Source organism: Streptomyces sp. NPDC043867 (assembly GCF_056435845.1).
In genome coordinates this window covers 1-57,671 of record NZ_JBWKDS010000043.1, presented here as the reverse complement: position 1 = coordinate 57,671, position 57,671 = coordinate 1, and the positions used below count along the sequence as shown (strand labels likewise).

Here is a 57,671-nt window from a genome sequence, read left to right as displayed (position 1 = left end):
GACAGCTCCGTGCCCGTGAGCCAGGCCAGGACCTCGCCGACCCGGTCGACGGACTCCCGGATCCAGGGCAGGGCGAGCGGGTCCGCCGCCTCCAGCGCGGCCGTGCGCCGTACGTCGGTGTCGCCGTAGAGGCGGCTGGTCGCCGCCCGGATCCGCAGGGGGCGCCCCGGCTCCCCGAAGGCGCTCGCCGGCAGGACACCGACCCCGTGGCGTTCGGAGAGCAGCCGGACCAGGGCGTCGCCGTCGTGCACCCCGTGCGTCCGGGCGAGGCTGTCCCGCAACGGCTCGAAGTCCGGGTAGAGGTAGCAGGTGGCGGCGACGGGAGCCAGTTCCGCGCCCACGGCGGTGAATTGGGCCGCGACGGCGCGCACCACCCGCTCGTGCAGCCGGCGGCTCGCCGTCACCCGGCCGGTGACCTCGGGCGGCTCGGTGAACGCGTACGCGGCCGCCGTCTGCACCGGCGCGGGCGGGCTCGACCAGATCTGGCTGGCGACCGCGACGAGCCGGGCGTGCAGGGTGCGCCCTTGCTCGCTGTCCGGCAGCCGGGCCACTCCCGTGCGCCAGCCGCCCAGTGCCAGGTTCTTGGTGAGTCCGGTGGTGACCACGGTCCGCTCAGGAGCGAGCCGGGCCGGGGAGACGGCCGGCGCGGAGGTGTCGTACACCAGGTCGCAGTAGATCTCGTCGGAGACGATGAGCAGGTCCAGTTCGCGTGCGGCCTCGGCCAGTTGCCGCACGGTGTCGGCCGAGGCGAGGGTGCCCGTGGGGTTGTCCGGCACGGTGACGACGACGGCGCGCGGGTTCTGCCCGGCGGCCCGGGCGGCGGTGACGGCCTCGCGGAGCCGGTCCGGGTCGGGCACCCCGCCCTGCCCCGGCAGGATCGGTACGGGGATGGACCGGGCGCCGACGAGCCGGGCCTGAGCCGCGTAGCTGACCCAGCTCGGCACCGGCACGATCACGTCCCCGCCGATGGCGAGGAACAGCGCGAACAGCAGCGCCTTGCTGCCGGGGCCCGCCACGACGAGCCCGGGGTCAACGGCCAGCCCGCGGCGCTCCCAGTATCCGGCGACGGCGGTCCGCAGGAGCGGACTCCCGGCGACGGAGCCGTACGCGTTCTCGGCGGCCGCGGCGGCGAGCCGTTCCCTGAGCGCGGGGAGGACGGGCAGGCCGATCTCCCCGGCGGCCATCGAAAGGACCCGCTCCCCGGCCCGGCGCCGTCGGGCCAGGGCCTCGTCCGCGGCCAGCGTGGCCGACATGGAGACCGGTGTGGGTTCGGGCATGGCAGCTCCAGCTCTCGGGGCGGACAGGGGCGGACAGGGGTGGTCAGGACGCCGGCGCCGTCGAGGCGAACCGGTCGCGCAGCTCCGCCTTGCGGACCTTGCCGGTCAGCGTCTTCGGCAGAGCCGGGACCAGCTCCACCCGGTCCGGCAGGAAGCGGGGGTCGTACCCCGCCGCCGTGACGCGCGCCCGGACCTCGTCGAGCGACGGGCCTTCCCCGCCGCGACCGACCACGACGGCGACGATCACGCTCCGGGCACCGCCCGCTCCGCCGTCCCGCGGGCCGCGTTCGGCCGGCTCCAGGCCGACCAACGCGGCTTCCGCGGCCTTCGGGTGGCTGCCGATCACCGCCTCCAGCTCGGTCATCGGGACCACGTGCCCGTCCCGGACGATCGCGTCCCGGGCCCGGCCGACGATGCGGACACCACCCCGGCCGTCGTCGCGGGCGAGGTCGCCGGTGTCGAACCAGCCGTCCGCGTCGAGTTCGGCCGCGAACGCCTCCGGACGCCCGTGGTATCCGAGGGCGAGCGACGCGCCGCGCACCTTGAGCCGTCCCACCGAGCCCCGCATGCCGGGTGCCGACGGGGCTCCGAGCGCCTCGGCGGTCTCGATGCGGGTCTCCATGGCGTCGATGGCGCGCCCGTTGCTCCGCGCCGCCCAGCCCTCGGGGTCCTCCGGACGGGTGGTGGTCACGGGGCCGTTCTCCGACATGCCCCACAGGGAGTGGGCCCGGGCGCCGAGCGTCTCGTGCACCTCGTCGGCAAGCTCCCGCAGCACCGGCGCCGAGCCGATCACCACGTGCCGCAGCGTACGGGTGTCGCGCTGCTCGGCCCGCTGCGACGCTGCGACGTCGGCGAGGGTGGCGGGCGGCCCGTACAGGAGGGTGGCACCGTACCGCTCCACCAGGTCGAGCAGTGCCTCGTTGCGGCGTACGTCCTGGAAGGCGACGGTGCCGCCGAGCATGACACCCGCCAGGACACCCTGTGCGAACCCCGAGTAGTGGACGAGCGGGGTGGAGACCGCGGCCACCCAGTCGTCGCCCGCCCCGAACGCGTCGGCGTACCCGCGGACGGCCGAGTGGACCGTGTTCTGGCTGTGCAGGACGCCCTTGGACGGGCCGGTGGTGCCGGAGGTGAACAGCACCACGAACGGGTCGTCCGCCCCGAGCGCCAGGCCCTCCAGCCGCGCGGCGGCGCCCTCCTGTTCCTCCCGCTCCGCAGCCACGAAATGCCCGTGGAAGGAGAGGGCGCCCTCGGGCACCGGGCCGTCGACCACCGGCACATGCGCGAGGGACGGGAGTTCGTCCTTGAGCCGGACGACGATCTCGGCGAGCGGTGTGCCCGACCATTCGGGGAGGGTGACGCACACCCGGGCACCGGTGAGTCCGAGGCGGTGGCGCAGTTCCTCCTCCGTGCAGATGGGCGAGATCGGGATGACGACGGCGCCGACCCTGATCGAGGCGAAGATCAGCGGCACCATCTCCCAGCGGTTGGGAAGCTGTACGGCGACGAAGTCCCCGCGCTCCACACCCAGTTCGAGCAGGGCCAGGGCGAACCGGTCGGACAGCCGGCTCAGCTCGGCGTAGTCGAGCGTGTCGGTGCGGGACTCCGCGAGGCGCCGGCCCGCGACGGCCAGCCGGCGCGGGTACAGGCGGGCCTGGCGGTGCAGGTCGTCGAGGAAGGTCTCGTCCCGCCACCACCCGCGGCGCCGGTACTCGGCGGCGTCCTCCCGGGGGGCCGGGCTCGCCGCCTCTCGCCGACCGGGCCGGGACAGCCCCCCGGCGGTGGTGGACCGTGCCGAAGCCGCCGTACTCATCGGCGGTCCTTCCGGCGGGCCGCGAGCAGCTCGGGAAGCGGATCGCCCGCCCGGGCGGCCCCGATCTCCAGCAGGTCCCGGGTGTTCCGCCGCACCCGGTCACCGACCCAGTCGAACACCCACGCCTTGCGCGCCTCGGCCGGCAGGCCGAACGGGACGACCCGGGTGACGGCCAGGGCCGCCGAGGCGGCGCCGCCGATGTTGGCGATCACGCCCGGGACGAGGGCGGCCCCGGATGCGGCGACCTTCTCCTTCGCCACCGCACTGGAGGCGAGGTTGGCGCCCTCGACCACCAGACCCGCCCGCAGACGGTGGGTGTTCTCGGCGGTGAGCGCGTACTTCTGCGCCGCCAGGATCAGGATGTCCGCGGCGACGTCCAGCCACGCGTCCGGCCCGCTGGAGAGGGTGACGCCCTGCGGCAGGCGGGTACGGTCGATGCGCCCGAACTCGTCGGTCACGGAGACCAGTTCGGCCACCGGCAGGCGGTCCGCGCTGATGGTCCCCTGGACGTCGGCGACACCCACGATGATGTGCCCGCGGTCCTCCAGGAACCGCGCCACCGCCCGGCCCACCGCGCCGAAGCCCTGCACGACCACCCGGGCCGGCTCCGTACGGCCGCTTGCCTCCAGGGCGGTGACCGCGGCGACCCCGACCCCATGCCCGGTGACGTCGATCAGGGGCTCGTAGTACGTCCGCCAGTCGATCGGCATGTCCGGGGCGCCGAGGCGGTAGCGGGGGTCGTAGCCCGCCTCGGCGAAGAAGACGGCCCGGTCGGCGGGGGTGACGCCCATGTCGATGCCGAGGTGGATGCCGCCGTGCAGGAGCGGTTTCACCGTGCGGCCGAAGGTGCGGAAGGTCTCCTCGCGGTCGGCGCCGTCGGAGACGATCCCGGCCTTGGCGCCGCCGATGCGCAGTCCCGCCAGCGTGAACTTCTCGGTCATGTCGCGGGCCAGGCCGGCGACTTCGTCCTCGGTCACCCCGGCGGTCATCCGGGTGCCGCCCATGGCCAGGCCGTCGACGAGCGTGTCGACCACCACCCAGCCCTTGATGGTGCCCCCGCTGCCGTTGAGGTGGACGGTGAGGGCGGGGTCCTGCGGGTCTTCCGGTGCACTCATGGCGTAGTCCTTGGGTCTGGTGTGTCAGCGGTGTCGTGGGTCGGCGGACTGGGGCAACCGGGCCGGACGCGGCTCACTGGTAGAGCTGCGCGAAACCGCGCAGGATCTCCAGACCGTCCCTGCGGAACTCCAGATGGGCCTGGGAGCCGAGGATCCGGCCGTCGTCGGAGCGGAGGAACTCGACGGGCGCGTGCTCGGAGCGGCCTATCGAGCGGTAACCCGCCGGAGCTTCCCTGAGGTAGAGGGTGTGCCGGTGGAAGACGGTCACCGTCGGCTTCACATGGGCGAAGAGCGGCTCCTCCGTGTCGACCTGCGCCTCGTGGCCGCCGACCCGCTGCGGCCCCTCCACGAGACGTCCGCCGGCCGCCACGGCGAGTATCTGCATGCCGCCGCAGATGCCGAAGACCGGCACGTCGGCGTGGGCGACGAGGTCGGTCAGCGGCTGGTAGTACTCGCTGTCGTACGCGCGCACCTTCGTGCCGCTCAGCACGATCGCCTGGTAGCGGCCGTCCACCCGGGCGGGTACGGACACGGCGTCGGACACCTCGGTCTGCGACCCCAACTCCTCGAAACGGGAGCGGAGTTGCCGGAGAGAGAGTGTGCCGTTGTCGACGACCAGGACACGGGGCCGCGTCATGCGCTCGCTCCTGACGTGCGGGTGGGGGTCTGGGTGCCGGTGATGAGCGTGCCGGTACGGCCGTCCAGCAGTTCCGTGACGGCGGCGCTGCCGATGACGACCCGCTCCACGCCGTGCTCCAGGGCCTCGCCGGCGGCTCGCAGCTTCTTGCGCATGCCGCCCTTCGCGCCTCTGTCGCGGAAGGCTGCCGCGTCCCGGCCGCTGATCCGGCGCACCGGTTCCCCGTCGATCAGGAGGTGGCCGACGTCCGTGACCAGGACCAGGTCTCTCGCGCCGGTGGCCCCGGCGATCGCGGCGGCGGCCCGGTCGGCGTCGGTGTTGACCTCCTGGCCCGCCGCGTTCCGCGCGAGAGGGGTGACGAGGCGGGCGTGGCCGGGCCGGAGGTCCGTCAGCGGGGCCACGTCGACCCCGGTGATCGGTCCGACGAGGTTGTCCAGCTCGACGAGCTGCCTCTCCCGCCACCACCAGCGCTCGCCCTGGCCCGCGCTCACCAGACCCTCGCTGCCGAGCAGCCGCTCGGCGGTGATGCCCCGGTCCTTCAGCCGTCCCAGGACGTCCTCGGCGAGTTCGGCGCTGACGGCCTTGATGTCGTCGATGACCTCGGGAGTGGTCCACCGGCTCTGGTTGCCGTACCGGTCGCGCAGCATCGCCGACGGTGCGCCGTAGCGGGCGCTGACCTTCTTCAGCGGTTTGGACCAGCCGTGCACGAGAACCAGGGGGTGGTCCCGGCCGTGGCGGGCCAGGTCGTCCCACCAGCCGCCGTCCAGATCGTCCAGGCAGCTCCCGCCGAGCTTGACCACCGTGGGCGCGGAACGATGTGTGCTCATGCCGGCATCACCGGCTGCTGCGTCAGCCCCGTCTCCTCCGGCAGGCCGAACCTCAGGTTCAGAGCCTGCACCGCCTGGCCCGCGGCGCCCTTGACGAGGTTGTCGAGTGCGGCGAGCACCACGATCCGGCCGCCCTCCTCGTCGTGCAGGACCGTCACATCCGCGAAATTGGAACCGAGGACGACCTGCGGGTCGGGCACCGGGATCAGTGTCTCGTCGTGCCGCCGCACCCGCACGAACGGCCGCCCCTTGTAGAAGCGCAGGTAGGCCCGCGACAGCTCGCGCTGGTCCACCTTGTCGTCGGTGAAGACGTACGAGGAGGTCAGCAGCCCGCGTACGTTCGAGACGCCGTACGCCGACATGGACAGGCTGCCGATGCCGCCGGGCCTGCTCCGCTCCAGGAAGTCACCGACCTCGGCGGCGTGCCGGTGCCCGGTGGGGGAGTAGGGAGCGATGGCGCCGGCCCGGAACGGGTGCAGGTCGGAGGTGCGCAGCTGGAGTCCGCCGCCGCTTGACCCGCTCTTTCCGTCCACCACCACCGTCTTCAGCGCGAGACCGAGGCCGAGGGTGAGCGGGGCCAGGCCCAAGGTGATGGCGGTGGCGTAGCAGCCGGGCAGCGAGATCAGGGCGGCGTCCTTCAGCCGGTCGCCGACCAGCTCCGGTACGCCGTAGACGAAGCGGTCCGTCAGGTCGGCTCGCCGCTTGACCTTCGGGTACCAGCGGTCGTGCAGCTCCGGGGTGCGGATGCGGAAGGCACCGCTGAGGTCGATGACGGCCGGGATCCGGTCGGCGAGCAGAGAGGCCAACTCGGCCGAGACCGTGGCCGGGGTGGCCAGGAAGAGGACGTCGACCTGGTCCGCGACCTCCTCGGTGACCGGCTGCACCGTCAGGCCCTGGTGGATGCGCAGGCCGGGGTGCAGCTCGGAGGGACGCCTGCCGATGCTGGAGGAGCCGCCGAGGAACGTCAGCTCCAGGCCGGGGTGCTGGCTGATGAGTCGGATGAGTTCGCCGCCGGCGAGCCCGGAGGCACCGACGACTCCTGCACGGATCATGCGAGTAGCTCCTGCACGTAACGGCCGATGGCCGACGGGATGTCCGCCCCGGTGGCGGAGGCCACCGCCCGGAAGCCGGGCGCGTGATTGACCTCGTTGACGACGTGGCCGTCCGGGGTGCTGAAGAGGTCGACCCCGTAGAGCCCGGGGCCGAGCACACCCACCACACCGTCGATGATCTTGAGTACGTCGGGGTCGTGGGCGACCGCACGGTTCTTGTTGCCGAGCGCGGCGTTGTTGCGCCAGTCGCTCCCGCCGCTCTCGAACTCCGCCGCGCCGACCAGCTCGCGCCCGACGACGAGGCAGCGCACCGAGGTGCCGCCGAGGTACGGCTCCACCACGCTGGCCTGCTCGAAGGCGTGGGCCAGGTCCTCGATGTAGTCGTACACGGAGTGGGCGGTGTCGGCGTGCCGGATGAGCGTGACCCGCTTGCCCATGCCGCCGAAGACGGGCTTGAGGACGAGGGGCAGTGGCAGATCGGCGAGCGCCTTGTCGAAGTCCTTGCGGGACAGCACGAGCCGGTGGTCCGGCACCGGCACGCCCGCCGTGTGCAGCAGGGCGCGCAGGGCGGCCTTGTTCTCGCAGGCGTGGATGGCCCGGGCGGTGTTCAGGGTGGGGACGCCGGCCGCTTCGGCGAGGGTGGCGATCAGTCCGCCGCGGGTGTAGCTGCGGCTGCGGATCAGCAGGGTGTCGTACCCCCGGACGGCCGGGGCGTCGGGGTGGCCGAGGGAGAGGGACTCGTCGTTGACCCAGTCGATGCGGAGCCCGAAGGCCGGCCCGGCCTCGATGATCAGGCGTTCCTCCCAGGCGATGCGGTCGGCGACGACCGCGACAGTGCGATGACCACCCATGTCACTGACCCCAGTCGCGGAGTTGCACCTCGATCATCTCCAGCGTCAGCCGGCCGTCCTCGACGGCCTCGACGCGGAGGGTCAGGATGCACTCGGGGCAGGAGAGGGTCTCGCCCTTGGTGACCGGGGGCACGGTCAGGTCGGTCTCGCACTCGGGGCATACGCCGGTCAGGGTGGCGGTGGACATTGTCAACTCCGTTGGAATGGGCGGGACATGGGCGGTGGGAATGTCAGGCGTGCACGGGGCGGAAGTCGATGGCGGCCTTGCGGATCGCGTCCCGGTCGAGCAGCGGGCGGCCGTCGCGCCTCTGCCGCTCGGCCAGCCACGCGGTGAAGGCGCCGACGTCGACCTCGAGGTCCGAGCCGGTCAGGGCCCAGGCGACCAGGGCGCCGGTCAGCCGACTGCGTACCCGCAACTCCCGTGTGTTGCCGACGAGTTCGGCGGGGAGTGTCTCGTACGCGTGCGGGTGGTTCAGCTGGCCGGGCAGTTCGTAAGCAAAGGCGTGCGGGGTGGTCGGACCGGACTGGAAGGCGTCCCCGAGGCCGGCTCCTCTGAGGGCGATGCGTGACAGCTCGGTGAGATGGGTCAGGTCGAAGCGCGTGTCGCCGTGGATCACGCGCAGCGAGGTGAGCAGCTCGGCGAGCGGGGCATTGCCGCCTCGCTCCCCGATGCCGCCGACCGTCGCCGAGATCCACTGGGCGCCCGCCCGGACGGCGGCGAGGGAGTTGGCGACGGCCATCCCCAGCATGTTGTGCGAGTGGATCTCGATCTCGGAGCCGTCGATCGCTACGACGTCCGCGATGACCTCTTCCATCTGCCACGGGGACAGGTGGGCGACGGTCTCCGCGAGCCGGAACCGGTCGGCACCTGCCGCGAACCCGGCCTCGACGTAGGGAACCAGCCGCTCCCTGGGGGTGCGGGCGCCGTCCTCCCCGCTGAACGTGACGTGGAAGCCGCGCTCCTTGGCCTGCGTGATCGCCGAACGCGCCAGTGCCTGGAGGAACTTGGGGCTGGCCGAGTCGAGTTTCAACTGTGCGTGCTGCTCGGAGGTGGGGATGGAGTACATGATGTGGCGCACGCCCAGGCGCTCGGCCTCGTCGAGAGCCCGAGCGACCTGACGGCGGTCGCGCACCACCAGAAGCGTCATGCTGCGGTCCGGGCCGACGGCCTCGTGGGTGGCGAGGACGAGGTCGGCGTCCCTGGAGTCGGGGCCGGAGACCATGCCCACCTCGACGAGTTCGGCGCCCGTACGCACCAGCAGGTCCGCGATGGCGGCGGCGTCCTCGGGGCCGAACTCGACGCCCGCCATGTGTGCGGAGTCCCGCAGCGTCGCGTCGGATATGCGGGGAGGCCTTTCCAGTTTCTCGGGGCTCTCTGCTGCTGGCATTTTTCTTCCACTCCTTGTTCCCGACAGGGGTGCCCGACAGGGGCTGCATTCCCGAAAGGGTCTGTGAATCGGAATTCGAGGGTGCCTCGGCGCTGATCGCTGATCCATATCCTTCGTGCCGCGGCCGGAAAGAGCAACATCGTTCGTTTCAGGGCTGTGTGGTGGAGTGTCAAGTAATGTCAGAAGGGAAAGGGACTGCAAGAAGGGTGTGGTGCGCTTGCCAAATAGCGCACGGAGCACGGTCGTTGACGGGACCCGCGCCCTACGGTGCGGACATGGATCTCTTCTCGCTGCCCCGGCTGGGGCTCGTCGTGCCGCCGGAGAACCCCACGGCGGAACCCGAGTTCAACCATCTGCTCGGTACCGGGATGAACGTGTACACCTCTCGTTTCCCGGTGACCCCCGGAGCCGGGCTCAGGGCCATGCTGGAGATGTACAACGAGGTGCTCCCGGGGCTGCTCGGCAGCTTCGGCGCCCTGCGTCTGGACGCCACCGTGGTCGCGTGCAGCGCGTCGCACTACTTGCTGGGACCCGAGGGCGACCGGGCTTTCTGCGACGAACTGTCCGAGCGCGCCGGCTTCCCCGTGCAGTCCTCCACGCAGGCGATCCTCGCGGCCTGCGAGACGCTCGGCGTGAACCGTCTGACGCTCGTCTCCCCGTACCAGCCGTGGCTCACGGACACCTCACGCGCCTTCTGGGAGCGGGCAGGACTGACCGTCGACAACGTGGTGCTCGTCCCGGTCGATCCGGGCCCGGCGGGGCCGGCTGCGGGCGACGCGCACTACGACCCGTACGAGGTGACGACCGAGGCGATCCTGCGCCGCCTGCGGGAGTGGGAACTGCCCGCCGGCACGGCTCTGCTGTTCACCGGGACAGGCATGGGCACGCTCGCCGCGCTCACCGAACTGGTCCGGCGGGAGCCGGGACGCACGCTGCTGACCTCGAACCTCGCGTCGGCCTGGTGGGCGCGCCGGGTGGCGGGCGACACCGGCGGGGCGAGCCACCCGCTGCTGCGGAGGCTGGAGCAGGCGACGGTGTGACCGGCACGACCGACAGGGCCCCGGCGTGGCGGCGTGACCGGCACGACGGAGAGGGCCCCGGCGTGGCGCGCTCCCCGGGGCCCTCGCCTGCCGGCCCTCAGCCCGCGGACGATTCGGGCATGCGCCAGGCGTACCCCATGCGGTAGCCGACGCCCCGGACCGTGATGATCCAGCCGCTGCAACCGAGCTTCGCCCGGAGACTGCTCACATGCGTGTCGATGGTGCGACTGGTGTGCCCCCAGTCGCTTCCCCAGACCCGGGCCATCAACTCCTTGCGCGTCACGACCGTTTCGGGGGTGGCGGCCAGGGTGTAGAGCAGCTCGAATTCCTTCGACGTGACGCTGACGAGCCGGTTGTGCAGACGCACTTCCCGCAGCCGGGGATCGATATGGAGAGGGCGCAGCGAAATGGCTTCCGGGAGGGTCTGACGGGGCCGGGCCCGGCGCAGGACCGCTCCGATACGAGCCCCGACCTCACGGAATCCCCAGGTTTTCACCACACAGTCGTCGGCGCCCGCGTTCAGGACGAGGACCCGCCCCAGTTCGTCTTCGGCGTCGGTGACGGCTATCAGTGCCGTGTCGGCGTTCCTGCGCAGTTCCCGGCACAGTTCCAGACCGTCGATGTCCGGCAGCTCCAGAGAGAAGAGCACCAGATCCGCGTCGCCGTGCACCCGCAGGGCCAGCTCTCCGGTGCCGACACTGCGCGCGGTGAACCCCTGCCGCCGGAGATCGCTCACCATGGTCGCCGCGACCTCGCTGTCCTGCTCCACCACCAGCACCCTCACGTGCCCACCCCCACTCCTCGGCTCCACATCAGGTCAGGGCGCCGGCGGGCGCCGTGAGCGGTGCGGGGGGCGGGTCCGGCGGCGGGGTCGCCCGGCCGGGGGAGCCGAACAGGTGCTGGTAGGCGTAGGCGGCCGAGGCCATGGTCATGTGGTGGTGCCAGCCGGGGAACGAGCGGCCTTCGAAGTCGAGGACCCCGAACCGGCGGACGAGTGTGCGCATGGCCGACAGTGCCGAGGTGTGGCCCCGGGCGAGCCGGAGGGTCTCCTCCACCCGGCGCTCCGTGAGCGTGGTGAGCCAGTACCTGGCCGGCTGCCGGCCCTCCGGATCCGGCCGTTCCAGCGCGCGGTACGCGCGGGGCCCGGTGTCGTCACCGTTCGCGGTTCCCGGCAGCGCCACCATGCCCGTGTGGGTGTGGACGAGTGCGCCCCTGACGCGGCCGCCGGAGCTGTGGCGGAGGAGCACATGCGTCTGCCGGGCGCGCCGTACGTCCATGAGCGCGCTCACGGTGGTCAGGACGGACGCCTGCCCGCCCGCGAACACCGGCTGGTCCGGGGAGATCTCGCACACGACGTCGGCACGCAGCCGGGCGAGCCCGGCGAGGACCCCGGCCACGTCGTCGCAGCGCGTGAGATCCAGCACCCAGGGCAGCCGCGGAAGCCGGGGCTGCGCGGCCACCGCGGCGGCGTACCGGACGATCTGGTCGGCGGCGGTGCGCCCGGCCTCGGCGGCCGGGACGCGCGCACGGCGCCTGCGCTCCTGGTCCGAGTCCCACACGCCGCCGAGTACGAGACTCCAGTCCACCGGGTAGCTCTCGGTGCCCGTGACGAGGAAGAACCCCAGCGCGCGCTGGCAGTTGACGGTACGTCCGGTCGCGGCGTCGATCCGGCCGTGCACACCGACCGAGTGCTCGCCCCGCTTGGGGATGACGAGTTCGGCGACGGTCCAGGCGTGCGGTCTCGTACGGGCGGCCACCAGCAGCGCGAGCCGGCGGCGCACCGGCACCCAGTCCCACGGGCTGGCGTTGATGAACTGGTGCAGGCCCCGTGCCGCAGCCGCGGGTAAGGGGTTCGCCCGCGCCATGCGCCGCGGTGTCTTCCTGCCGGACCCGTGGACGAGCCCCCACAGGTACGCCTGCGCCCAACGGCGCTGCTCGGAGCGCTGAAACGTGGGGAAGACGTCGTCCATGAACGTCCGCATGCATGCGCCGCCGCCCGGCTCCCCCGCGCGTACCTCACTTGACGACATCTGACGCTACGCCCCCTCGATACCCGTCACCGAATACATCCGAGTGGATGCATGGCACATACGTACGAGGTGAAAGTACCGTCCTGAACGGAGTTTGCCCGGATCGGCCGTCTACTTCGCCAATTCGCAGGCTGACCTGCGTAGATGCCCGTCGGACAGGGCCGCCCGAGGGGCCCGACCGGAGCGCGGAACCGGCTCTACCAGTGGTGAAACCGGGTCACGGACATGTCTGATGAAATATTAACAAGTCGTGAAACCATGATCCAGCGTGCTGCCGGGCGACCCCGGCGGGCCCCGGGTGACAAGTGACGCACCGCGACCGCCGGGGGTGAACCCCCTCCGGCGGTCGCTCGGGGCGACGCCGCGTCGTCAGGCCGCCGGCTCCGCGGACTCGGCCGCGGCCACCGGCCGACGGGCGGGGAAACCGGCACGACGGGCGTACAGGACGACCGCGATCACCGGCAGCAGGAGCAGCAGTACCGTCCAGGGAAACGACTCGCTGCCAGCCGCGTCGAGCAGGATCCCTCCGATGATGCCTCCGCCCGCCATCGCGACGTTCCAGAGCGTCACGAGCATCGCCTGAGCCGCGTCGGCGGACTCACCGCCGGCGTCACCCGCCGCGGTCTGGAGCACCGTGGGCACCCCGCCCCAGCCCAGACCCCACAGCACCGCGGCGACGTAGACGAGTGCGGTCGAATCGGAGAGGACGGCGAGGAGCGCGGCGGCCGCGGCGACGAGCACGGCGCTGCCGATACTAAGGGCGCGCAGCCGGCGGTTGATCTGGGCGCCGGTGATCCAGATGCTCGCCAGCGACGCGGCGCCGAAGACGAGGAGCACCAGGCCGGTGCTGTCGCCCAGACCCAGGTCGTCGAGGTACGTGGCGATGTACGCGTACAGGATGGTGTGCGCCAGGACGAAGACGAGCGTGACGAAGAGGACCGGGGTGACTCCCGGAACACGCAGGGTGCGCAGCATCTTCGGCCGCTCGCCGCGCCCCTGGCCGGGGAAGTCCGGTACGGCCGCGACGATCCACCCCAGAAGCAGCAGCGTGAGGCCCGTCATCGCGAGGAACGCCACGCGCCAGCCGAGCCAGTCACCGAGGAAGGTACCGGCGGGGACGCCGAGCGACAGCGCGACGGGAATACCCGCCATGGCGATGGCGATCGCCTTGCCCTGGAGGTGCACGGGGGCCATGCGCCGGGCGTAGCCGGCGAGCAGGGCCCAGGCGAGACCGGCCGCGACACCGGCGACGAACCGCGCCGCCATCGTCAGCTCGTAGACGGACGACACGGCCGTCACGGTGTTGGCGAGGGCGAAGCCCGCCATGGCGGTGAGCAGCAGCTTCCTGCGCCGCCAGCCCGCCGTGGCCGCGGTCAGCGGGATCGCGGTCAGGGCGGTGCCGATCGCGTACACCGTGACGGTCTGACCGGTCGCGGACTCACTCACTCCCAGGTCCCGGCTCATCGCGGGTAGCAGACCGGCGGGGAGGGTCTCGGTGAGGCTGGTGATGAAGACGGCGGTGGCCAGGGCGAGCAGGGCGAGGAGCGGCAGCTTCCGCTGTCCCTCGCCTTCGCTCTGCGGATTCGTTGCCGCCGCGGCTGAGGGCGCCGTGTCGGGTGCGGTGCTCATGGCGAGTGCTCCAGGTTTTCCGGATGGGGATGAGGGACGTAGGGGCGTGCGGGGACGGTGGCGGCCGGGGGGTGACCGGTCACGGGGAGCCGAGCCCGCCGTCGACGGGCAACCGCACCCCCGTGGTGAACGTCGCCTCCGTGGCCAGGAAGAGCGCGGCACGGGCCACCTCCTCGGCGGCGCCGAGCCGGCCCAGCGGAGGCAGGGGCACGGCGCCGGCCCCCGGCGCCTCGATACAGCCCGGGGCGACCGCGTTCACGCGGATGCCCCGGGAGGCGAGTTCGGCGGCGAAGGCCCGTACGGTGTCGGGACACGGGGCCGGGGCGGTGAGCACGATCGCGCTGCCGTCCACGAGGTGCGGCAGCAGGGCACGCGCGGTGGGGACGGCGTCGGAGAAGAGAAGATCGACGCAACCCTCGCCGGTGCCTTCGGATCCGGTGGCCGCCCGTGCGGCCAGGACGGCCTCGACGGCGGACGGAGCGACGACGCGGGCGGCGGAACCCAGTTCGGCGACCGCGCGGGCGCGTTCGCCGGCGGTGCGGGCCGTCAGTACGACCGAGGCCCCGCCCTCCACGAGCCGTTTGGCGACGGCCAGGCCGATGCCGCCGGCCTCGCCGACGACCAGGGCCCGCCTGCGCGCGTACTTGGCCATGGCTGCCGCTCCCTCCGCAGGTGTCCGTTCCTCGCCGGTGGGTGCTGCCACCCACGGAGACGACTCTGCGCCCGGGCGCTTCGGGGAACCTTCCGGAAACCTTCGGACCGCCTGACGGCCGGCCGGCGGTGCCGCCGAACGGCCGCCGGGTGCGCCTTCCGGGGCATGTACGGTGGTGAGCATGCGCTTTGGGGTGCTCGGGCCACTGGTGGTGTGGGACGCCGAGGGACGGGAAGTAACGGTCCCCGAGGCCAAGGTCCGGGCGCTGCTGGCGAACCTGCTCGCGAACGACGGGGGACCGGTCTCCGCCGACCGGCTCATCCACGACCTGTGGGGCGACGTCCCTCCGGGACGACCTCAGGGTGCCCTGCAGGCGAAGGTCTCCCAACTGCGCCGGGTCATCGGCCGCGACCGGGTGGTGCGGCAGCCGCCCGGCTACCGGCTGCGGCTCGACCACGGCGGGGACGAGGTGGACGCCCAGCGCTTCCACGCCCTGGTGACCCGGGCCGGATCCGTCCGGGACCCCCGCGCCCGGGCCGCGTTGCTCACCGACGCCTTGGACCTGTGGCGCGGGCCGGCGTACGCGGACTTCGCGGACGGCGGGTTCGTACGGGCGGCCGCGCAGCGTCTCGCGGAGCAGCGGCTGTCGGTGCTGGAGGAGCAGGCGGAGGCGCGCCTGGAGGCGCAGGACCACGCTCTCCTCGCGGGGGAGCTCGCCGGCCTCGTGGCCCGCCATCCGCTGCGGGAGCGGCTGCGCGCCCTTCAGATGAGGGCCCTGTACGCGGCGGGGCGCCAGAACGAGGCGCTCGCCTCGTACGACGACCTGAGGTGCCGGCTCGTCGAGGAGCTGGGGGTCGACCCCAGTCCCGAACTGACGGCCCTGCACGTGGCGTTGCTCCGTCAGGATCCGGAACTGAGCACGGACGTCTCCGGGAGGGTGACGACGGCCCGCGCGCCCGCGACGACTGCCGTGGACACCGTGCCCGGCACGGACACCCCGGGCACCGGGGACGCGACGGACGGCGCGGGGCCCGGCGCGTGCTCCAACCTCCCCGTCCCACTCACCCCCCTCATCGGCCGCAGGCAGGCCCTCGACGAGCTCGCCCGACTCCTCGCGGAGAACCGGCTGGTGACCCTCACCGGCCCCGGCGGCGTCGGCAAGACCCGGCTCGCCGTGGCGGCGGCCATCGCCGAGCGGGACACCAACCCGGCCGGTGAACCGGCCGACGGCGTATGGCTCGTGGAGTTCTCCGGCATCCGCGCCGGCACGGCCGCCGACCTCGCCCAGGTCGTCGCGGCCGCCCTGGGCATCCGGGACGACGCCCCACGGTCGGCGCCGGGCACCGGCAGCGCCACCCCTTCCCTTCCGCACCGCCTCGCCGCGGTCCTGCGCGACCGCCGCACCCTGCTCGTCCTGGACAACTGCGAGCACGTCGTCGACGCCGCCGCCGAACTCACCGAGCTGCTCCTGCGCACCGCGGCCGGCCTGCGTGTCCTCGCCACCGGGCAGCAGCCGCTCGGCCTGGCGGGCGAGGCGATGTTCTCCGTCGAGCCCCTGCCGCCCGCGGACGCCGTCCGGATGTTCATGGAGCGGGCGGCCGCCTCCACCCCCGGCTTCCCGCGCGACCCGGACGCCCCGGACGAGGCAGAGCGCCGCGCCGTCGCAGAGATCTGCCGCCGCCTCGACGGCATCCCCCTCGCCCTGGAACTCGCCGCCACCCGCGTGCGGGCCCTCGGTGTGACGGGCCTGGCGGCCCGGCTCAGCGACCGCTTCCGCGTGCTGACCTTCGGGCAGCGGGGCGCGCCCCCTCGCCAGCAGACACTGCGGGCGGTCATCGACTGGAGCTGGGAGCTGCTCAGCGCGCCCGAGCGCATCGTCCTGCGCCGCCTCGCCGCGCACAGCGACGGCTGCGACCTCGACGCCGCCGAAGCGGTCTGCGCGGGTGACGGCGTCACCCCGGAGGAGGTCCTCGACCTCGTCACCCGGCTGGTCGACCGTTCCCTGGTGGTCGTGGTGGACGGGCCCACCGGCCCCCGCTACCGGCTCCTGGAGTCCGTCGCCGCGTACGCGACCGAGCAGCTCCACGAGATGGAGGACTTCACCGCCGTACGGGACCGGCACCTGCGCCACTACCGCGCTCTCGCCGAACACGCCGAGCCGCAGCTGCGCGGCGCCATGCAGCGGCCCTGGCTGAACCGCCTGGACGCCGAGGCCGGCAACCTGCGCACGGCGCTCGAGGAGGCGCTGCGCCGCGCGAGCGCGGGTGAACCCGAAGAGGCGGTCCGGCTGACCACCGTGCTGGCCTGGTGGTGGCTCCTGAGAGGCCGTCTCACCGAGGCCCGCCGCAGCCTGGGGTCGGTCCTGACCGCATACTCCGACACCTGTGCCCCTGCCGAACTCGTGCTTCTGCACACCGCGTTCGCTCTGCTCACCGGCGATCACGCGGCCGCCGCCGCCGCCGCGAGCACGCGCGCCGCGAGCACGCGCGCCGCGGGGGAGGGCGCCGCCGCCGTGGGAAGCCGCCTCACCGCCACCGGCGACGCCGTCCCCGACCCCGTACGCCGCGCGCGGGCCCTGTGGCTCTGTGCGTACGGCCTGTTCAGCGCGGGTGACACAGCCGAGGGCCACGAGCTGAACACCCGTGCCCTCGCCCTGTTCACCGCCGCGGAGGACCGGTGGGGCACCGCCGCCGCGCTCGGTCTCCGCGCGACACTCGCGCTCGTCTGCGGCGACCTTGCCGCACTCGGCCGCGACGGGCTGCGAAGTGCCCTTCTCTTCCACGAACTGGGCGACCGCTGGGGCGAGTTGCAGACCGTGTCCCCGCTCGCCGCGCTCGCCGAGATCAAGGGCGCGTACGCGGACGCGGAGCGCCGCCAGCACGAGGGACTGCGGATGGCCCGGGAGCTGGGTCTGGAGGCCGAGGTGTCCGCGCGGCTCTCCGGGCTTGGCCGCCTCGCGCTGCTCGCCCGCGACTTCGACCGCGCCCGTGACCTGCACGAACAGGCACGCCGGATCGCGGCTGAGCAGGGCTACAAGTACGGCGAGATCCACTCCGAAATGGGTCTCGCCCTCGGTGCGCGCCGCTCCGGCGACCTCGACCGGGCGGAGGCGCACCTGCTGCACATTCGCGACGGCTACGCCGACGTGTCGTCCCGGGCCGGCGACCACCTGCTCCTGGCCGAGCTGGGCTTCGTCGCCGAACTCCGCGGCGACGCGCGCGGGGCGGCGGCCCACCACCTGGAGGGGCTGGACGTCGCCCGCGCCCTCGCCGAGCCCCGCGCGCTGGCTCTCTCCCTGGAGGGTCTCGCGGGCGCGGCGGTCTCGTCCGGTCAAGGGCCCGCCGCCACCTGCGCGGCCGTCCTCCTCGGCGCGGCGGCGGCCGCCCGCTGCCGGGCCGGAGCCCCACTGCCGCCCGCCGAACGCGCCGACGTCGACCGGATCACCGCTGCGACGCGGACGGCCCTGGGTGACCGCGCGTTCGCGGAGGCGTACGACCGTGGCTCCCGGCGGTCCCCCGAGGAGGCGGCCGGCGACGCCCGCACGGTGCTCGCCCCGGCCCGGGACTCCGCCTCCGCATGACGTCCGGTCGGGGGACGGGCTGAGCCGCTCGCCGGTCACGATCCGGCCCGGGCCGTGACAGCGGGCTCGCGGTACCGGACGCTCCGAGTCGTCCCGCTCGACTCCTGGGCCCGGGCGGCAGTCCGCTGCCCGAACCCGGCCTGGTTCTCGAGCCTCCGGGCGGCGGTTCGGCAAGCGGTCCCGGCATGCGTCACGCGCAGGCGGCCGGACGTCGACGTGCAGGCCGGATCAGTCCTGCGCCGTCGCACGTATGCCGGCGACGGCGGTGAGCCGGAGTTTGGACTCGTCCTCGCTGCCGGGCACCGCGGTCATGATGACGATCTTGAGTTCGGAGTCGCCGTCGGTCAGGGTGTCGCAGTCCACCGTGACCGGGCCCACCGACGGGTGGTGGATCGTCTTGTGGTCCTCGCGGTGCGCGGCCACCGCTCCGGTCGCCCACAGCGCGGCGAACCGCCTGTTGCCCGCGCTCAGATCACGGATCAGCGCGGCCAATCGGCTGTCCTGGGGGAAACGGCCGGTGGCGCGGCGCAGGTCGGAGACGACAGCGGCGTCCGTGGCGTCGCGGTCCGCCTCGGTCACCGGCCACAGCGCGAGACGGGCGGGGGAGCCGTCCACCGGGAACCTGTCGCGGGCGAAGTTGCGCAGCCGCGGCGGCGTGGCCGAGGGGTCGCCGAGCAGGGCGGCCCACCCGCGGTTCCACCACACCAGTCGCCAGTCCGCCGCGAACACGGCGACCGCGACGTCCCCGAGGCGGGCGAGCACCCGCTGCACGCCGGGCGGGAGATGGTCGGAGACCGCGCCGCCGGTCGGCGGTACGATCCCGGCCAGCCGGTACAGGTGGTCCCGCTCGGCGGTGGACAACTGCAGGGCACGCGCGAGGGACGCCACGACCGAGGCGGAGGGTGTCGTAGCCCGCCCCTGTTCCAGGCGCACGATGTAGTCGACCGACACCCCGGCCAGGTCAGCCAGTTCTTCGCGCCGCAGCCCGGCCGCCCGGCGCCCCCGGGCCGTCGGCAGCCCGGCGGCCGACGGAGGCAGCCGGTCCCGCCACGTGCGGATCATCGCGGCCAGTCCGGTTCCGGGTGTCGTCGGCATGACCTCCATCCTCCGGCATCCCCGATCGTGGGGGCGGGCGCAGGGTGGTACTGGTCTTCCTACCGTCGAAGCGTCCCTGGCCCCCCTCCGTCGTGGCGGCCAGTATCGAACGCATGACGATCACCTTCATCACCGGAGCCAACAAGGGTCTCGGCCGCGAGACCGCCCGCCGCCTGATCGAGAAGGGGCACACCGTGCTCGTCGGGGCCCGCGACCGCGAGCAGGGCGAGGAGGCCGCCGCCACGCTCGGGGCGCGCTACGTCCCCATCGACGTGACCGACGACGCGTCGGTGGCCGCCGCCGCCGCGAACGTCGCCGAACACGAGGGCCGGATCGACGTCCTGATCAACAACGCCGGCGTGCACGGCCCCCTCGGCGATCCCAGCGACCTCACCGCCGCCGACGCCCTCGCCGTCCTCGACGTCAACGTCATCGGCGTCATCCGGACCACGACGGCGTTCCTGCCGCTGCTGCGCCGCTCGGACGACCCGGTGATCGTCAACGTCAGCAGCGGCATGGGCTCCCTCGCCCTCACCCACGACCCCGGCAGGCCGGAGTCGCACGTCGTGGCGCCGCTGTACACCTCCTCGAAGGCGGCCCTGACGATGTTGACCACGCAGTACGCCAAGGGCCTCAAGGGCATCCGGGTCAACGCAGCCGACCCCGGTTACACCGCCACCGACCTCAACGGCCACAGCGGTCCCCAGACCGTGACCGAGGGAACGGACGCGATCGTCGCCCTCGCCACCGAGGGGCCCGGCGCCGGCACCGGACGCTTCGTCTCCCGGCACGGTGAGGTCGCCTGGTCCTGACACCGCCGTGGCCCTCGTCATCGTCGATCCGCCGGACCTGCTGCCCGGAGCCGGCCGGGTGGTCAGTCCCGTGCGGGGCGTGTGCGGCGTGCGGTGTGTGCGGGCCGCCCGACTGCGGCGTACCAGACCAGGGCCGCACATATGAAGGCCGTCGCCGCGGAGACCAGTGACCTTGTGAGGGTGTCATTCCGTGCGCCGGAGACGAGGGCGACGGCCAAGGCCAGCGTCAGGGTGATGAGGGGCAGCGCACGGGGGCTCCGCGTGGCGTCTGGCACGGCGGCTGGCGTCAGCAGCCAGGTTGCGAGGCCGTAACAGACACAGGCCAACAGGGTGGCTCCCAGCACTTCGCTGGGCCGGTGGCCGCCCATGGTCGCGCTGGCGGCGGCGATGCAGGCGAGCCACAGCACACCGGCCGTGGCGACGTAGGGGCGGATGCGGGGGGAAACCACGAGGACGGCGGCGAGGGTCAGCGCGGCGGGGATGGCCGTGTGCCCGCTGGGGAAACCCTGATCAAGGAGATTCTCCGGCGCGCCCACCAGATCGGGGCGGGGCAGGATGGTCGATTTGAGCACCTCCTTGCCTACGGTCGTGAGAATGACGACCCCGAGCGCCGCGCACCCCTGCCGCCAGCACCGCCGCACCAGGGTGAGGACCACGATGACGGCCAGGCCCACCATCACGGTGGGCTTGGCGCTCAATTCCATCGGCGGCAGGGGCGTCGAGCCGTAGGCCGCTCCTGACAGGGGGTAGATCCATGCTTCTTCGCCGCCCTGTTCACCGAGACCGAACAGGGCGTTCTCAGCTCGTTGCCCCCACGGGGTGCAGATGGCGAGCAGGTAGACCGTCAGGAACCCCAGGGTGTACAGCAGAGCCGGCATCCACAGCCGTGTCGTACGCGACGGGCTGGGGTCGTCGGGGGCCTCGGGGGCCTGCCATGAGGCCCCCGGACGGTGCGCGGGCAGGGACTGAGAATCGTGCTGAGTCATCGCTCTGTTTCTTCCGTTGGGGGGAGTTCGATCACGCACGTGTTGCGGCACGACGTGGGCCTTCCGGGCTCGGCCGGCCCACCGGGTGGTCCGCTCCTATTCGGCGAGTGCCTGCCCCTGTCGGCGCTGGGCGGCGATCGCCAGGGCGGGGAGGGGTGCGATCAGCATGATGAGGACGACCAGGTCCGGAAAGGACTGCATGAACGCGTCCGGCCGGACGACGATCGCCTGCGTGCGGACGATCGCGAACGCCGCGACGGGGATCAGCCACCGGTGGTCGCCGGTGGCGGCCGTCGCCACCCACGCGGCAATCAGCGCGGCGACTTCGAGGACGAACAAACCGCGCTGGAAAGCCGGACTGACGGAGATGATGTGCAGGCCCCCGGCCACGAACATGGCGAGCGTGACGGGGGCCAGCCAGCCGTACGAGCGGCGTCGCAGACGGCTGGGACGGCAGAGCGCCAGTACGGCGCACGCGGCGCACAGTGCCCCGGACAGCACCAGGTCACGGGCCGTTATCGGGGCGCCGAGACCGTAGTAGCCCAGGCCCGCCTTGCCCTCGTCGCCGAAGAGGGTGCGGCCGTGGGACGTGGCGCCGGCCCACATCATGGCTGCCGCGGCCGGCAGCGCGATCCACGGTCTGCCGCGCAGCAGGGCGATCAGGCAGCCCAGCGGGAGCAGCCCGTAGGGCAGCAGCCGTATCCGCGTGGGACCTTCGGCCCACGGGTACCAGCCGGAGAAGCGGAAGGCGATGGCATGCTGTCCGGGGTCGATGTGCAGTGCCCAGTGCCACACATCCTGCAAGTACGGAACCAGCGCCAGCGCGGCGAGGGCCAGGGCGGCCAGATGGATGCCGTCCAGCCACCACGGCCGGGCCGTGTCGTCGACGACGGCACGGGCGCGGGCCTGCACCCCGGCGCGCACCAGGGCGGCGACTTCCCGCGGCGGGGGCCAGGAGCGGCCGGGATACGCCTCGGACAGGCAGGCCAGCACCTCCTCTCCCTGCCGGGAACGGTAGGGCTCGGGATAGGCCGCAAGCAGCAGACGATTCATGCCGGGGCCGCTCCGGCGTCCCGCGAGTGTCCGATGACGACGGCCGCCGCCTGCTGCATCCGCAGCGCCTCCCGGCCGAGCGCCTCGGTGCCGTCCTCGGTGAGCCGGTAGTAGCGCCGCGCCCGCCCGTCCACGATCTCCTCATGGCCGGCGGCCACCAGCCCGGCCCGCTCCATCCGCTCCAGCGCGCCGTAGAGAGTGCCGACAGCGATCCGGAGCCGCCCGCGGGTGGCCTGCTCGGCAGCCTTGATGATGCCGTAACCGTGCAACGGACCATCCATGAGTGCAGCGAGGATGAAGTACTGCGGTTCCGTCAAGGGCGGATTCTGTCTGGTCATGCTTCGAGTATATATCGAGCTACGAAATATATCTGCCTGTGTGATCACCGGCGGCACTTCCACGCCTTCGGCGAGCGTCACCTCGTCCTGGCCGGCGGGCGCGACGGCGATCTCCTCGACGCACCCGTGAGGCGTTGGCGGATGCTCACCGCGACCTGGTCCGGGCCGAGCGGAATGTCATCGCGATCGTGCTCGACAACTCGAGCAGGGCAGCATGATCCGTCGCTAGATCATCTGGTGAAACAAGCACGCCGCCGACGAACGCCTCCGCGAGGTCGTGAACAGGGCGAACGTCGCCTGATGCGGCACTAGCTGTTCTGCCTCGGGCGGTTCTGCCCCGCGGGCAGCGCGCAGGCCGGTGTTCCCCCGGGCAGGCGTCCGCGATGGTTCGCCACGAGGCGGTAGGCGCCGTGAGCGACCCAGCGCGCCGGGGGAAGCGTCAGCACGGCCCCGGCGACAGCCCAGACCCCGCCCGCACTCATCAGCAGTTTCGCCACGGCCCGCACACCCCCGTACACCTCGCCCGCCGGGGTCACCCACAGAGCCTCGTACTGCGCCCGGCGCCGGTCGGTGCCGAGTGCGGCAAGATCCGCACGCTGCCATGGGACGACCGCGCAGCGCGGCCGCACCAGGTGCTGGAGACGGTCCACGGCGGTCGTACAGAAGCCGCAGTCCCCGTCGAAGACAAGCACAGGTCGGGTACGCACAACCTCCATGGTGCCGCACGCGGCCCCGGCACTGTCTCCTGCGCCGCACCGAGCGCCGCCGGCCTTGTCGCGGCGTTCCCGGGCCGGGCCGGCCTGGTGGGGGAAGGCGCCGTGGAGTGCGTGGGTGGCGGTGGAGGACCTTGTGGTGTGCGGGCCGGACGGGTGGCTGGGATCCGGCCCGCACGTGAGGGCGGGTCGTCAGCGGGCCTTCAGCGCGGAGATGCCCCAGCCCAGGTATTCGCGAGCCCGAGCAGGTCGGGGAGGGACTGGAGCGTCCACCGGTCTTCAACTGCCGTACCGCCGAACCCAGTTCCCTCCCCGGGCAGGTGCCCGCTGTGCGCCGTCGATCGCCTCAGGAGGCAGCGGGCCGTGGGCCGCCGGGACCGCCGAACTCGCGGTCCGCCACGAGGCCGCCGTCCTCGTGGCCGCCGTCACCGAGTGGTGGTGGCGTACTGGTCCGACGACAACGCGAACACCCGTACTCGCCGACCGGAGGCGGGAGCGACGGTCTCACGGACCGGCTGCATCCCCAGCTTGACCATGATCCGTTCAGAGGCGTCGTTGCCCACCTGGGCGATGCTGACGATCCGCTCCAGCCCTCGCTCCTCGAACCCGAACCGTACAGCTGCCACAGCGGCCTCGGTGGCCAGGCCCCGTCCCCAGTGGGAACGTCCCAGCCGCCAGCCGACCTCGACCGCCGGCAGTACCTCCGGCAGGAAGTCGGGCACCGAGAGGCCGGTGAACCCGGCCAGTTCGCCGGTGGACCGGAGCTCCGCGGCGAACAGGCCGAAGCCCCGTGACTCCCACTCGCTCTCCCATGCCCGGATCGCGTCGCGGGTCTGCTGTTCGTCACGGATGCTGCCGTCACGGATCCACCGCATGACCTCGGGGTCGGCGTTGACGGCGGCCATGGGCGCGACGTCTTCCTCGCGCCAGCGACGCAGGATCAGACGGGGAGTCTCAAGCGTGACCACCGAAGCATTCTGGATCACCGCTCGGCTCTTCGCCAGCCACTCCCGGCCACGGAGTCGCATCCTGGCACAGCGACGGCGCCGGGTACAGAGGATCCCGGCGGGTGTGGACCGCGGCGGCCCCCGGGGCGTCGGCCGGCCCGCCGTCCTTGTCGCGTTGATGGCCGGGTCCCTACGGTGACGACCAATGCCGGGCAGCCCCGATGCCGGGTGTCCTGTCGACCGGACAACGCCGTACGGCGGGCCCGCGACCGGCAGGTGCCTTCTCCCACCCAGCGGTGAAGTGCGCGGATCCCGAGTCGGCTCGTGACGGTTAAGGACGGTGCCCGTTGAGTGTGAACCGCTTCGATGACGAGAACGGCCGCTTCCTCGTCGTGGCCGGCGACGAGGCGCGAACATCTCCGTGGCCGGTTCTCGCCGAGGTGCCGGCAGCCTGGCGGGTGGCGGCCTTCGGCGAGGCGGCCGACGCCGAGTGCCCGCAGTACGCCGAGCAGAACCGGCCCCACCTGCGCCCCAGGAGCCCGGAGGGGGTCATGGCGGCCAACTGAACACCGGCCCCCGCCACGCCGGAAGGTCGTGGAAGCCCCCTCGGCCGCCGCTGTGATCGCCCACGTACGCCGGGCGCGTGGGTCGGCCCCTGGAGGCCGGCTCGGCTGCCTGCCGAACGGCTCGAACACCGGATGTGCCGGCACTCGCACCGCGGGGGGAGTGCCGGCGACGTGGGAACCAGTGGACGCCGCCCGCGGGAGCAGCTCGAAGACCGGCCCTCGCAACGCCCGCAGCCGCGACAGATGACCGTACAGGAGAACCGTCGATGATCCCGTTGTCCTTCGCCCAGAGCCGGATGTGGTTCCTTCACAAGCTGGAAGGCCCGTCCGCGACCTACAACGTCCCGTTCGTGCTGCGCCTGGAGGGGACGCTGGACACGACGGCCCTGGCCGCGGCGGTCACGGATGTCGCGACGAGGCACGAGAGCCTGCGCACCCTGGTCGTCGAGAATTCCGACGGCACGGGGGAGCAGCGCATCGTGCCCGTGCGGGAGGCGGTGCTGCCCTTCCGGGTGGTCCGGGTGGCCGCGGACGCGGTGGACGCCGCGGTGCGCGAGACCGTGCGCGAGACGTTCGACGTGGTGACCGAGCTTCCCCTGCGCACGACCGTCTTCCAGGTCGCCGCGCACGAGTACGTCCTGGTGTTCGTCTTCCACCACATCGCCGCGGACGGGGCGTCGATGGGGCCGTTCCTGCGGGACCTGATGTCGGCGTACGCGGCGCGCCACCGGGGCGATGCGCCGCAGTGGGAGCCGCTCGCGGTGCAGTACAAGGACTACACGCTGTGGCAGCAGCAGTTCCTGGGGGACGACGACGATCCCGAGAGCGTCACCGCGGCGCAACTCGCCTACTGGAAGCAGGAACTGGCCGAGATTCCGCAGCCGTTGCAGCTGCCGCTGGACCGCCCGCGGCCGACCTCGGCCAGCTACCGCGGCGGTGAGGTCCCCTTCGTGCTGGCCCCCGAGCTGCTGTCCCGGATGCAGAAGCTGGCCGGCAACCACGGCGCCACGGCTCCGATGGTGGCCCAGGCCGCGCTGGCGGTGCTGCTGAACAAGCTGGGCGCGGGGGAGGACGTGCCGATCGGCAACCCGATCGAGGGGCGCCCCGATGAGCAACTCGACGACCTCATCGGCTTCTTCGTCAACACCTGGGTGCTGCGCGCCGATCTGACGAAGAACCCCATGTTCGTTGACCTGCTGGCGCAGGTGCGGGACAAGGCCCTCGCCGCGTACGACAACCAGGACATACCGTTCGAGCGGCTGGTGGAGCAGCTCAACCCGGAACGCTCCACCGCGTACCAACCGTTGTTCCAGACGGTGTTGGGCTGGCAGTTCGTGTGGCCGGAGATCAAGATGCCGGGTCTGCGGGTCACCCCCGTCGCGGCGGTCACCGGCACCGCCAAGTTCGACCTGTTCTTCAACATCGTCCCGCAGGCGTCCGGGGGCGCGCACGGCCTGCTCGAGTACGCGGCGGACCTGTTCGACCACACCACCGCCGCCACCTTCGTCGACCGGTTCGTGCGCATCCTGGAGCAGGTCGTCGAGGACCCGTCGGTGCCGGTCGGCGCCGTCGAGGTGCTGGCGCCGGACGAGCGGGACCGATTGGTGCGCCAGCTCAACGACACCGCTCACCCGGTGGCCGCGCAGACGCTGCCGGACGCCTTCGAGGCGCAGGTGAGGCGTGACCCCGACCGGCTCGCGCTGATCGGGGAGCAGGAGAGGCTGACGTACGGGGAGTTCAACCGGCGCGCCAACCAGCTGGCCCACCATCTCATCGAACAGGGTGCGGGCCCCGAGCAGTTGATCGCGGTGCGGATCCCTCGCTCGGTGGATCTTCTGGTGGCGGTCTACGCGGCACTCAAGACGGGCGCGGCCTATCTGCCGGTCGGCACCGAGCTGCCCGAGGACCGGGTGCGCCACCTGCTGGACGACGCGAAGCCGCTGCTGGTGCTCGACGAGGCGCTCCCGGACGTGTCCGGACACCCGGAGAGCGACCCGCAACGGTCACTGTCGCCGGACAACGCCGCCTACGTCATCTACACCTCCGGCTCCACCGGTGCCCCCAAGGGCGTGCAGGTGGCCCACCGGTCGGTCATGAACATGCTGGCGTGGCGGCGGGCGTACTTCGGCATCGGTACCGCGGACCGGGTCCTGGTGAGCTCGTCGGCGAGCTTCGACGCATCGGTGCCTGAGTCGTTCACGCCGCTGCAGGCCGGCGCGGCCGTGGTGATCGCCCGCCCGGACGGGCAGCGGGATCCGGCGTACCTGGCCGAACTGATCCGGCGGGAGGGAGTGACCGGAGCCTTCTTCGTCCCCTCCCTGCTGGAGGTGTTCGTGGCCGAACCCGCGGCGGCACGGTGCTCCAGCCTGCGCTGGGTGGAGGCGGGAGGCGAGGCGTTCCCGGCCGAGTTGGCCAACAAGGTCACCGGCCTGCTGCCGAACTGTTCCGCGCACAACCTCTACGGGCCCACCGAGGCGTCGGTCGAGGTCACCGCCCAGCAGCACGTGCCGGGCGCGGACCGGCTGCCGATCGGCACGCCGGTGTGGAACACCCGGCTCTACGTGCTGGATGCCGCGCTGCGTCCGGTCGCTCCCGGCGTCGCGGGCGAGCTGTACCTCGCGGGCACCGGCCTGGCCCGCGGCTACCTCGGCCGGCGGGGGCTGACCGCGAACCGGTTCGTCGCCTGCCCCTTCGGGGAGCCGGGAAGCCGGATGTACCGCACCGGAGACCTGGTGCGGTGGAACAGGGACGGCCAGGTCGAATACCTCGGCCGGACCGACTTCCAGGTCAAGATCCGCGGCTTCCGCATCGAGCTGGGTGAGATCGAGCACGCGCTGACGACGCACCCCGGTGTGGCGCAGGCGGCAGTCGTGGTGCGTGAGAACCAGCACGGCGGCAACCAGCTCGTGGGGTACGTGGTGCCCAAACCGTATGCCGCGGCAGCCGACGCCGACGCCCAGGTGGACGAATGGCGCGAGATCTACGACGACAACTACGCCGAGTTCGACGACGGGCTGGGCGACGACTTCCGCGGCTGGAACTCCAGCTACACCGGCGAGCCCATCGAACGCGCGCAGATGCTGGAGTGGCAGGACGCGGCCGTGGCCCAGGTACTGCAGTTCGCGCCGAGGCGGGTGCTGGAGATCGGCATAGGCTCCGGCCTGCTCCTCGGGAAGATCATCGGTGCGGTCGAGGAGTACTGGGGCACCGACATCTCGGCCCCCGTGGTCGACCGGGTCCGGGCCCAGGCCGAACAGGCCGGCTACGGCGACCGGGTCCATCTGAGTGCCCAGCCCGCCCACGACATGTCCGGGCTGCCCCAGGGTGGTTTCGACACCGTCTTCCTCAACTCGGTGGTCCAGTACTTTCCGAGCGCCGAATACCTGGAACAGGTACTGCGCCAGGCCATGGACCTCCTCGCACCGGGCGGCCGGATCATCGTCGGTGACGTCCGCAACGCCGCCACCTGCCGCCTCTTCCAGACCGCGGTGCAGCACGCGGCGCACCCCCACGCCTCGCACGAGGAACTCCGGACACTGGTGGAGAAGGCACTGCTCGCCGAGCAGGAACTGGTGATCGCCCCGGAGTGGTTCACCGAGCGGGCCACCGCCGACTCCGTCGCCGTCGACATCCGGCTGAAGCCCGGACAGGCACAGAACGAACTGACCCGGCACCGCTACGAGGTGATCCTGCACAAGCAGCCGGCCGACGTGCTCGACCTGACCGGTGCGCCGTCCGTGTCGTGGGGCCGAGAGGTGTTCGACCTGGCCGACCTCGACTCCGCGGACGGGGCGGGCGGCCCGGTGCGGGTGACCGGGATACCCAACGCACGCCTGACCGAGGAGGCCGCCCTGACCGTCGGGACGGGTCTCCTCGACCCGGCGCCCCTGCCCGGCAGGCCGGTCGATCCGCAGGAACTGCTCACCTGGGCACGCGAGCACGGCCGGGACGCGATTCTCACCTGGTCGGGCCAGGACCCGCGCTACTTCGACGCCGTGCTGCTGCCCGAGCAGGCCGGGCGACGGAGCGTGTCGGGCTCGTTCGTCGCCGGCGGTGCCGGCGGGCGCATCCGGACGAACGCCCCCGCCCTGGCCAGATCGCTCGGCCCGCTGCTCGTCGAGCTGCCCGGGTACCTGCGCGGACGGCTGCCCGACTACATGGTCCCCAACGCACTGGTGCCGCTCTCGGAGCTGCCGCTGACGTCGAGCGGGAAACTGAACCACCGGGTGCTGCCCGCGCCGGACGACGCGCGGACATCGACCGGCCGGGCACCGCGCAACCAGGTCGAGGAGACCCTCAGCGCACTGTTCGCCGAGGTGCTCGGCGTGGACAGCGTCGGCGTCGACAACGACTTCTTCGCCAGCGGCGGGGACAGCATCCGCTCCATCCAGATCGTCGCGCGGGCCAGGGCACGCGGCATAGAGATCAGCACACGGGAGATCTTCGAGCACTCCACCGTCGCCCAGCTCGCGGAACTCGTCGCAGGACGCGAGGCGGAACGCGTCACCCTGGCGGAGCTGCCGGGCGGTGGCACGGGATGGGCCCCGCTGATGCCCACGGCCAAGCACGTCCTCGCGCTCGGCGGCGGCCTCGGCCGGTTCTGCATGTCCGGCATGCTGACCCTGCCCCACGGCATCGACCGGGCCCAACTGCTGGCCACCCTTCAGGCCGTCCTGGACCGGCACGATGTGCTGCGCGCCCGGCTGGTGCGGCTGGAGCCCGGCCTGCGGATCGAACCCGCCGACACCGTGCGCGCAGGCGCGCTGCTGCGCGAAGTCCCCTACGACGACGCCGACGTGCACGCCGAACTCGATGCGGCCGCGAACCGGCTGGACCCGGACGCCGGCGTGATGGCGCAGTTCGTGTGGTTCACCTCCGCCACCGGCGCCGGCCGGCTGCTGATCGTGCTGCACCACCTGGCCGTGGACGGGGTGTCCTGGCGGATCCTGGTGCCCGACCTGGTCGCGGCCTGGCAGCAGGTCCGCAACGGCGGCACCCCGGAACCCGTAGAGACGGGAACCTCCCTGCGCCGGTGGGCGCATGCCCTGGCCGACGAGGCAGTCAGTGAGCGGCGGACGGCGGAACTGCCCCTGTGGCAGCGGATCCTGCGCCAGGACGAGCCGGTGCTCGGAGCGCGGGAGCTGGACCCGGCACGGGATGTCGCCGCCACCGTGGACACGGTGCGCATCCAGCTGCCGGCCGACGTCACCAAGGCCGTGCTGGACACGGTGCCCGCCGTGTTCAGCGGAGGTGTCGACGACGGGCTGCTGGCCGCGCTGGCCCTGGCGCTGGCCCGCTGGCGCCAGGACCGGGGCGTGCCCGCCTCCTCGGCGCTGGTCCGGCTGGAGGGACACGGCCGGGAGGAGCAGGTGGCGCCCGGCGCGGATCTCTCGCGAACCATCGGATGGTTCACCGCGATGTATCCGGTGCGCCTGGACCTGACCGGCATCGACGTGGCGGACGCGTTCGCCGGTGGCCCCGCCGCCGGCCGGGCCGTCAAGGCCGTCAAGGAGCAGCTGCGGGCGGTCCCGGACCACGGCATCGGCTTCGGCCTGCTGCGCCACCTGAACCCGCGGACCGCCGCCGCACTGACCGCGGACCGGGAACCCCAGATCGGGTTCAACTACCTCGGCCGGACGTCCGGCGCGGACATCCCCGAGGAACTGCGCGGCCTGGGCTGGGCCCCCGACACCACACAGCAGGACCTGATCGCCGCACCGGACGCGGACATGCCGGTGCTGTCGGCGCTGGAGATCAACGCGGTCGCCACCGGCACCCCGCGCGGAGAGGAGCTGACCGCCTACTTCGGCTTCCCCACCGGAGTGCTCTCCCGCGACGAAGTCACCGAGCTGGCCGGCCTGTGGACCCGGGCGCTGACCGCGCTGGCCCGGCACGCCGCGACACCCGACGCCGGCGGCATGACGCCGACGGACGCACCCCTGGTCGACGTGAGCCAACAGGAGATCGACGCCTGGGAGGACCGGTTCGGCCACCTCGCCGAGGTGTGGCCGGTTACCCCGGCGCAGTCCGGGATCCTGTTCCACTCGATGCTGGCCGGCCCCTCGTTCGACGCCTATCACGTACAGCTGGTGTTCCATCTCGCCGGCGAGGTGGACCCCGAGCGGATGCGCCGGGCCGGACAGGCACTGCTGGGGCGCTACGCCAACCTCCGAGCGGCGTTCGTCAACCAGGCCGGGGGCGGTTTCGTACAGGTGGTACCCGCGGACGGAGTTGTCCTGCCGTGGCGCCACCTCGACCTGAGCGGACACGGTGAGGCGGAACGGTCCGCGGCGCTCGAGCGGTTCCTCACAGAGGACCGGGCCGCCCACTTCGACCTGGACACCCCGCCGCTGATGCGGCTGGCCCTCGTGGTCCTGGAACCCGGCCGGTCCGAACTCGTGATGACCGTCCATCATGCCCTGTACGACGGCTGGTCCACGCCCCTGCTGCTGCAGGACCTGCTGCTGTTCTACGCATCCCACGGCGACGGGGCCGGCCTGCCCGCCACCCGCAGTTTCGGCGAGTTCCTGGCCTGGCGCGCACGGCAGGACCAGGACGAGGCCGCACGCGCCTGGGCGGCCGAACTCGACGGCGTCGAGGAGGCGACCCTGCTCGCGCCGGGAGCCGCGGCCGACGACGGCCTCGACCAGATCGAGTTCGCCCTCCCGCAGGAGGTGTCCGGTGAACTCAACCGGCGGGCCTCCGAATGGGGCATCACCGTCAACACCCTGGTCCAGGGCGCCTGGGCGCTGCTGCTCGGCCAGCTCACCGGCCGCCAGGACGTGGTCTTCGGCGCCACCGTGTCGGGGCGCCCGGCCGCGGTGGCGGGCGTCGAGTCGATGGTCGGGATGTTCATCAACACCCTGCCCGTGCGGGTGCGGTACGCGCCCGGCGACACCTTCGTCGAGGTCCTCACCCGCCTCCAGAGCAGGCAGGCCGGCCTTCTGGAGCACCACCACTACGGCCTCACGGAGATCCAGCAGTCCGTCGGCCTGCCGTCCCTCTTCGACACGCTGGTCGTCTTCGAGTCCTACCCGGTCGACCAGGAGGGCATCGGCGCCGCGACCGAAGCCGCCGGCGGAATCGCCATCACCGGCCTGTGCCCGAACAACGGCACCCACTACCCCCTGGCTCTGATGGCGGCGGTCGAGTCGCACCTGCAGTTCCTTCTGCAGTACACGCCCGGTGCCTTCGACCGGGACACCGTGCAGGCGTACGCGGCCCGCTTCGTGCGCATCCTGGAACGCCTGGCGGCCACCCCCGAACTGACGGTCGCTCAGCTGGAAAGCGCGGAGTCGGCCGAGTCCGCCGGCCTCCTCGACGCGTTCAACGACACGGCCGTCCCGACTCCCGACGTCACCATCACCGCTCTCGTCGAGGCACAGGCGGCCCGGACACCGGACGAGGTCGCCGTCATCGCCGACGGGGAGTCGCTCACGTACCGCGAGGTGAACGCCCGGGCCGACCGCCTGGCGCACGAACTGGCCGGCCTCGGCGTGCGCCGGGAGACGCTGGTGGCGGTGTCGCTGCCGCGGTCGGCGGACCTGGTGGTCGCCCTGCTCGCCGTCCTGAAGGCCGGCGGCGCCTATCTGCCGGTCGACCCCAACTACCCGAGCCACCGCATCGCGGCCATCCTCGACCAGGCGCGGCCGCACCTGGTCCTGACCCACTCCACGACCGTCGCGGCACTGCCCGAACACGGCGCCCGCCGTGTCCTCCTCGACACGCTCGACCTGTCCGGAACCGCCACCGGCCCCGAACTGGACGTACACGCGCAGCAGTTGGCATACGTGATGTACACCTCCGGCTCCACGGGCACTCCCAAGGGCGTCGCCATCACCCACGCGAACGTGGTCAACGGCGTACTGCAACTCGCCCCCCGCGTCGGCATGGAACCGGGCAAACGGCTCCTGGCGGGCACTTCCGTCAACTTCGACGTCTCGGTGTTCGAGATCTTCACGACCCTCGCCACCGGCGGCATCGTCGAACTGGTCCGGGACGTCCTGGTCCTCGGTGAACGGAAGAGCTGGAGCGGCGGCATCATCTCCACCGTCCCGTCCGCCTTCGCCGAACTCGTCGACGGCATCCGCGGCGGCACCAGCGTGGAGACGGTCGTCTTCGCGGGCGAGGCCCTGCCCCCCTCGCTCGTCAAGACGGTGCGGAACGCGTTCCCCGGGGTACGGATCGTCAACGCCTACGGGCAGAGCGAGTCGTTCTACGCCACCGCCTTCACCGTTGACGGCGACACCGGCGACTGGACGGGCAGCGCGCCCATCGGCACCCCGCTCGGCAACATGCGGGCCTACGTCCTCAGTCCCGGTCTCAACCCGGTGCCGCCGGGCCAGGTCGGTGAGCTGTACGTCGCCGGGGCCGTGGGCCGCGGCTACCACGGCCGCGCCGACCTGACCGCCGAGCGATTCGTCGCCGACCCGTTCGGCCCGGCCGGCGCACGCATGTACCGCACCGGCGACCTGGCCCGCCTGAGCGAGGGCCGACTGGCCTACGTGGGCCGCGGGGACGCGCAGGTCAAGGTGCGCGGCTTCCGTGTCGAGCCCGGCGAGGTCGAGGCCGCACTCGCCGCGCACCCCGAGATCACCCAGGCCGTCGTCGTCGCCCGGCAGGCAGCGGGCAACAGCACGCAGCTCGTCGCGTACGTGGTGACGTCCGGAGAGACCGAATCCGAGAAGCTCCGCCGGTTCGTCGCCGAGCGGCTGCCCGAGTTCATGGTGCCGTCCCACTTCATGGTGCTGGACCGCCTGCCGCTGATGCCCAACGGCAAGCTGGACCGGGCCGCGCTGCCCGAGCCCGAGTTCACGGGCACCGCCTACCGTGCCCCGCGCACCGAGCGCGAGAAGGCCCTGACCGAGCTGTTCGCCGAGGTGCTCGAGGTGCCGCGCGTCGGTCTCGACGACGACTTCTTCCAGCTCGGCGGGCACTCCCTGCTCGCCACCCGGCTCATCAGCCGCGCCCGGGCCGAGCTGGGGATCGAGATACCGATCGGAAAGGTCTTCGACCTGCCGACGGTGGCCGAGCTCGCACCCTGGTCGGAGGCACCGGCCGCTCCCCGTCGCCCCAGCCTGCGCCAGATGTTCGTAAAGGAGTGAAGCGATGATTCCGCTGTCGTACGTACAACGCCGCTACTGGTTCCTGCACCAGCTGGACGGTGAGGAGACCTGGAACATGCCGACGGCGCTGCGGCTGACCGGAACACTGGACGAGGCGGCCCTCGTCGCGGCGGTCCACGACGTGGTCGACCGGCACGAGAGCCTGCGCACCACGTACGTGGTTGACGAGGGGGGCGAGCCCTTCCAGCGCATCCTTCCCACGCCGGAAGCGCTGACGCAACTGCGGGTCCAGGTGGCCGAGGTGGCTCCCGGGGCCGTCGCCGGCGCCGTCGACGAGGCCGTCGCGCACGGGTTCGACCTCGCGGCCGAAATCCCCTTCCGCCCCCACCTGCTGCGCATCTCGCCGCAGGAACACCTCCTGGTCCTGGTCGTCCACCACATCGCCACGGACGGCACCTCTGCGGGGCTGATGGTGCGAGACCTCGCCGAGGCGTACGGCGCCCGCCGGGAGGGCCGGGCGCCCGGCTGGGAGCCGCTGCCGGTGCAGTACAAGGAGTACACGCTGTGGCAGCGCGAGGTCCTCGGCGACCTCGCGGACCCGGGCAGTCTCGGCGCGGCGCAGCTCGAGTACTGGCGCAAGGAACTGGCCGGAGTGCCGCAGCCGCTGAAGCTGCCGCTGGACCGGCCGCGGACCGCGGAGTTCTCGACGGACGGCGACACGGTCGGCTTCGTCGTGGAGCCGGGAGTGACGGCCGGCCTGGAGAAGCTCGCCGCCGACCGCGGAATGACCATGTCCATGGTCGTACAGACCGGGCTGGCCGTGTTGCTGTCCAAGCTCGGCGGCGGGGACGACGTGCCGGTCGGCAGCCCCATCGCCGGGCGGACCGACGAGGCCCTCGGCGACCTGGTCGGCTGCTTCGTCAACAATCTGGTGCTGCGCGTGGACCTCTCCGGCGACCCCTCCTTCGCCGACCTGCTCACCCAGGTCCGCGTCAAGGCGCTGGCGGCCTACGAGCACCAGGACGCGCCGTTCGACGTACTGGTCGAGTCGATCAACCCGGACCGCTCCGCGGCGTACCGGCCGCTGTTCCAGGTGATGTGCGGCTGGCAGAACTTCGCGAAGCCCGTCCTGGACTTCCCCGGGCTCGACGTGGAGCTACAGCAGGCCCTCACCACGAAGACCATGGTCGACCTGTTCTTCAGCATGAACACCGACGACTCCGGTGCGCTCTACGGCGACATCCAGTACGCGACGAGGCTGTTCGACCGGGAGACGGTCGAGGCCATGGCGGAGCGATTCGCACGGGTGCTGCGGCAGGTGGCCGCCGACCCGGACAGGTGCGTCGGGGACGTCGACGTGCTGAGCGAGCAGGAACGCCAGCGACTGCTGGTGGAGGTGAACGACACCGCCGAACCGACGCTCGAACCAGGCCTCGTGGAAGCGGTGCGCGAGCAGACGCGGGCGACACCGGGGGCACTCGCCGTCATCGGTGAGGAGACCTCGCTCACCTACCAGGAGCTGGACACGCGGTCGAACAGGCTCGCGCACTGGCTGGTCGGGCGCGGAGTGCGGCCGGAGTCACTGGTCGCCGTGTGCCTGCCCCGGTCCACGGAGCTGGTGGTGGCGCTGCTGGCGGTACTGAAGGCCGGCGGGGCCTACGTCCCCATCGACCCCGACTACCCGCGCTCGCGGATCGACCACGTGCTCGACCACGCCGAGCCGGTACTAGTACTCGACACCGACGCGCTCACCGGCGCGGACCGGGACGAGTACCCGGATTCGGCGCCCCAGGTGCTCGTACGGCCGGAGAACACCGCCTACGTGATCTACACATCGGGCTCCACGGGAACCCCCAAGGGCGTGGCGATCCCGCACCGCGCGCTGGCGAACTACCTGGCGACGACGCAGCGCCGGATCACGCTCTCGTCCGCGGACCGCATGCTGTTCAACACCACGGTGTCCTTCGACATCGCCGGCACCGAGTTGTACCTGCCGCTGATCAGCGGAGCGGCAGTAGTCGTGGCGGGAAGGGAAACCGTCACCGATCCGTCGGCCGTGACGGCGCTGATGAGCCGCCACCACGTCACCGTGGCGCAGGCCACCCCCGCGTTCTGGCAGATGCTCTCGACGCACCGGCCGGACGCCCTGCGGGGACTGCGGATCATGGTCGGCGGCGAGGCACTGCCGGTACGGCTGGCCGAGACGCTGGCCGAGCAGGCCGCCGAGGTGAGCAACTGGTACGGCCCGACCGAGACGACGATCTGGTCGACGACGGCGCCCGTGAAGGCGGGGGCGGGCGTGCCGGCGATCGGGACACCGATCGGGAACACCCAGGTGTACGTGCTCGACGCACGGCTGCGCCCGGTTCCCCGCGGTGTGCAGGGCGACCTGTACATCGCAGGCGACGGACTGGCCCGCGGATACCAGGGCCGGCCGGAGCTGTCCGCCGAGCGGTTCGTCGCCCGCCCCTTCGGCCCCGCCGGCGCGCGGATGTACCGCACCGGAGACCTGGTGCGGTGGGACAGGCACGGTCGGCTGGAGTACATCGCGCGCAGCGACTTCCAGGTCAAGATCCGCGGATTCAGGATCGAGCTGGGCGAGATCGAGCACGTACTGGCCGGGCACCCCGGCGTCGCACAGGCGGCGGCCGCGGTGCTGGAGAACCAGGAGGGCGACAAGCGCATCGTGGGGTACGTGGTGCCCGCGCCCGATGCCACGCAGGCCGACCCCCAGGCACTGCCCGCCCAACTGTCCGCGTACCTGCGGGAGCGTCTGCCGGACTACATGGTGCCGTCCGCTGTGGTCCCGCTCGCGGAGATCCCGCTGACCCCGAACGGCAAGACCGACCGGCTTGCTCTGGCGACGCAGGACGCGACCACCACGGTCACGGTCAGCCGGGAGCCGCGCAACTCGCACGAGGAGAAACTGTGCGCGATCTTCGGCGAGCTGCTCGGCCTGGACAAGGTCGGCGTCGAGGACAACTTCTTCGCGCTCGGCGGGCACTCGCTCCTCGCCACCCGGCTCAGCAGCCGCATCCGCAACCAGTTCGCCGTCAACGTGCCCCTGCGGACCATCATCAAGTTCCCGACGGTGGCCGAGCTGGCCGCGCTGCTGCTCACCGGCGCCATCCCCGACGATGTCGCCGACCCGTACGGGGTCGTGCTGCCGGTGAACCACGACCCCGGCACGGGCAGGCCTCCGGTGTGGTTCTTCCACGGAGGGGGCGGACTGGGCTGGGCGTACTTCAGCTTCGCGACGTTCCTCCAGGACCGGCCCGCCTATGCTCTGCAGGCCCGCGGCTCCAACGGCACGGACGTGCCCGCGGCGTCGGTGGAGGAGATGGTCGAGGACTACGTCACCCAGATCCTCGAGGTCCAGCCGGAGGGGCCCTACCACCTGATCGGCTGGTCCTACGGCGGCACGGTCGGGCACGCCGTGGCGGAAGCGCTCGACCGGCGCGGACACGAGGTCGGACTGATGGCCATCCTCGACTCGCACCCCGGCGGGCAGGGGTTCTCCGACATCCACGCAGGCAAGGAACTGTGTGAGTACCGGGAGGAGTTGGAGGAGTACTTCGGTCAGTACGTCAGCACCGACAACCAGGACGAGTTCCTGGACGACATGTCGAAGGTCCTGGCGAACAACATGTCCGTCATGATGAAGTTCGAATCCCCGGTCTACCGCGGCGATGTGCTGTTCTTCAACGCGACGCTCAAGGACGACATGTACGACCACCTGTGGCGGCCGTACGTCCTCGGCGACATCCAGGTGCACGACGTGCACGCCACGCACCACGAAATGCACCTGCCCGCACCCCTGACCGAGATATTCGAGGTCATCAACCGCGAACTCGCGCAATGACCGGACGCCGAATGCCCGGAACCTGACCGACATGATCATCGTGGGCTGCTCGGGCGACCGAGCAGCCCACGGACCGCGACGGCCGTCCTCTGCCGGCCCGGCCGGCCTCCCTGTCCGTGGCTCCTGTTCACCCTGCCTTGCTGCGCGTACAACCCTTCGTCCACCCGAGGGGTCGTAGATCACCGACGCCGGTACCGACGTCGGTTCGACAGACAGGGGAGCATCACCTTGCGCGCACGTACTCTGGCCATTGCCACGGCTGCCGTCCTCGCCGTCGCGGGGCTCGGCGCCCCCGCCGCAGTCGCGGCGCCCTCCGCACTGCCCGACGACTTCAACGGCGACGGCTACCGCGACCTCGCCATCGGCACCCCCAAGGCGAGCGGGGGCACGGTCACCGTCCTCTTCGGCTCGGCCTCCGGTGTCAGCCCCGCGCGCTCGGTGAACATCACGCAGAACACCGCGGGCGTTCCGGGTGCCTCGGAGCCCGAGGACAAGTTCGGGGAGAACGTCACCAGCGGTGACGTCGACGGTGATGGTTACGCCGACCTGATCGTCGGCGCGCCCGCCGAGGTGGTCACCGGCAAGGCGCGCGGCTCGGTGACCATCGTGTGGGGCGGGGCCAGACCGTTCACGTCCGGCGGTATGGCGCTCACCGCCCCGAGCGCCGAGGCCGACTTCTTCGGTGAGGGCACCTCCTTCTCCGACCTCGACGGCGACGGCACCGGCAACCTGGTCGTCCTGGGCGGCAACACCTTCTGGTGGTACGCCGACGGGAAACCCACCCAGGGCGGCGCACTGGCGCCGGAGGTCGGTTTCGTGCCCGAGAACGTACATCTGGACGGTGTCGTCGCAGGTCACTTCTCCAACACCGACGGCAGCGACTACGTGGTGCACGGGCGGATACTGGACGCCGACGCGGGCACCTCGGGTAATTACGTCGGGCTCCTGCGCGGCGGCCCCGGGGACATCGGCCACCACTACTCGGTGCTGGCCGAAGGTGTCGCTCCGGGAGGCGCTTCCTGGGCGCCGGCCGTGGCGGGCGGAGACATCAACGGTGACGGATACGACGATCTGGTCACCGGCAACACGGCGGTCGGACAGGGGGGTTCGTTCACCGTGCGGTACGGCAGGGCGGCCGGGCTCCCCGTCACGGGCACGACCTACACCCAGGACAGCGCGGGCGTCCCCGGCACTGATGAGCCGTACGACAACTTCGGTGCGGCCGTGGCGGTGGGGGACGCGACCGGTGACGGCCGTGCGGAGGTCGCGGTCGGCGCCACGTACGAGGCCGTGGACGGCCGCAGGAGCGTCGGCAACGTCGTCCTGCTGAAGGGCGGTTCGGGGGGCTTGGCCGCGAGCGGCGCCCAGTCCTTCCACCAGGCCACCCCGGGTGTGCCGGGCGCCGCCGAGGCGGGTGACCACTTCGGTTCCTCGCTGCGGCTGCGTGACATCAACGGCAACGGCAGGGCGGACCTGGCCGTCGGCGCGTTCGGCGAGGACGTCCTGCCCGAGGGATACGACGACGGCGCGGCCTGGGTCCTGCGTGGCGCGACAACGGGATTGACCAGCACGTACGCCACGGCCTTCAACGCGACGGACTTCGGCTACCCCGTCGTCGACGGGCGCAGGTTCGCCGACGTGTTCGGCCGCTGACCGGTCGGACGAGATGCCGCCGGCGGACGAGATGCCGTCGGCGGACGAGAAGCCGCCTGCGGACGAGAAGCCGGCTGCGGCCAGAGCATGATCGAAAGACGGCAGGGCACGGGGCAGAGGGTTCGTCACGTCAGGCGAGCTGCCTTCGATCACCGACCGGAGAGGGATCAGACACCTCTATGAAGTGGCTTGTCACGCTGGCAGGAGCAGGGCTCGTCATGGTCGGCCTGCGGGATGTCTTTCACACGCTCTGGCACCCCACGCGCGACGGAGGACTGAGCCGGCGCGTCATGATGGTGTTCTGGCGACTGTCCTCACGGCTGGGCCGTCGTCGCGCGGCCGGGCTGGCCGGACCACTCGCCATGGTCACGGTCGTGGCGCTGTGGGCGTCCACCGTCACGGTCGGCTGGGCGCTCATCTACTGGCCCCACCTGCCCGACGCCTTCTCTTTCAGCACAGGCCTCGAACCGGCCGAGCACGCCGGCTTCCCGGACGCGCTCTACATCTCCATGGTCACCGTGGGCACCCTCGGCCTGGGTGACATCACCCCGGAAACCGGATGGGTGCGCGTTCTCCACCCCATGGAAGCCATCGTCGGTTTCGCCCTGCTGACCGCCACCGTCACCTGGGTTCTCGGCGTCTACCCCGCCCTCGCCCGCCGCCGAGCGCTGGCCCTGCGCCTGTCGCACCTGCGGCGCACCCGGCCCACGAAGCGGCAAATGGACTCCGCCGCCGGAGCGGCCATCCTCGAAAGCCTGGCCTCGGGCGTGGCGACCGTCTCCGTCGATTTCCTCCAGTACGCCGAGTCCTACTACTTCCACGACGGCGACGCGCACACGTCCCTTGCCAACAACATCCGCTATGCGGAGGAGCTCGCCGAATTGGCGGTCACCACCGAACGGGACGACGTGCGGCTGTGCGGGAACATACTGCGCACCGCGCTGGAGGATCTCGCCCGCATCCTGGAGCAGCGATTCATACCCCCACAGAAACCCGGTTCGGTCGCGTTCGCCGCGTTCATTCAGGACCACGGCGCTCAGCGCGAGTCCGACTGAGGAGAACGAGGGCCCAGTGGCTGCCGTATCCGTCGGGTGACGAAGGCACTCCACCAACACACACCTGCGTGCGGACAGGCGGAGGCTACTGCGCGCTGAGGAACCCGGTCAGTGACTCAGCCCCCGGCTTCCCTTCCGCCACTCACTGAGCCGCTCACGGAGGGAGAGGCGCTGACGCCGCCCGAGGGACTTGCGGAGGGCGTCGCGGACGGGGTCGCCGTCCGCGAGGGCGAGCCGGGGCGGCTACTGGAGGGTCGGGGGGTCGGTTTCGCCTTCCGCGGTGGGGGCGCGCTGGTGGTGGCGGGAGGCCGGGAGACCGGTGACTTGCTGCGCGTCGCCGTCGGAACGGGACGCCGGATGCCGTCACCGTTTGGGTCCCGGACGCCCTTTCGGGCGGGGTGCGTGGTCGCACGCTCCGGTGAAGCGGGTGAATCGGTGACGGGCATCCCCGGTGTCTCGGGGGATGACGGTGCCGGGATCGATGCTGCCCGTGGGGCTGGCGGCTGGGAAAGCACCGAGGCGGTGGCCAGGCCTCCGAGGAGGGTGAAGGCGGCGGCGGCAAGAGACCGGACGGCATACTTTCTCCGCCGCGCCGGACGGTCGTCTTCCGGACTGTCTTGCGAGGGCGTCGGTGACCCGGAAAGGGGGGATCGAGAGGAGCTCGGCCCCGTACTGAGGCGGACCTCCGGCATCGCGACGTCGACGGCCGGAGCACCGTCCGTCCAATCGCCCGGCTGTGCCATGTCAGGGTCGTATGCCCCGCACTCCGGGCAGGTTACGGCGCCGTTGAGCGTGCGGTTGCACGGGATGCAGTAGTCCATGAAGCGACCGATCTCAGTCCTTGAGTCGACGGGAGAGAAGGTGCCCCGAAGCCGGACAGCAGTCAGCGCCGGGGAGACGCCACTTGGCTTGTTTCGGACCGATCTTCCACATGTGCGGACCTCCCTTCCTCACCGGTCTGCAGGCGGGTCACCGGTTACTGGGGTCAACGGGGCGGATCGGTTGAGTGCTCAGCCGCGATCTGAAAAGTGGGGTAGGCAACTCTGTCGGACGCTGATGTCGACGGACTCCCAGGACGACGTCACACTCATGCGGAAAGATCCCGTAGAGGACGAGAACCTGGCCTTGAATAAGGCGTGGGTTACACACCGGCCGGGGGATGAGGACAAAGCCGCGTGGCCTACGTATCTGCCTCCGAAGACAAGAAAGGTGGGGCCCCCGCCACTTGGCCGCCCCATGCAGAGGTCCTCGTCACCATCCGACCCCTGGTACCTGACCGCCGCTGACGAAACACACGGCCTTTCAGGAACAGGACAAAGCTGAGGAGGCAGCGGTGGGTCCCGACGACGCCGACGCTGAGCGCACTCCCGCCGCAGACCCTGACATCGCGCGGGAGATCAGGGACTCCTTCCAAGCCGTGCTGGACGCTTTGGATGCCGCACGCGCCGACCTCCTGCGCGAAGAGGAGCAGGAACACGCCGAGGGTTCGTCCCGACCCCGGAGCCGGCACGGTTCCCCGACCGGGGATGCCCGCTCTCCCCAGCCGGCCCTGCCCCCGTCCTCGACCCCCGCTTCCTCCGCATCCCGCCCGGCACTGCCGGTCCGACGTGTGTCGTCAGGCACGCAACCAGGGTCTCCCGGGCCCCACCGGCCAACAGCCGCTGAATCGCTGCCGACCGGCGGCCCGCGCCAGGCCAACACCCCGCAGGCTGTCGTGGCGGAGACACCGGGATTGCCCAGAGGACTGGAGACCGTCCCGCCGCCGTCGGTGGGAAGGACTCCGACGGCCAATGGACCGGGCCCGGAAGCAGTCGCACCGACTGTGGCTCTCCCCACTCCGGCTCCCTGTCAAGAGAGTGGGCAGAGCAGGAGCCCCCGGCCGGGCACCGCTCGGTCGGACTCCCCCTCTTGTCCGGCCGTCCCACCAGACCAGCTCGCCACCGCGCCTTCGGTGGGATCTGCTCCGTCTGTCCGCGCACACGGAAGGAGGACCAGTGGCAGACGGCGGCGAGCCACCAGCCGCAGGAACCTGCGCGTCACCGGAATCTTCGGGCTGGGCGCGGCCAGCGGGCTGATCCTCGCCTCCTGGCTGCTGACCGACCACAACGCCGAGCCTGCGACCTCCTCCTCGCCTTCCGGGCGCATGGAGACCCCGGCGCCTGTGACTCCCGCGCCGAAGGACCCCTCTCCCCAACCTCCAGGGCGGACGAACCACTCGCAGCCCGGCACAGCAGACCCGCCGCTCCCCGAAATCCCGGGCACGGGCGTCCTACGCCAAGGCGACAGCGGCCATGGCGTCTACGAGTTGCAGGTACGCCTCCTGCAAGTACCGGGCATTTACGACGGTGGCCCGATCGACGGCCGCTACGACACGGGGGTCCGAGAGGCAGTGACCCTGTTTCAGAGGCGGTACGGCGTCCGGGGCGATGAGAGCGGCGTCTACGGCGACAACACACGTTTCGCCCTGATGCGGCGGACCAAGTAGCGGACGACGGAAGGTCGGGGGTCCCGGTATCGGCCGGACGCTGTTCGTGGCGCACCTCAGGGGGCCGCGGGCCGTGCGGCGAAATGCCGCGACGCCGCGGTGTCGCGGCGCCCGCAAGCCGGCGACGGCAAGCCGGACTCGTACGATCGTCTCGCCATGAGTCCTGAAGGCGCGGCCGGAGAGAAGGCAGAGCCCCGGCTGCCCGCAAAGAAGATCGCCTCGTCGTCCCTGCCCGTGCCGTACGCAACACCTGTTTGACGCAAGACGCACAGACTTCAGTGAAGGAATCCCATGATCTTCATCACCGCCAAGTTCCGAGTCCGGCCCGAGCACGCCGACCGCTGGCCCGAGATCGCCGCCGACTTCACCCGGGCCACGCGCGCCGAGCCCGGCTGCCTGTGGTTCGACTGGTCGCGCAGCGTCGAGGAGCCGACGGAGTACGTCCTTGTCGAGGCCTTCCGCGACGAGGAGGCCGGGGCCGCGCATGTGCAGTCCGCGCACTTCAAGGCCGCGCAGCAGACGCTGCCGCCCCATCTGCTGGAGACGCCGCGCATCGTGAACGCGACCGTTCCGCAGGACGACTGGTCACTCCTCGGGGAGATGGCGGTTCCCGAACAGGGGTAGCTCTGCGTTCCGGATGATCGCAGTCGTTCCCGATATCCCCGGATAGCGGGCAGCCCTCAGGGAGGCGCAGCGGGTGCGCGTGGCCCGTGCGTGGAGGAGGGTTGAAGTATGACGGAACCGCTCGTCCCTCCCGAAGAGACACCACCGGTAGAAGGTTCCACTGCCGAAGCCCATCAGGAGCGGGCTGACGGCGGTCCATGGGAACACCCGAAGATCTGGATCTTCCTCATCATCGCCGGGGCTGTGATCGTGGCTGCGTACTTCATCGCCCGGATCATCTCCTTCTGATCAGCTGCGGGTGGCGGCTTCGGTCGTCGTGCCCCGTGCCCCGTGCCCCGGCATCGGCTGCCGGCAGGCTTGGTGTGCTCGTGTCGGTCGCGGAGCTTGCGCACCGTGCCAACCGTCGGCGCGGGGTCCTCGCAGGAAGTCCGGACCGCTGGGGCTTACCGCAGGTCCGGGTGATGAGTGGCAGGACCCGGGTACCCGGCGCGCATGATGAAGCAGGCTTTGTGGCAGGGACTGATCGCAGGGGCCGTCGGAGCGGCAGCGATGACACTCGGGGAGAAGGCGGAGCAGCGCCTCACCGGGCGGCCGGACTCGTATGTCCCGGGCAGGACCATGAAGCGGCTGGCCGGCATGCCGGAAGGGGCAGCACCGGTCGCTTCGAACCGGGCCATGCACGTGGGCCAGGCCGCTGCCATGGGCGTCCTGCGGTCGGTCATGGCCCACGCCGGTCTGCGTGGACCCCTGTCCTCGGGCAAGTTCACAGTCGTGCGCCTGACCGCCGACCAGATCCTGGAGAACGCCACCGGCGTCGGCGCTCCGCCGCAGACCTGGCCGCGGGCAGAGCTGCTCGTGGACGTGCTGCACAAGACCGTTCACGCGTTCGCCACCGGCGCCGTTGCCGATGCTCTGGCCGCCCGCTCCGGCCCGGGACCTGGTCAGCGTCACGCAGCGATGGTGCCGGGCCGCCACACCGGAGTCGGTCCTCCGCCGCGCTCGGCATGAGCCGCGTCAGGCAATACGCGGTCGCCGCCTCCGGCCAGTGGGTCGACGAGGAGGAGGGGCGGCGTCGGCTGCCCGCCGGAGAGGTCCACGCCTGGGAGCAGGGCATGAACCAGACCGTCTGCGGACTGTCCCTCAGCCGCTCTCAGCTGATCCGCTTCCCCCACGTCACCTGGCAGGACACCTTCCCGCAGTCCGGAGGCGCCGCGGACCGGGTGCGACGCCAGTGCCCACGCTGTGCTTCCGTCGCGGGACACAGCGGCGGCGACGCACGCCCCCGCTGGCACCGCACCACCCCCCGGCCTTGAAGGACAGCCGCGAGGCCCTCTTCCGCCCGCCCCCAGTGACCCTTGTCGGCCGAGGTCAGAAACGGCACGTGTGGCACGCTCGCTCGGCCACTTGCCGGTCGACGGCCGGACTGCACCGCGGCCGCCGACCGGCAGGAGGGCGTCAGCCGTCGCCCATGGCCTTGCGTACGGCGTCGCGGGTGCGGTCCATCAGTGCGGCGACGGGGCCCAGCGCCATGTTGGCCTTCGCGGACTCCCCTTCGGCCTGCACCCGGTTCGCCTGCCTGGTCACACCCGGTTCGCCTGCCTTCCGGGCCGGCAGCCCGGCGTTTCGCTCTGCGGGCCTGGTCTCCCGCGGCGCGTGTCCGGGAGGCGGGAGGCCGGGAGGCCGTTCGGCAACACACCCGCCGCCGGAGCATTCGGTGGCCGCACTGGCCGCATTGGCCGGCTGTTCGGCGCCTCGGTGGAGGTGATCTGCTGCGAGACCGCAAGCCGCGGAGGAAGGTCGTCCGTATGCACCGTGTTTTCGCCCGGCTCGCCGGCGCCCCGGGTATCGCTTTCAGTGCGCGGGAGCGGGCCGCGTCGTCGGGCAGCCGGACGCCGGCCCCGTGGGAGGTGCGTGCCCGGGCCCTGTGCTGGGCCGCGCGTCCCGGCGTCGGTGCCCGCGCGGCCTTGGAGGAGGTGGTCGCGGCCCGGGTCCGCGTGAACGCCACCCCGGTCATGGTGGTGGGTGCGCTGATCCGTTACGAGGCGACACCGGTGGGCCCCTACGACGAGGTCACCGCGGTGGTGGTCTACCGGCGGGCCGGGTCCCTCTTCGCCACCGTGCCTTTCATGGCCGTAAGCTCCCCCGCCGGCCTGGCCGCCGGCCGGGAGAACTGGGCCCTGCCCAAGACCCTGGCCCGCTTCACCCACGAGCCGCCGCAGGTGGGCGCGGGTGGCTGTGGCGCCCGCAGTGCGGCGGCCGGCGACGGCTGGCGCGTCGAGCTCCGCGTGGGCGGCACCGGCCGGATCCCGATGCCGGTGTATGTGCCCGGGCTGCTGCCGCTGGTCCAGCTCGGCCCCGGCGGCACCCTCCACCTCACCCGCGTGGGCGCACGCGGCCTGGCGCGCCGTGCCCACGTCGACGTCCGCGTCGACGCTCCACCGTCCCTGCGCGCCTTCTTTCCCGCCGGCCGGCACACCGCCCTCCTCCTGACCCGGCTGGCGGTCCGTCTGCCCCCGGCCGACCGCCGGTGACGCCGGCCTCGGACACCAACAGCTCGCGGCCAACCGCATCGAGGCCCAGTTCACCGCCCTGCGCTACTTCACCGTCGACGGCACCGACCACGCCGACCACAAGGAACAGGGCAGCATGATCGGCCGCTACATCAGCTGGCGAAACCGCCACGCCGACGACCGACGCCTACGCGGCGTTACACGCCGGTGGTGCCGTCGATGCGTTCCCGGAGTAGATCGGCGTGGCCGTTGTGGCGGGCGTACTCCTCGATCATGTGGACGTAGATCCAGCGGAGACTGACGTCCTGCTCCATGAAGCGCCCTGTGTCAGCCAGAGCGCGCTCCGCGCAGTGCTCACGGGCGCGAGCGATCTCCGCTTGCCAGATGGCGAGGGCGTCGCGCAGGGTGGCGCCCTCGGACAGTTCGAAGCCGCCGTCGGGGCCTTCCGGGTCAGCCTGCGGGTCGTGGATGGGCGGGGCCGGTTCGCCGGCGAACACGCGGCGGAACCAGTTCCGCTCCACCTCCGCCATGTGCTGGACGAGGCCGGTCAGAGTGAAGCCGGACGGTGGCACGGACGCGACGGCGGCCTGCTCATCGTCCAGGCCCTCGCACTTCCTGGCGAGTGTCGTGCGGTGAAAGTCCAGCCAGCTTTCGAGCGTGGTGCGCTCGTCCGCGTTCAGCGGCGGCATGGGGCGTTCGATGGTGGCCATCGGTCGATTATCGCCAGCGGGCGAAGCCGTCGACAGGCAGCGCCCACAACCGGGGGAACGTTGCCTGATGCGGCACTGGTTTCAGAAGGCGTAGCGGATGCGCAGCCATGGGGTGTGGGCGGCGATGAGTTCACGCAGCCGCTGCACCGCCTGTGCTTTGACGGGGCCCGCGTAGCGCACATTCAGTGCGCCGTTGTGGGACCGTTTGGTCTCCTGCAGCTCCGGCCGCCAGAGGACGTCCTCGGCCTGGGGGTGCCAGCCGAGGTTGACCTCGTGCAGCTCCCGGTTGTGCGTCAGCATGATCACTTCGGCGGCGGCCTGCTGCTTCACCCGGGCCGGGAGTACGTCGTCGAGGTGCGTCAGGAGCTGTGTCCAGGCCTCCTCCCAGCCGGGGCGCACCACGACGGGGGAGAGGTTGAAGTGGACCTCGTAGCCGGCGTCCAGGAAGTCGGCGGCGGCGGCGATGCGATCGGCGACGGGTGAGGTGCGCACGTCCAGCAGCCGGGAGTCCTGCGGAGGCATCACCGACATGCGGATGCGGGTGCGTCCGCGCGGGTCCAGGGCCAGCAGGTCGGGGTTGACGAATTTGGTCGCGAAGGACGCCTTGGCGGTGGGCCACTGCCGGAAGGCGTGGACGAGGTCGGCGGTGTTGTCGCAGATCAGGGCGTCCACCGAGCAGTCGCCGTTCTCGCCGATGTCGTACACCCACGCGGTGGGATCACATTGGTTGGGTTCGCGCTTGGGGCCTTGGCGGGCGATGTGCCGACCGATGTGGGCGATGATCTGCTCAATGTTGGTGAAGACAGTGATCGGGTTGGCGTAGCCCTTGCGGCGGGGCACGTAGCAGTAGGCGCAGGCCATCGCGCAGCCGTTGGAGGCCCCCGGGGCGATCCAGTCGGCGGAGCGGCCGTTGGGACGCGTGCTCGGCGACCTGCGCTCCCCGAGCACGAGCGTCTCGCCCTTGATACGGACCCAGCGTGCCACGTTGCCCTCGTTGCCGTGCAGGCCGGGGATGCGCCAGTGGGAGTCCACCTCGACGACCTGCGCCTCGGGGAAGCGGGCGAGGATCTGCCGGCCGCGCGCGGACGCGGCCGCCGCGGGCTCGGCGTGGATCTCCCGCACGGGCAGCAGACGCCGCGCCGCGGGGGAGTCCCGATAGCCCGGGGCGCCGCCGCCGGGCGCGGGGGCGGGAGCCAGGGCGTCGAGCCCGAACAGGGTGCCGGAGTCCTCGTCCGGGGAGGTGGACGGGTGGGGCATGAGCGCTCCCGGGGGGCGGGTGGTGCGGGAGGTGAACGGTCACAACAGGGACGAAAACGTACGTTCCACTGTACGGGGGTGCGGGAGTGCGGGGGTGTGGCTGTACGGGTGTGCGGACGACGTGTGCGAGCTTGCCGCCCCGTAGGCGGACCTGCCGCCCCCTCGCTGGACCGGCCCTCGCTGTCGCCGCCACTGACGAGGAGTGTCCAACCGGCGGCCGCCGGGATCAGGGCGAGACCGGGCGAGGGAGGGGAGCAGAAGGCCGAGGGTGTCCAACCGGCGGCTGCCCGGGGGACAGGCCGGTGGCCCGCTCACGACGCACCGGGGCAGGGGAGGGGCAGGTCGAGTTCGTCGTCGATATGGGCAACGCTGTCGACGGGTCGGTGCCGCATCAGTCCAGGTTGTGTCCCCGCGGTGGCCGTTCGGTGTGGGTCCGGGCGAGCTGGGCAGGGAAGAATGGGGCGGTACCCAGCAGTCGACTTTGCGGAGGAGCGGACAGATGCAGGACGCGCGAGCAGGGCAGATCGCCGGGCCCGGGGACCTTGTCGATGTGGCGCGCCTGGTCACGGCGTACTACGCGCTGCACCCCGACCCGGCCGATCCCGGGCAACGCGTGTCGTTCGGCACCTCGGGGCACCGCGGCTCCTCCCTCGCGACGGCGTTCAACGAAGACCACATCGCAGCCACCAGCCAGGCCATCTGCGAGTATCGCGCTGCCCAGGCCACTACCGGCCCGCTCTTCCTCGGCGCGGACACCCACGCCCTGTCCGAGCCCGCGCGGATCACGGCACTGGAGGTGTTCGCGGCCAACGACGTGACGGTTCTCATCGACCAGGCCGACGGCTACACCCCCACTCCGGCGGTCTCGCACGCCATCCTCACCCACAACCAGAACCGCACGTCCGGCCTCGCCGACGGTGTCGTCATCACCCCTTCGCACAACCCGCCGGCCGACGGCGGCTTCAAGTACAACCCTCCCAGCGGCGGCCCTGCCGGCTCCGAGGCGACCTCCTGGATCCAGGACCGCGCCAACGAGATCATCACCGCGGGGCTCAAGGACGTACGGCGCATCCCCTACGCCCGTGCCCTGGCCGCACCCGGCACCGGCCGCCACGACTTCCTCGGCACTTATGTGACCGACCTGCCGAACGTGCTGGACCTCGAGGCGATCCGGGCCGCCGGCGTACGGATCGGCGCGGATCCCCTGGGCGGCGCCTCGGTCGCCTACTGGGGCCGCATCGCCGAACAGCACAGGCTCGACCTGACGGTGGTGAACCCCCTCACCGACCCCACCTGGCGCTTCATGACGCTGGACTGGGACGGCAAGATCCGCATGGACTGCTCCTCGCCGTACGCCATGGCCTCGCTCATCGAGCAGCGCGACCGGTTCGACATCGCCACCGGCAACGACGCCGACGCCGACCGGCACGGCATCGTCACACCGGACGGGGGACTGATGAACCCCAACCACTATCTTGCCGTGGCGATCTCATACCTGTTCTCGCACCGGGAACAGTGGCCGGCGGGCGCCGGGATCGGCAAGACCCTGGTGTCGTCCAGCATGATCGACCGGGTTGCGGCGGACGTCGGCCGGCAACTGGTCGAGGTCCCCGTGGGGTTCAAATGGTTCGTGGACGGACTGGCCGACGCCACACTCGGCTTCGGCGGCGAGGAGTCGGCCGGTGCGTCCTTCCTGCGCCGTGACGGCTCGGTGTGGACCACCGACAAGGACGGCATCATCCTTGCCCTCCTCGCCTCCGAGATCACAGCCGTGACCGGCAAGACGCCCTCGGAGCACTACGCGCAGCTCACCGACCGCTTCGGCGCCCCCGCCTACGCGCGCATCGACGCCCCGGCCTCCCGCGAGGAGAAGGCACTGCTCGCCAAGCTGTCCCCGCGCCAGGTCACCGCGGACACCCTGGCCGGCGAGCCGGTGACCACGGTCCTCACCGAAGCCCCGGGCAATGGCGCCGCCCTCGGCGGGGTGAAGGTCGCCACCGCCAACGCCTGGTTCGCGGCCCGCCCTTCGGGCACCGAGGACGTCTACAAGATCTACGCGGAGTCCTTCCATGGCCCGGACCACCTGAGCCGGATCCAGGAGGAAGCCAAATCCATGGTGCTCGCGGCATTGAGCGCCTGACGCTCGCCTGAGGCAAGGAACTCCTGCTCAGCCTCATGGAGCCTATGGCTGTCACGGCCACCTTGATGCCGTCCGTGTCCGCCACGGGCACACTGCGAACAGGGGCCACTTCCTGACACGCCTGGAAAAAGGTTGCGGGCCACTGTCGATCCGGCCACGTCCCATTCGACGTATTGGCATGCGGCCGCCCGGCCACACGATGACGCGACAGACCCGGCGAGGGACCACATGGATCAACTACTGAGAGTCATGAACTTCGGCGTCTCGAGTGACGGGATCGGTGCCGGTGCGGACCAGAGCCTCGAGCAACCGTTCGGCCACGTCGATCCCGGGAGGCTGTTCGCCTGGGCCGGAGCCACGGCGAGCTGGCCCATGCGCACGGATCCCGGAGGAAGCAGGGGACTCGACGACTACTTCACGCGGGACTTCGCACGCAACATCGGGGCCGAGATCATGGGCCGCAACAAGTTCGGGCCCCAGCGCGGGCCCTGGCAGGACCATGAGTGGCGCGGTTGGTGGGGTGAGGAACCCCCGTTCCATACACCGGTGTTCGTCATGACCCACCACAGGCGTCCGTCGTTCACGCTCTCCGACACCACGTTCCACTTCGTCGACGGCGACCCGGCCACGGTCCTCGAACGGGCGCGCGAAGCGGCGCAGGGCAAGGACGTCCGACTCGGCGGCGGGGTCACCACGATCCGGCAGTTTCTCGATGCTGACCTCGTCGACACCATGCACGTGGCGGTCTCGCCGGTGAAGCTCGGGTTCGGACTGCGACTCTGGCAGTCCCCGGATGAGCTCCTCGACCGGTTCCACCTGGAGATCGTGCCCAGCCCGAGCGGCGTGACGCACCACCTGTTCTGGCGGAGGTGAGGCGGGGCCCCACTCGAGTTCAGGCATCGACTGAGAGCGGGTGTCCACACCAGTGGATGCCCTTCTCGCTGCGGATGCGCGTTCCTTGCGCTGGGCGGCGCATACGTCCGGGTGACGGGCGTTGGCGTCGCGTCGGCGCAGGGAAGAGTGCAGGCTCTGAATCTGCGCGTCGGCTGCTGTGGTTCCGGTCCGCCGGGGTGAACAGGCGCAGCGGGCCGAAGTACGCCTCGACTTCCACCCCGGACACCTGCCTCGCAGGCACGGGGCAGACCGCTCGACCATGGGTTCGAGGACCGCGCTGAAGTGCCTTCGGCCAGAGCCCCGGCCCAGCACCGGTTGAAGGCCAGCCGCCATGCGCCGACGCCGCTACCCCTCCGACACCACCGACGCCGGATGGGCCCTGCTCGAACCCCTTCTCCCCGTCCCGGCCTGGGGGACAATCACCGGCGGTCGGCCCGAGAAGCCCGACCGGCGCGAGACCGTCGACGCGATCCGCTACGTCGTTGACACCGGCTGCACATGGCGGGCCCTGCCGACGGACCACCCGCCCTGGCGAACCGTCTGGGGATTCATGGCCCGCTGGGCCGCCTGCGGCGTCATCAACCAGATCAGCGACGCCCATCTCCCAGCGCATCCGCCGCGAGATGGGGAAAGGCCCCCGCGCGGTCGCCACCGTCATCCTGCCCCGCCGACGGGTCGCGGAACGGACCTGGTCGTGGATGATGCGGGCCCGCAGACACGCACGCGACTACGAACGACTGATCCCGCACTCGGAAACCCTCATCACCTGGGCAGTCATCACCCTCATGACCCGCCGCATCACCAAGGCACGCAAGCCCCCCGAGCGCTTCTCACCCCTGCCCTGACCAGGAACCCCAAACTCTCGGACCCACCTACACAACGTCAGCACCGCACCCCACCACCACAGCACTTGTCATGGCGGCCGCACAAACAGGCATCTGCGGGGTTGGTGACGGATCTTGGCCCAGCCGCGCGCCGAGGGCCGGTAAGGCTGGTTCCTGCCCTCGGTAACGATGCCCTCAACTCCGGACACCTAGGTCCAGGACTTCAGCCACTCGCGCGCCGTGGGCTGCTGCCAAAACGCTGCTCTTCGACGTGTACTACGACGGTGACCGGCGGCTGCCCAAGTTATTGGGCAGCCGCCCGAAACCGAGGTCGACCGTGGGCGGCGTGGCCTGGCAGGGTCAGCTCAAGGTGGCGCATTCCGCGACGGCATAGAAGGTGGTGTCCTCAAGTCCTTCGATGGTCACTTGCCATGAGTCGCCCGGGCCCCTCTGGTTCTCACGGACAACGTACTCGACATCCGGGTTGGGTGGCGTCGGAGCGGCGACGAACCCGCCGCCTGTGACGACCGTTCCGGCGGGGCACGTCGCGGTGGATGTAGCCGTGCCGCCGCCGCCCTCAGCCACTACCGTCGTTCCCTCAACCTGGACGGTGGTGAGAACGGCATCCGGACCGGGTTCCGTGCCCGTTCCCCACGCCGTGGGGGTGGGCGAATGCGGCACCAGCACCGAACACGCTGACACTTCCGACAACTAGGCGTCTATTTCTGGATATTGCGTGGAATGAGCTGCGATTTAACTGCAACACGCCCCAGTTCGCGAAGGAGTGACGCACCCGCCGCGGGTGCGGGGGCAGCCCTGACGACTTGGCGTCCCGACCCTGTAGGCCGCAGGTGCAACGCATCCGCGGCACTGGTTGGGCTATTCCAGGACACCGACAGAATGCTCGTGGCAGCGGAGTCGAGGCCGCTGACTGCGCCGCCAATCTTGGCCGAAGCGACATTCAGTCGACTGCCTCACTACATAAGGCCCGGTCTTATGGGATCAGAAACGCTAACTCAGATTGTCGTTTAACGTTCAGTGTCGAACGCAGCTCGAACCTGGGGACTCGGAGATGGATGTGGCTGAATACTCCGTAGACGTATTGGTGTCCCCTGGTCAGATTGGAAGGGCTTCTTCTGTGTTTTCGCTTCTCTTCCGGGAGACCGTATGCGCCTTATGAAGATGGCTGCTGGCCTTGGCACCGCGACCCTGACGGCTGGCATGCTCCTCGGGCTACCGGCGACGAGCGCGCAGGCCGTCGAGTACCCCACCACCCCGGGGATCCATGTCCCTTTCGGGGCCACCTACACCATGGGCACGGCCGCCTGGTACAACCGGTCGGTCACTCTGGCCGGTGAGCACCGAGCCATCAGCTCCAGCGGATGCCGGGCGACCTGGATGTACACCTACGACGCCAATGGAAAGCAACTGGGCAGCCGCGGCACGAGCATCATCTGCAACCAGACGGCCAGCTTCACTCTCAACGTTCCCGCCGATGTTCCGGGCGGGGCTGCCGAAATCAAGGTCTGTCTGGATGACGCCAACTACGTAGACCTGGCTTGCAAGGTCTACTACAGGTGACCGTGATCCGGCGGCATGCCGAGAGCTGAGACCGGTGCCGAGGAGGGTGCCTGTTCCGAGGGTTGGAGCAGGCGCTTCTACGGGGTTGCTAGGGCAGAGCCCTAGCAAGCTCTGTGGCGAACGCGGTTCGAACTTGATCAGAGCTTTCGCAGTTCAGCGGACGAGGAGGCGGCCTCCGTCTGATCCTGTGCTCCGTCACAGAGTGGCTCAGCGCGAAGGCCGTGGTCGTGGTCGTGGTCGTGGTCGTGGTCGTGGTCGTGGTCGTGGTCGTGAGTTTGGTGCATCAGGGCGTCCTGCGGGATGCGTTCGTGGAAGTGTCACACTTCCCGTCGGAGCTGTACGCGTGTCTGACCCGCGCGGGGCGAAGCCGTGTTCGAGCTATGCGACGCGCTGCTATGCACGGACTGGCGGATGCGGACGCTGGTCGATCTCGCGCTCGCGCCCGAACACCGCCGTGGTCACGGGGCTCTGTACGGCGGTCTCAACCAGGGCCGGATTGACGTCGCCCGGCTGCGTCGGGCCTGGCCGGAGTGCCGTTGCCGCGGGCGGCGGACGGTCGGCTCGTGCTGGCGGTGGATGTTTCGCCGTGGCTGCGACCGGACGCCAACACCTGTGCTGACCGGGCCTTTTGCCACACGTTCGGCCGGGGTGAGGGCAAGCATCAGATGGTGCCGGCTGGCCGTACTCGGTCGTGGCCGCGCTGGAGAGTGGCCGCACGTCCTGGACGGCGGTGCTGGACGCGGTCCGCGTGGAGCCCGGCTCCGACGTCGCTGCGGTGACCACCGTGCAGATCCGTGAGGTCATCGAGCGGCTGGGGTTGCCGCCGGCCACTGGCGGCCGGGTGATCCGGAGGTCCTGGTCGTGCTGGACGCCGGATACGACGCTCCGCGTATCGCCCACCTGCTGGCGGGGCTGCCCGTCGAGATCCTCGGCCGGGTCCGTTCAGATCGGGTGATGCGGCGTCCGACGCTCTCCCGCAAGGAGTTCAGTCTGGCCAACCCCAAGGGCGGCCGACCGCTCAAGCGCGGCGGCGAGTCGACGCGGCATCACCCACCGCATCGCTCGCATAGGCACCGAGGCCTCACAACAGCTGGGTCGGCACCGCTGGACCATCGAACAAACCATGGCCTGGCTCGCCGGCTGCCGCCGCCTCCACCGACGCTACGAACGCAAAGCCGACCACTTCCTCGCCTTCACGAGCATCGCCCGCACCCTCATCTGTTACCGCAGACTCACGAAATGAGATGGCGTCTTAGGAAGGAGTGGGGGTTGGAGCAGGGGTTTCGGTGAAATAGTCGGCGTCCTTGGGGCGGGTGCGCGCGAGTTTCAGCGTGCGGGGGGCGGGTTCGAGATGCGGGATGTGTTTGGAACAGTGCACATAGGCCTCGTGGAGGGTGATGAGCGTCCACAGTGCGGGTTGGCGCCCGGGGGCGGTGTCTGCGGGTATCTCGGGGTGGGCGGTACGCAGTTCCTCGTCGGTGAGGAGCTGGGCCGAGCCGTTGACGTGCAGTCCGATGTGGTCGTGGGTGAAGTCCATGAAGAGCAGACCGATGTGCGGGTTCTCGGTGACGTTTCCGGCACTGGCCAGGACACCGTTGCCGCGGTACTCGGGGTAGGTCAGGGTGTGGTCGTCCAGGACGGTGACGAAGCCCGGGGGGCCGGCGCGGAAGCTGGCGTCGCAGTGGCCTTGGGCGTCGGCGGTGGACAGGAAGACCATGGACTGGCGACGGATGAAGTCACGCATGGCGTCGGTGAGGTGTGCGTGGACTTGTCGGTTGTAGAAGGTTTCGGCGCGTTCACCAGTGCCGAGTCGGGTCTGCAGTCGTCGCTCGCCCTGTGAGGGGATGGCATCGTGGTACGTCACAGCGAGTCGTTCTCCTGACTGAGCCTGGCTGGCACGAGAGGGGCGGTTAGGACGGGAGTTGCGATCGGTTCGTGGTGGATGTAGGCCCGTGGTGTGCCCTGGTGCAGGAGGCCTTCCAGGCTGTGGCCACCGTGGTGGGGCGGGCCGCACAGGAAGGCCTCGTGCCGGTTCCAGGGCCCGGCTTCGTGCAGAGCCTGCGCCGGCGTGCCTCGCTGACCGGGGATGCTCTGGCGGCACACTGCGGCGCGGACGGGCACCAGTGTTGGCGCTGGGCCATGCGCAACATCGTCCCCGTCCTGCCCATCGAAGGGCGCCGATACCTACTACCAACCCTTGAGCCACAAACCACCCCCGAAACCCAGGCGAACCACCGACCATCCTAGAAGCGCCCTTGCCCGGGCCGGCCGCGGGCCGAGCAGCCCGGCCGGACCGGTCGCGGTCACGCCCTGCTCGCGCTTCTCATAGGGGCCGTGGACGAGGGCGTCTGCGAGTTGGTGGTCTGTGCGAGCCGCTCCAGGGTCGCGGGTTGGCCGTTCAGTGCTGACGGGCGACCGAGTTCCTGCTGATGGGGCCGGTTCCCAATGCGGTCTGTTGTCGATCAGCAGATGCGGGTTGGCCGTGTCTGGTTAACGGTGACGGCAGAACTCCGCTGGTCTCTTGGCAAGTTGGAGGGTGAGATCGTGCGGCGGACGTGCGCGGCCATCGGAGGCCTCAACCAGAGGCCGGAGGTCAGCACACGGTGCCCGCACGGTCCCAGCCGGGAGCGCAGGCCTCGACGGTGAGCGCGTCGACGACGCCTCCCTGCCGCAGGTGCAGCCCGGCAGAGCCAGACCGCGTCGAGGGAGTGGTCGGAGTGGTGCCTCAGTACGACAGCGGGCTTGTCCATGATCCGCTTGTCGCCCCAGTCCAGCCAGGTCGCGCGGCGCGTCAAGGTTGCAGGCGAACGCCTCGAAGCGGTGGTTGCCCCGCAAGGGTTCCCGCCCACGCCCACTCGTTGCCGTTCGTGCGGACAAGGTTGCCATTTCAAACTCGCTCGCGTTACCTTGCGACCATGATAGTTGGAAAGTCAAACTCGCTGGCTCGCGGGCGGGCCACCGTCTGGATCGTCTCGGCCGGCGTCTTCGTCGTGAACCTGGACCTCTTCATCGTCAACGTGGCCGTCCCCGCCCTCAGTAGTTCCTTCGGCGGCGCCTCGCTCGCTTCGTTGTCCTGGGTACTAAACGCCTACGCGATCGTCTTCGCCGCGCTGCTCGTCGTGGCCGGCCGGCTCGCCGACCGGTACGGCCACCGCCGCGGCTTCCTGCTCGGGCTCGCGGTTTTCACCGCGGCCTCCGCGCTCTGCGCCGTTGCACCCGGCGCCGGTTGGCTGATCGCCGCCCGGGCGCTGCAGGCTGTCGGAGCCGCCACCTTGATGCCCACATCGCTCGCACTGCTGCTCGTCAACACCCCGGCCGAACGCCGCTCCCGGGCCATCCGGGGATGGGCGGCCATCGGCGGTATCGCGGCGGGTCTGGGACCTGTGGCCGGTGGACTGCTCGTGGAGGCCGACTGGCGCTGGGTCTTCCTCGTCAATGTGCCGGTCGGCGTGGCCGGTCTGATAGCAGGAGCGCGGCTGCTGCCCGACGCCCGCCCGGACCGCGAAGGGCCGCTGCCGGACCTCGCGGGGGCCGCCCTGCTCACGCTCGGGATCGGCGCACTGGCTCTTGGCCTGGTCAAGGCCGGTGCCTGGGGCTGGAGTTCGCCCGGTGTGGTCGGCGCGCTCGCCGTCGCGGCCGTTCTCGGCGTGGCCTTCTGGCTGCGGTCGGCGCGGCATGCCGCACCGGTCGTCGAGCTTTCCCTGCTGCGCATCCCCGCCTTCACCGTCGCTACCGTCGCGGCGCTGTTCTTCACCGTCGCCTTTGCCGCGATGCTGCTCACTTCCGTGCTTTGGTGCCAGCAGGTCTGGGGCTATTCGGCGATCCGTACCGGCCTGGCGATCGCACCGGGACCGCTGGTTGTACCCGTGCTCGCCTTGACCCTTGGGCCGGTCGTGCAGCGATTCGGCGCGGGGTGGACGGCGGCGCTCGGCTGCCTGCTGTTTGCCGGAGGTCTCGTCTGGTGGGCTCTCGCGCTCGGTAAGGACCCGCAGTACGCAACCGCGTTCCTCCCCGGCATGTTGCTCAACGGCATCGGAGTGGGCTTCGCCCTGCCGACCCTGGTCGGCGCGGCCGCCGCAGCGCTCCCACCGCACCGCTTCGCCACCGGGTCGGCCGTCACCACGATGGCTCGTCAGACGGGTTCCGTACTGGGCGTTGCCGTCGTCGTCACCCTCCTCGGTGAACCCCGCACCACACACGCCGCGCTCATCGGGTTCCGTCACGGCTGGACAGCGGCCGCGGTGGCCGCCGGGATCGCAGCCTTGGTGGCGCTGTCCCCGGTGTCACGCCGGGTGCGTCGGTCAGGTTCGCGGGTGGGTGCGGGTGGCCCGACTGTGTCCTCTGCGTCTGGGTGACGGGCTGGGGGTTGTTGCCGCCCGGTCCGTTGCCCTGAACTGCCCGGGCGTGGGGTGGCGTGGGTTGGCTCGTGCTGTGGGGGTTGTTTTGGGTCGCGGGGCGGTTGGGTGTGCTGGGGGGTCTGGTGTGGGTTTGTGGTTTCGGGGATGAGACCGGAGGGTTTGTTTGGTGGGGGTGGGGTGGTGGTGGGTGGCTGGTTGTCTGGCTGGTTGTCTGGCTGGGGGGTGGTGGGTGGTGGGTGCGTGTGGGGGGTT

At 71.3% G+C, this 57,671-nt stretch carries 43 protein-coding genes and 4 pseudogenes (1 of these 47 running past the window's edge); 22 read left to right on the top strand and 25 right to left on the bottom strand.

Going from position 1 to position 57,671, the window contains the following annotated elements; genetic code table 11:
- The 9 genes from AC069T_RS31750 to AC069T_RS31710 all read right to left on the bottom strand — a co-directional run.
- Positions 1-1,277, bottom strand: partial view of a pyridoxal phosphate-dependent aminotransferase gene (locus AC069T_RS31750; protein ID WP_478786025.1) — the 5' portion only. The gene continues 22 nt to the left of window position 1, outside the view; 1,277 of the gene's 1,299 nt are visible here — the first part of the coding sequence; the start codon lies at positions 1,275-1,277; the stop codon falls past the left edge of the window.
- A 43-nt stretch (positions 1,278-1,320) separates the two neighbouring features.
- A complete protein-coding gene (locus AC069T_RS31745) occupies positions 1,321-3,090 on the bottom strand; it encodes an AMP-binding protein (RefSeq protein WP_478786024.1) in 1,770 nt (589 codons plus the stop codon).
- Entirely contained in the window at positions 3,087-4,205 is a 1,119-nt protein-coding gene (locus AC069T_RS31740) for a Glu/Leu/Phe/Val dehydrogenase dimerization domain-containing protein (protein ID WP_478786023.1), read from the bottom strand. Before AC069T_RS31740 ends, AC069T_RS31745 begins: the two co-directional genes overlap by 4 nt.
- A 73-nt stretch (positions 4,206-4,278) precedes the next feature.
- Positions 4,279-4,842: a type 1 glutamine amidotransferase gene (locus AC069T_RS31735; protein ID WP_478786022.1), complete on the bottom strand. Its 564-nt coding sequence runs from the start codon at positions 4,840-4,842 to the stop codon at positions 4,279-4,281.
- Positions 4,839-5,669 (bottom strand): amino acid kinase family protein, encoded by an 831-nt coding sequence (locus AC069T_RS31730; RefSeq protein WP_478786021.1) that lies wholly within the window; start codon positions 5,667-5,669, stop codon positions 4,839-4,841. Before AC069T_RS31730 ends, AC069T_RS31735 begins: the two co-directional genes overlap by 4 nt.
- On the bottom strand, positions 5,666-6,721 hold the full coding sequence (gene argC, locus AC069T_RS31725; protein WP_478786020.1) for an N-acetyl-gamma-glutamyl-phosphate reductase: 1,056 nt from the start codon (positions 6,719-6,721) through the stop codon (positions 5,666-5,668). The genes AC069T_RS31730 and argC overlap by 4 nt, the downstream gene beginning before the upstream one ends.
- Positions 6,718-7,572 (bottom strand): ATP-grasp domain-containing protein, encoded by an 855-nt coding sequence (locus AC069T_RS31720; protein WP_478786019.1) that lies wholly within the window; start codon positions 7,570-7,572, stop codon positions 6,718-6,720. The genes argC and AC069T_RS31720 overlap by 4 nt, the downstream gene beginning before the upstream one ends.
- Before the next feature lies 1 nt (position 7,573).
- Complete coding sequence (locus AC069T_RS31715) at positions 7,574-7,759, bottom strand: lysine biosynthesis protein LysW (protein WP_081222306.1); 186 nt, start codon at positions 7,757-7,759, stop codon at positions 7,574-7,576.
- Positions 7,760-7,802: 43 nt separating this feature from the next.
- Positions 7,803-8,960: an isopropylmalate synthase gene (locus tag AC069T_RS31710; protein WP_478786018.1), complete on the bottom strand. Its 1,158-nt coding sequence runs from the start codon at positions 8,958-8,960 to the stop codon at positions 7,803-7,805.
- 275 nt (positions 8,961-9,235) lie between these two features.
- On the opposite strand from AC069T_RS31710, the gene AC069T_RS31705 reads away from it, so the two are divergent.
- The gene (locus tag AC069T_RS31705; protein WP_478786017.1) at positions 9,236-10,000 is read left to right on the top strand and encodes a maleate cis-trans isomerase family protein; all 765 of its coding nucleotides are present in this window, start codon (positions 9,236-9,238) and stop codon (positions 9,998-10,000) included.
- A gap of 97 nt (positions 10,001-10,097) precedes the next feature.
- Here the strand turns inward: AC069T_RS31705 and AC069T_RS31700 are convergent, their stop codons facing one another.
- The 4 genes from AC069T_RS31700 to AC069T_RS31685 form a co-directional block, all read right to left on the bottom strand.
- The gene (locus tag AC069T_RS31700; protein ID WP_478786016.1) at positions 10,098-10,784 is read right to left on the bottom strand and encodes a response regulator transcription factor; all 687 of its coding nucleotides are present in this window, start codon (positions 10,782-10,784) and stop codon (positions 10,098-10,100) included.
- A 28-nt stretch (positions 10,785-10,812) separates the two neighbouring features.
- Positions 10,813-12,030 carry an IS701 family transposase gene (locus tag AC069T_RS31695; protein WP_478786015.1) on the bottom strand — a complete coding sequence of 406 codons (1,218 nt, stop codon included), beginning with the start codon at positions 12,028-12,030 and terminating at the stop codon, positions 10,813-10,815.
- A 369-nt stretch (positions 12,031-12,399) separates the two neighbouring features.
- The gene (locus AC069T_RS31690) at positions 12,400-13,659 is read right to left on the bottom strand and encodes an MFS transporter (RefSeq protein ID WP_478786014.1); all 1,260 of its coding nucleotides are present in this window, start codon (positions 13,657-13,659) and stop codon (positions 12,400-12,402) included.
- A 79-nt stretch (positions 13,660-13,738) separates the two neighbouring features.
- A complete protein-coding gene (locus AC069T_RS31685; RefSeq protein WP_478786013.1) occupies positions 13,739-14,311 on the bottom strand; it encodes an SDR family NAD(P)-dependent oxidoreductase in 573 nt (190 codons plus the stop codon).
- Between the two features lie 181 nt (positions 14,312-14,492).
- Between AC069T_RS31685 and AC069T_RS31680 the strand changes: the two genes are divergently transcribed.
- Positions 14,493-17,891 (top strand): BTAD domain-containing putative transcriptional regulator, encoded by a 3,399-nt coding sequence (locus AC069T_RS31680; RefSeq protein ID WP_478786012.1) that lies wholly within the window; start codon positions 14,493-14,495, stop codon positions 17,889-17,891.
- A 228-nt stretch (positions 17,892-18,119) separates the two neighbouring features.
- On the opposite strand, the gene AC069T_RS31675 is transcribed toward AC069T_RS31680, so the two are convergent.
- Positions 18,120-18,986, bottom strand: a complete 867-nt coding sequence (locus tag AC069T_RS31675; protein WP_478786011.1) for a helix-turn-helix domain-containing protein — start codon at positions 18,984-18,986, stop codon at positions 18,120-18,122.
- Between the two features lie 113 nt (positions 18,987-19,099).
- On the opposite strand from AC069T_RS31675, the gene AC069T_RS31670 reads away from it, so the two are divergent.
- A complete protein-coding gene (locus AC069T_RS31670; protein ID WP_478786010.1) occupies positions 19,100-19,798 on the top strand; it encodes an SDR family NAD(P)-dependent oxidoreductase in 699 nt (232 codons plus the stop codon).
- Positions 19,799-19,860: 62 nt separating this feature from the next.
- On the opposite strand, the gene AC069T_RS31665 is transcribed toward AC069T_RS31670, so the two are convergent.
- The 5 genes from AC069T_RS31665 to AC069T_RS31645 all read right to left on the bottom strand — a co-directional run bounded on the left by AC069T_RS31665 (position 19,861) and on the right by AC069T_RS31645 (position 23,856).
- The gene (locus AC069T_RS31665) at positions 19,861-20,784 is read right to left on the bottom strand and encodes a phosphatase PAP2 family protein (RefSeq protein WP_478786009.1); all 924 of its coding nucleotides are present in this window, start codon (positions 20,782-20,784) and stop codon (positions 19,861-19,863) included.
- 96 nt (positions 20,785-20,880) lie between these two features.
- Complete coding sequence (locus AC069T_RS31660; protein WP_478786008.1) at positions 20,881-21,837, bottom strand: hypothetical protein; 957 nt, start codon at positions 21,835-21,837, stop codon at positions 20,881-20,883.
- The gene (locus AC069T_RS31655) at positions 21,834-22,175 is read right to left on the bottom strand and encodes a PadR family transcriptional regulator (RefSeq protein ID WP_478786007.1); all 342 of its coding nucleotides are present in this window, start codon (positions 22,173-22,175) and stop codon (positions 21,834-21,836) included. Before AC069T_RS31655 ends, AC069T_RS31660 begins: the two co-directional genes overlap by 4 nt.
- Positions 22,176-22,483: 308 nt before the next feature.
- The gene (locus tag AC069T_RS31650; protein ID WP_478786006.1) at positions 22,484-22,882 is read right to left on the bottom strand and encodes a thiol-disulfide oxidoreductase DCC family protein; all 399 of its coding nucleotides are present in this window, start codon (positions 22,880-22,882) and stop codon (positions 22,484-22,486) included.
- A gap of 431 nt (positions 22,883-23,313) precedes the next feature.
- Positions 23,314-23,856, bottom strand: a complete 543-nt coding sequence (locus AC069T_RS31645; protein WP_478786005.1) for a GNAT family N-acetyltransferase — start codon at positions 23,854-23,856, stop codon at positions 23,314-23,316.
- Between the two features lie 332 nt (positions 23,857-24,188).
- Between AC069T_RS31645 and AC069T_RS31640 the strand changes: the two genes are divergently transcribed.
- From AC069T_RS31640 to AC069T_RS31620, 5 genes are all read left to right on the top strand, one after another.
- Positions 24,189-24,401 carry an MbtH family NRPS accessory protein gene (locus AC069T_RS31640; protein WP_478786042.1) on the top strand — a complete coding sequence of 71 codons (213 nt, stop codon included), beginning with the start codon at positions 24,189-24,191 and terminating at the stop codon, positions 24,399-24,401.
- Positions 24,402-24,667: 266 nt separating this feature from the next.
- The gene (locus AC069T_RS31635) at positions 24,668-33,505 is read left to right on the top strand and encodes a non-ribosomal peptide synthetase (protein ID WP_478786004.1); all 8,838 of its coding nucleotides are present in this window, start codon (positions 24,668-24,670) and stop codon (positions 33,503-33,505) included.
- A 4-nt stretch (positions 33,506-33,509) separates the two neighbouring features.
- On the top strand, positions 33,510-37,328 hold the full coding sequence (locus tag AC069T_RS31630; RefSeq protein WP_478786003.1) for a non-ribosomal peptide synthetase: 3,819 nt from the start codon (positions 33,510-33,512) through the stop codon (positions 37,326-37,328).
- Between the two features lie 228 nt (positions 37,329-37,556).
- The gene (locus tag AC069T_RS31625; RefSeq protein ID WP_478786002.1) at positions 37,557-38,981 is read left to right on the top strand and encodes an FG-GAP-like repeat-containing protein; all 1,425 of its coding nucleotides are present in this window, start codon (positions 37,557-37,559) and stop codon (positions 38,979-38,981) included.
- Positions 38,982-39,160: 179 nt separating this feature from the next.
- Complete coding sequence (locus AC069T_RS31620) at positions 39,161-40,036, top strand: potassium channel family protein (protein WP_478786001.1); 876 nt, start codon at positions 39,161-39,163, stop codon at positions 40,034-40,036.
- A gap of 116 nt (positions 40,037-40,152) precedes the next feature.
- Here the strand turns inward: AC069T_RS31620 and AC069T_RS31615 are convergent, their stop codons facing one another.
- The gene (locus AC069T_RS31615; RefSeq protein WP_478786000.1) at positions 40,153-40,857 is read right to left on the bottom strand and encodes an SCO2400 family protein; all 705 of its coding nucleotides are present in this window, start codon (positions 40,855-40,857) and stop codon (positions 40,153-40,155) included.
- A gap of 1,322 nt (positions 40,858-42,179) precedes the next feature.
- On the opposite strand from AC069T_RS31615, the gene AC069T_RS31610 reads away from it, so the two are divergent.
- The 5 genes from AC069T_RS31610 (at position 42,180) to AC069T_RS31590 (ending at position 44,458) form a co-directional block, all read left to right on the top strand.
- The gene (locus AC069T_RS31610; RefSeq protein ID WP_478786041.1) at positions 42,180-42,521 is read left to right on the top strand and encodes a peptidoglycan-binding domain-containing protein; all 342 of its coding nucleotides are present in this window, start codon (positions 42,180-42,182) and stop codon (positions 42,519-42,521) included.
- 291 nt (positions 42,522-42,812) lie between these two features.
- Entirely contained in the window at positions 42,813-43,145 is a 333-nt protein-coding gene (locus tag AC069T_RS31605) for a putative quinol monooxygenase (protein ID WP_478785999.1), read from the top strand.
- 108 nt (positions 43,146-43,253) lie between these two features.
- Entirely contained in the window at positions 43,254-43,433 is a 180-nt protein-coding gene (locus tag AC069T_RS31600) for a DUF6480 family protein (protein ID WP_478785998.1), read from the top strand.
- A 204-nt stretch (positions 43,434-43,637) separates the two neighbouring features.
- On the top strand, positions 43,638-44,153 hold the full coding sequence (locus AC069T_RS31595) for a hypothetical protein (RefSeq protein ID WP_478785997.1): 516 nt from the start codon (positions 43,638-43,640) through the stop codon (positions 44,151-44,153).
- Entirely contained in the window at positions 44,150-44,458 is a 309-nt protein-coding gene (locus tag AC069T_RS31590; protein WP_478785996.1) for a hypothetical protein, read from the top strand. The genes AC069T_RS31595 and AC069T_RS31590 overlap by 4 nt, the downstream gene beginning before the upstream one ends.
- Positions 44,459-44,600: 142 nt before the next feature.
- On the opposite strand, the gene AC069T_RS31585 is transcribed toward AC069T_RS31590, so the two are convergent.
- The gene (locus tag AC069T_RS31585; protein WP_478785995.1) at positions 44,601-44,729 is read right to left on the bottom strand and encodes a hypothetical protein; all 129 of its coding nucleotides are present in this window, start codon (positions 44,727-44,729) and stop codon (positions 44,601-44,603) included.
- A 221-nt stretch (positions 44,730-44,950) separates the two neighbouring features.
- Here AC069T_RS31585 and AC069T_RS31580 point away from each other — a divergent pair, with 221 nt between their 5' ends.
- The gene (locus AC069T_RS31580; RefSeq protein WP_478785994.1) at positions 44,951-45,676 is read left to right on the top strand and encodes an acetoacetate decarboxylase family protein; all 726 of its coding nucleotides are present in this window, start codon (positions 44,951-44,953) and stop codon (positions 45,674-45,676) included.
- A 31-nt stretch (positions 45,677-45,707) separates the two neighbouring features.
- A pseudogene (locus tag AC069T_RS31575) lies at positions 45,708-45,863 on the top strand (IS630 family transposase); the annotation flags it as partial.
- On the opposite strand, the gene AC069T_RS31570 reads toward AC069T_RS31575, so the two are convergent.
- Both AC069T_RS31570 and AC069T_RS31565 read right to left on the bottom strand, forming a co-directional pair.
- Positions 45,853-46,365: a DinB family protein gene (locus tag AC069T_RS31570; RefSeq protein WP_478785993.1), complete on the bottom strand. Its 513-nt coding sequence runs from the start codon at positions 46,363-46,365 to the stop codon at positions 45,853-45,855. The pseudogene AC069T_RS31575 and the gene AC069T_RS31570 overlap by 11 nt on opposite strands.
- 81 nt (positions 46,366-46,446) lie before the next feature.
- The gene (locus AC069T_RS31565) at positions 46,447-47,622 is read right to left on the bottom strand and encodes a spore photoproduct lyase family protein (RefSeq protein WP_478785992.1); all 1,176 of its coding nucleotides are present in this window, start codon (positions 47,620-47,622) and stop codon (positions 46,447-46,449) included.
- Positions 47,623-48,121: 499 nt separating this feature from the next.
- Between AC069T_RS31565 and pgm the strand changes: the two genes are divergently transcribed.
- The 4 genes and pseudogenes from pgm (at position 48,122) to AC069T_RS31545 (ending at position 53,061) form a co-directional block, all read left to right on the top strand.
- A complete protein-coding gene (gene pgm, locus AC069T_RS31560) occupies positions 48,122-49,762 on the top strand; it encodes a phosphoglucomutase (alpha-D-glucose-1,6-bisphosphate-dependent) (protein WP_478785991.1) in 1,641 nt (546 codons plus the stop codon).
- Between the two features lie 228 nt (positions 49,763-49,990).
- Entirely contained in the window at positions 49,991-50,635 is a 645-nt protein-coding gene (locus AC069T_RS31555) for a dihydrofolate reductase family protein (protein WP_478785990.1), read from the top strand.
- A gap of 352 nt (positions 50,636-50,987) precedes the next feature.
- Positions 50,988-51,462 (top strand): annotated as a pseudogene (locus AC069T_RS31550) (transposase); the annotation flags it as partial.
- A 1,185-nt stretch (positions 51,463-52,647) separates the two neighbouring features.
- The gene (locus AC069T_RS31545) at positions 52,648-53,061 is read left to right on the top strand and encodes a hypothetical protein (RefSeq protein WP_478785989.1); all 414 of its coding nucleotides are present in this window, start codon (positions 52,648-52,650) and stop codon (positions 53,059-53,061) included.
- Positions 53,062-53,198: 137 nt separating this feature from the next.
- Here AC069T_RS31545 and AC069T_RS31540 read toward each other — a convergent pair whose 3' ends face one another.
- Entirely contained in the window at positions 53,199-53,345 is a 147-nt protein-coding gene (locus AC069T_RS31540; RefSeq protein ID WP_478786044.1) for a hypothetical protein, read from the bottom strand.
- Here AC069T_RS31540 and AC069T_RS31535 point away from each other — a divergent pair.
- Both AC069T_RS31535 and AC069T_RS31530 read left to right on the top strand, forming a co-directional pair.
- Positions 53,331-54,096 (top strand): annotated as a pseudogene (locus AC069T_RS31535) (transposase); the annotation flags it as partial. The gene AC069T_RS31540 and the pseudogene AC069T_RS31535 sit on opposite strands and share 15 nt — an antisense overlap.
- A 4-nt stretch (positions 54,097-54,100) precedes the next feature.
- Positions 54,101-54,304 (top strand): annotated as a pseudogene (locus AC069T_RS31530) (transposase); the annotation flags it as partial.
- A gap of 9 nt (positions 54,305-54,313) precedes the next feature.
- Here the strand turns inward: AC069T_RS31530 and AC069T_RS31525 are convergent.
- Positions 54,314-54,925 (bottom strand): pyridoxamine 5'-phosphate oxidase family protein, encoded by a 612-nt coding sequence (locus AC069T_RS31525; RefSeq protein ID WP_478785988.1) that lies wholly within the window; start codon positions 54,923-54,925, stop codon positions 54,314-54,316.
- Between the two features lie 1,051 nt (positions 54,926-55,976).
- Here AC069T_RS31525 and AC069T_RS31520 point away from each other — a divergent pair.
- Complete coding sequence (locus AC069T_RS31520; RefSeq protein ID WP_478785987.1) at positions 55,977-57,416, top strand: MFS transporter; 1,440 nt, start codon at positions 55,977-55,979, stop codon at positions 57,414-57,416.
- Positions 57,417-57,671: the final 255 nt, after the last annotated feature.

Bases quoted from the DNA above. Each gene is read 5' to 3' on its own strand.
- AC069T_RS31740 (WP_478786023.1), bottom strand. From the start codon at position 4,205: ATGAGTGCACCGGAAGACCCGCAGGACCCCGCCCTCACCGTCCACCTC.
- AC069T_RS31620 (WP_478786001.1), top strand. From the start codon at position 39,161: ATGAAGTGGCTTGTCACGCTGGCAGGAGCAGGGCTCGTCATGGTCGGC.
- pgm (WP_478785991.1), top strand. From the start codon at position 48,122: ATGCAGGACGCGCGAGCAGGGCAGATCGCCGGGCCCGGGGACCTTGTC.
- AC069T_RS31680 (WP_478786012.1), top strand. From the start codon at position 14,493: ATGCGCTTTGGGGTGCTCGGGCCACTGGTGGTGTGGGACGCCGAGGGA.
- AC069T_RS31610 (WP_478786041.1), top strand. From the start codon at position 42,180: ATGGAGACCCCGGCGCCTGTGACTCCCGCGCCGAAGGACCCCTCTCCC.
- AC069T_RS31655 (WP_478786007.1), bottom strand. From the start codon at position 22,175: ATGACCAGACAGAATCCGCCCTTGACGGAACCGCAGTACTTCATCCTC.
- AC069T_RS31660 (WP_478786008.1), bottom strand. From the start codon at position 21,837: ATGAATCGTCTGCTGCTTGCGGCCTATCCCGAGCCCTACCGTTCCCGG.
- AC069T_RS31555 (WP_478785990.1), top strand. From the start codon at position 49,991: ATGGATCAACTACTGAGAGTCATGAACTTCGGCGTCTCGAGTGACGGG.
- AC069T_RS31730 (WP_478786021.1), bottom strand. From the start codon at position 5,669: ATGAGCACACATCGTTCCGCGCCCACGGTGGTCAAGCTCGGCGGGAGC.
- AC069T_RS31590 (WP_478785996.1), top strand. From the start codon at position 44,150: ATGAGCCGCGTCAGGCAATACGCGGTCGCCGCCTCCGGCCAGTGGGTC.
- AC069T_RS31595 (WP_478785997.1), top strand. From the start codon at position 43,638: ATGATGAAGCAGGCTTTGTGGCAGGGACTGATCGCAGGGGCCGTCGGA.
- AC069T_RS31565 (WP_478785992.1), bottom strand. From the start codon at position 47,622: ATGCCCCACCCGTCCACCTCCCCGGACGAGGACTCCGGCACCCTGTTC.
- AC069T_RS31520 (WP_478785987.1), top strand. From the start codon at position 55,977: ATGATAGTTGGAAAGTCAAACTCGCTGGCTCGCGGGCGGGCCACCGTC.
- AC069T_RS31690 (WP_478786014.1), bottom strand. From the start codon at position 13,659: ATGAGCACCGCACCCGACACGGCGCCCTCAGCCGCGGCGGCAACGAAT.
- AC069T_RS31715 (WP_081222306.1), bottom strand. From the start codon at position 7,759: ATGTCCACCGCCACCCTGACCGGCGTATGCCCCGAGTGCGAGACCGAC.
- argC (WP_478786020.1), bottom strand. From the start codon at position 6,721: ATGATCCGTGCAGGAGTCGTCGGTGCCTCCGGGCTCGCCGGCGGCGAA.
- AC069T_RS31580 (WP_478785994.1), top strand. From the start codon at position 44,951: ATGCACCGTGTTTTCGCCCGGCTCGCCGGCGCCCCGGGTATCGCTTTC.
- AC069T_RS31605 (WP_478785999.1), top strand. From the start codon at position 42,813: ATGATCTTCATCACCGCCAAGTTCCGAGTCCGGCCCGAGCACGCCGAC.
- AC069T_RS31720 (WP_478786019.1), bottom strand. From the start codon at position 7,572: ATGGGTGGTCATCGCACTGTCGCGGTCGTCGCCGACCGCATCGCCTGG.
- AC069T_RS31545 (WP_478785989.1), top strand. From the start codon at position 52,648: ATGCGCCTTATGAAGATGGCTGCTGGCCTTGGCACCGCGACCCTGACG.
- AC069T_RS31675 (WP_478786011.1), bottom strand. From the start codon at position 18,986: ATGCCGACGACACCCGGAACCGGACTGGCCGCGATGATCCGCACGTGG.
- AC069T_RS31570 (WP_478785993.1), bottom strand. From the start codon at position 46,365: ATGGCCACCATCGAACGCCCCATGCCGCCGCTGAACGCGGACGAGCGC.
- AC069T_RS31710 (WP_478786018.1), bottom strand. From the start codon at position 8,960: ATGCCAGCAGCAGAGAGCCCCGAGAAACTGGAAAGGCCTCCCCGCATA.
- AC069T_RS31705 (WP_478786017.1), top strand. From the start codon at position 9,236: ATGGATCTCTTCTCGCTGCCCCGGCTGGGGCTCGTCGTGCCGCCGGAG.
- AC069T_RS31600 (WP_478785998.1), top strand. From the start codon at position 43,254: ATGACGGAACCGCTCGTCCCTCCCGAAGAGACACCACCGGTAGAAGGT.
- AC069T_RS31630 (WP_478786003.1), top strand. From the start codon at position 33,510: ATGATTCCGCTGTCGTACGTACAACGCCGCTACTGGTTCCTGCACCAG.
- AC069T_RS31745 (WP_478786024.1), bottom strand. From the start codon at position 3,090: ATGAGTACGGCGGCTTCGGCACGGTCCACCACCGCCGGGGGGCTGTCC.
- AC069T_RS31695 (WP_478786015.1), bottom strand. From the start codon at position 12,030: ATGTCGTCAAGTGAGGTACGCGCGGGGGAGCCGGGCGGCGGCGCATGC.
- AC069T_RS31685 (WP_478786013.1), bottom strand. From the start codon at position 14,311: ATGGCCAAGTACGCGCGCAGGCGGGCCCTGGTCGTCGGCGAGGCCGGC.
- AC069T_RS31665 (WP_478786009.1), bottom strand. From the start codon at position 20,784: ATGACTCAGCACGATTCTCAGTCCCTGCCCGCGCACCGTCCGGGGGCC.
- AC069T_RS31635 (WP_478786004.1), top strand. From the start codon at position 24,668: ATGATCCCGTTGTCCTTCGCCCAGAGCCGGATGTGGTTCCTTCACAAG.
- AC069T_RS31670 (WP_478786010.1), top strand. From the start codon at position 19,100: ATGACGATCACCTTCATCACCGGAGCCAACAAGGGTCTCGGCCGCGAG.
- AC069T_RS31735 (WP_478786022.1), bottom strand. From the start codon at position 4,842: ATGACGCGGCCCCGTGTCCTGGTCGTCGACAACGGCACACTCTCTCTC.
- AC069T_RS31540 (WP_478786044.1), bottom strand. From the start codon at position 53,345: ATGCACCAAACTCACGACCACGACCACGACCACGACCACGACCACGAC.
- AC069T_RS31615 (WP_478786000.1), bottom strand. From the start codon at position 40,857: ATGGACTACTGCATCCCGTGCAACCGCACGCTCAACGGCGCCGTAACC.